The sequence below is a fragment of the Comamonas sp. MYb396 genome (assembly GCF_037479555.1).
Classification (GTDB): domain Bacteria; phylum Pseudomonadota; class Gammaproteobacteria; order Burkholderiales; family Burkholderiaceae_C; genus Comamonas.
In genome coordinates this window covers 169,192-225,541 of sequence record NZ_JBBGYU010000006.1, presented here as the reverse complement: position 1 = coordinate 225,541, position 56,350 = coordinate 169,192, and the positions used below count along the sequence as shown (strand labels likewise).

At 64.9% G+C, this 56,350-nt stretch carries 51 protein-coding genes (2 of these 51 running past the window's edge); 25 read left to right on the top strand and 26 right to left on the bottom strand.

Going from position 1 to position 56,350, the window contains the following annotated elements:
• On the top strand, positions 1-254 hold the 3' portion of the coding sequence (locus WH265_RS15580; RefSeq protein ID WP_021027113.1) for a DUF2164 domain-containing protein. The gene continues 22 nt to the left of window position 1, outside the view; only the last 254 of its 276 coding nucleotides appear in the window; the start codon falls outside the window, past its left edge; it ends in the stop codon at positions 252-254.
• 20 nt (positions 255-274) lie between these two features.
• Entirely contained in the window at positions 275-739 is a 465-nt protein-coding gene (locus WH265_RS15575) for a nuclear transport factor 2 family protein (protein ID WP_339558869.1), read from the top strand.
• On the opposite strand, the gene WH265_RS15570 is transcribed toward WH265_RS15575, so the two are convergent.
• Entirely contained in the window at positions 729-1,394 is a 666-nt protein-coding gene (locus WH265_RS15570; protein ID WP_339558868.1) for a TetR/AcrR family transcriptional regulator, read from the bottom strand. The two genes, WH265_RS15575 and WH265_RS15570, sit on opposite strands and share 11 nt — an antisense overlap.
• 145 nt (positions 1,395-1,539) lie before the next feature.
• Here WH265_RS15570 and WH265_RS15565 point away from each other — a divergent pair, with 145 nt between their 5' ends.
• From WH265_RS15565 to WH265_RS15525, 9 genes are all read left to right on the top strand, one after another.
• Positions 1,540-2,886, top strand: a complete 1,347-nt coding sequence (locus WH265_RS15565) for an NAD(P)/FAD-dependent oxidoreductase (protein WP_339558867.1) — start codon at positions 1,540-1,542, stop codon at positions 2,884-2,886.
• Positions 2,883-3,635 (top strand): DUF1365 domain-containing protein, encoded by a 753-nt coding sequence (locus WH265_RS15560; RefSeq protein ID WP_339558866.1) that lies wholly within the window; start codon positions 2,883-2,885, stop codon positions 3,633-3,635. Before WH265_RS15565 ends, WH265_RS15560 begins: the two co-directional genes overlap by 4 nt.
• Positions 3,632-4,903 (top strand): class I SAM-dependent methyltransferase, encoded by a 1,272-nt coding sequence (locus WH265_RS15555; RefSeq protein WP_339534909.1) that lies wholly within the window; start codon positions 3,632-3,634, stop codon positions 4,901-4,903. The genes WH265_RS15560 and WH265_RS15555 overlap by 4 nt, the downstream gene beginning before the upstream one ends.
• Positions 4,896-5,474, top strand: coding sequence for a chalcone isomerase family protein (locus WH265_RS15550; RefSeq protein ID WP_339558865.1), 579 nt, complete (start codon positions 4,896-4,898; stop codon positions 5,472-5,474). The genes WH265_RS15555 and WH265_RS15550 overlap by 8 nt, the downstream gene beginning before the upstream one ends.
• A gap of 12 nt (positions 5,475-5,486) precedes the next feature.
• On the top strand, positions 5,487-6,776 hold the full coding sequence (locus WH265_RS15545; RefSeq protein WP_339558864.1) for an MFS transporter: 1,290 nt from the start codon (positions 5,487-5,489) through the stop codon (positions 6,774-6,776).
• Positions 6,777-6,778: 2 nt separating this feature from the next.
• Positions 6,779-7,354 (top strand): DUF3833 domain-containing protein, encoded by a 576-nt coding sequence (locus WH265_RS15540; protein ID WP_339558863.1) that lies wholly within the window; start codon positions 6,779-6,781, stop codon positions 7,352-7,354.
• Positions 7,354-8,145: an SDR family NAD(P)-dependent oxidoreductase gene (locus WH265_RS15535; protein ID WP_339558862.1), complete on the top strand. Its 792-nt coding sequence runs from the start codon at positions 7,354-7,356 to the stop codon at positions 8,143-8,145. Before WH265_RS15540 ends, WH265_RS15535 begins: the two co-directional genes overlap by 1 nt.
• A gap of 135 nt (positions 8,146-8,280) precedes the next feature.
• Positions 8,281-8,829 carry a lipocalin family protein gene (locus tag WH265_RS15530; RefSeq protein ID WP_339558861.1) on the top strand — a complete coding sequence of 183 codons (549 nt, stop codon included), beginning with the start codon at positions 8,281-8,283 and terminating at the stop codon, positions 8,827-8,829.
• A 212-nt stretch (positions 8,830-9,041) separates the two neighbouring features.
• Positions 9,042-10,751: a LamG-like jellyroll fold domain-containing protein gene (locus WH265_RS15525; RefSeq protein ID WP_339558860.1), complete on the top strand. Its 1,710-nt coding sequence runs from the start codon at positions 9,042-9,044 to the stop codon at positions 10,749-10,751.
• 110 nt (positions 10,752-10,861) lie between these two features.
• Here the strand turns inward: WH265_RS15525 and WH265_RS15520 are convergent, their stop codons facing one another.
• Positions 10,862-11,461: a DUF3617 domain-containing protein gene (locus WH265_RS15520; RefSeq protein WP_339558859.1), complete on the bottom strand. Its 600-nt coding sequence runs from the start codon at positions 11,459-11,461 to the stop codon at positions 10,862-10,864.
• A gap of 259 nt (positions 11,462-11,720) precedes the next feature.
• On the opposite strand from WH265_RS15520, the gene WH265_RS15515 reads away from it, so the two are divergent.
• From WH265_RS15515 to WH265_RS15495, 5 genes are all read left to right on the top strand, one after another.
• A complete protein-coding gene (locus tag WH265_RS15515) occupies positions 11,721-13,715 on the top strand; it encodes a cytochrome c/FTR1 family iron permease (RefSeq protein WP_339558858.1) in 1,995 nt (664 codons plus the stop codon).
• A 132-nt stretch (positions 13,716-13,847) separates the two neighbouring features.
• Positions 13,848-15,086, top strand: coding sequence for an exonuclease subunit SbcD (sbcD, locus tag WH265_RS15510; protein ID WP_339558857.1), 1,239 nt, complete (start codon positions 13,848-13,850; stop codon positions 15,084-15,086).
• Entirely contained in the window at positions 15,083-18,529 is a 3,447-nt protein-coding gene (locus WH265_RS15505; RefSeq protein WP_339558856.1) for an SbcC/MukB-like Walker B domain-containing protein, read from the top strand. The genes sbcD and WH265_RS15505 overlap by 4 nt, the downstream gene beginning before the upstream one ends.
• 118 nt (positions 18,530-18,647) lie before the next feature.
• The gene (locus tag WH265_RS15500; RefSeq protein WP_339558855.1) at positions 18,648-20,426 is read left to right on the top strand and encodes an NAD(P)/FAD-dependent oxidoreductase; all 1,779 of its coding nucleotides are present in this window, start codon (positions 18,648-18,650) and stop codon (positions 20,424-20,426) included.
• 261 nt (positions 20,427-20,687) lie between these two features.
• Positions 20,688-21,260 carry a hypothetical protein gene (locus tag WH265_RS15495; RefSeq protein ID WP_339558854.1) on the top strand — a complete coding sequence of 191 codons (573 nt, stop codon included), beginning with the start codon at positions 20,688-20,690 and terminating at the stop codon, positions 21,258-21,260.
• Between the two features lie 93 nt (positions 21,261-21,353).
• Here the strand turns inward: WH265_RS15495 and WH265_RS15490 are convergent, their stop codons facing one another.
• The 4 genes from WH265_RS15490 to pyrC form a co-directional block, all read right to left on the bottom strand.
• A complete protein-coding gene (locus WH265_RS15490) occupies positions 21,354-21,719 on the bottom strand; it encodes a hypothetical protein (RefSeq protein ID WP_339558853.1) in 366 nt (121 codons plus the stop codon).
• A gap of 183 nt (positions 21,720-21,902) precedes the next feature.
• Positions 21,903-22,781 (bottom strand): protease HtpX, encoded by an 879-nt coding sequence (gene htpX, locus WH265_RS15485; RefSeq protein WP_021026652.1) that lies wholly within the window; start codon positions 22,779-22,781, stop codon positions 21,903-21,905.
• A 100-nt stretch (positions 22,782-22,881) separates the two neighbouring features.
• Positions 22,882-23,670, bottom strand: a complete 789-nt coding sequence (locus WH265_RS15480; RefSeq protein ID WP_339558852.1) for a DUF3025 domain-containing protein — start codon at positions 23,668-23,670, stop codon at positions 22,882-22,884.
• A 20-nt stretch (positions 23,671-23,690) separates the two neighbouring features.
• Entirely contained in the window at positions 23,691-24,734 is a 1,044-nt protein-coding gene (gene pyrC, locus WH265_RS15475; RefSeq protein WP_339558851.1) for a dihydroorotase, read from the bottom strand.
• Between the two features lie 153 nt (positions 24,735-24,887).
• Between pyrC and WH265_RS15470 the strand changes: the two genes are divergently transcribed.
• Positions 24,888-25,793, top strand: a complete 906-nt coding sequence (locus tag WH265_RS15470) for an amino acid ABC transporter substrate-binding protein (RefSeq protein WP_339558850.1) — start codon at positions 24,888-24,890, stop codon at positions 25,791-25,793.
• 181 nt (positions 25,794-25,974) lie between these two features.
• Here the strand turns inward: WH265_RS15470 and WH265_RS15465 are convergent, their stop codons facing one another.
• From WH265_RS15465 to WH265_RS15445, 5 genes are all read right to left on the bottom strand, one after another.
• On the bottom strand, positions 25,975-26,712 hold the full coding sequence (locus WH265_RS15465) for an amino acid ABC transporter ATP-binding protein (protein ID WP_021026656.1): 738 nt from the start codon (positions 26,710-26,712) through the stop codon (positions 25,975-25,977).
• A gap of 24 nt (positions 26,713-26,736) precedes the next feature.
• The gene (locus WH265_RS15460) at positions 26,737-27,408 is read right to left on the bottom strand and encodes an amino acid ABC transporter permease (RefSeq protein ID WP_021026657.1); all 672 of its coding nucleotides are present in this window, start codon (positions 27,406-27,408) and stop codon (positions 26,737-26,739) included.
• 1 nt (position 27,409) lies between these two features.
• Entirely contained in the window at positions 27,410-28,165 is a 756-nt protein-coding gene (locus tag WH265_RS15455) for an amino acid ABC transporter permease (RefSeq protein WP_021026658.1), read from the bottom strand.
• A 124-nt stretch (positions 28,166-28,289) separates the two neighbouring features.
• Positions 28,290-29,189, bottom strand: coding sequence for an amino acid ABC transporter substrate-binding protein (locus tag WH265_RS15450; protein WP_027010849.1), 900 nt, complete (start codon positions 29,187-29,189; stop codon positions 28,290-28,292).
• A gap of 294 nt (positions 29,190-29,483) precedes the next feature.
• Positions 29,484-30,422, bottom strand: coding sequence for a LysR substrate-binding domain-containing protein (locus WH265_RS15445; RefSeq protein WP_021026660.1), 939 nt, complete (start codon positions 30,420-30,422; stop codon positions 29,484-29,486).
• A 280-nt stretch (positions 30,423-30,702) separates the two neighbouring features.
• Here WH265_RS15445 and WH265_RS15440 point away from each other — a divergent pair, with 280 nt between their 5' ends.
• From WH265_RS15440 to WH265_RS15430, 3 genes are all read left to right on the top strand, one after another.
• Positions 30,703-31,287 (top strand): TRAP transporter small permease, encoded by a 585-nt coding sequence (locus WH265_RS15440; protein ID WP_339534889.1) that lies wholly within the window; start codon positions 30,703-30,705, stop codon positions 31,285-31,287.
• Positions 31,284-32,582: a TRAP transporter large permease gene (locus WH265_RS15435; protein WP_021026662.1), complete on the top strand. Its 1,299-nt coding sequence runs from the start codon at positions 31,284-31,286 to the stop codon at positions 32,580-32,582. The genes WH265_RS15440 and WH265_RS15435 overlap by 4 nt, the downstream gene beginning before the upstream one ends.
• 90 nt (positions 32,583-32,672) lie before the next feature.
• Positions 32,673-33,710 carry a DctP family TRAP transporter solute-binding subunit gene (locus WH265_RS15430; protein WP_021026663.1) on the top strand — a complete coding sequence of 346 codons (1,038 nt, stop codon included), beginning with the start codon at positions 32,673-32,675 and terminating at the stop codon, positions 33,708-33,710.
• Between the two features lie 101 nt (positions 33,711-33,811).
• Here the strand turns inward: WH265_RS15430 and WH265_RS15425 are convergent, their stop codons facing one another.
• Complete coding sequence (locus WH265_RS15425; protein WP_021026664.1) at positions 33,812-34,792, bottom strand: Bug family tripartite tricarboxylate transporter substrate binding protein; 981 nt, start codon at positions 34,790-34,792, stop codon at positions 33,812-33,814.
• Positions 34,793-35,441: 649 nt separating this feature from the next.
• Between WH265_RS15425 and WH265_RS15420 the strand changes: the two genes are divergently transcribed.
• Positions 35,442-35,741 carry a hypothetical protein gene (locus WH265_RS15420; protein ID WP_021026665.1) on the top strand — a complete coding sequence of 100 codons (300 nt, stop codon included), beginning with the start codon at positions 35,442-35,444 and terminating at the stop codon, positions 35,739-35,741.
• 241 nt (positions 35,742-35,982) lie between these two features.
• Positions 35,983-38,235 (top strand): protein-disulfide reductase DsbD family protein, encoded by a 2,253-nt coding sequence (locus WH265_RS15415; RefSeq protein ID WP_445228538.1) that lies wholly within the window; start codon positions 35,983-35,985, stop codon positions 38,233-38,235.
• 85 nt (positions 38,236-38,320) lie between these two features.
• Here WH265_RS15415 and WH265_RS15410 read toward each other — a convergent pair whose 3' ends face one another.
• The 5 genes from WH265_RS15410 to WH265_RS15390 all read right to left on the bottom strand — a co-directional run bounded on the left by WH265_RS15410 (position 38,321) and on the right by WH265_RS15390 (position 43,047).
• A complete protein-coding gene (locus tag WH265_RS15410) occupies positions 38,321-40,291 on the bottom strand; it encodes a family 2A encapsulin nanocompartment cargo protein cysteine desulfurase (RefSeq protein WP_339558849.1) in 1,971 nt (656 codons plus the stop codon).
• Positions 40,292-40,305: 14 nt separating this feature from the next.
• Entirely contained in the window at positions 40,306-41,238 is a 933-nt protein-coding gene (locus tag WH265_RS15405; RefSeq protein WP_021028781.1) for a family 2A encapsulin nanocompartment shell protein, read from the bottom strand.
• 61 nt (positions 41,239-41,299) lie between these two features.
• On the bottom strand, positions 41,300-41,578 hold the full coding sequence (locus tag WH265_RS15400; protein ID WP_021028780.1) for a helix-turn-helix domain-containing protein: 279 nt from the start codon (positions 41,576-41,578) through the stop codon (positions 41,300-41,302).
• Positions 41,575-42,525 (bottom strand): serine O-acetyltransferase EpsC, encoded by a 951-nt coding sequence (gene epsC / locus WH265_RS15395; RefSeq protein ID WP_339558848.1) that lies wholly within the window; start codon positions 42,523-42,525, stop codon positions 41,575-41,577. The genes WH265_RS15400 and epsC overlap by 4 nt, the downstream gene beginning before the upstream one ends.
• 48 nt (positions 42,526-42,573) lie before the next feature.
• Complete coding sequence (locus tag WH265_RS15390; RefSeq protein WP_021028778.1) at positions 42,574-43,047, bottom strand: rhodanese-like domain-containing protein; 474 nt, start codon at positions 43,045-43,047, stop codon at positions 42,574-42,576.
• 344 nt (positions 43,048-43,391) lie between these two features.
• Here WH265_RS15390 and WH265_RS15385 point away from each other — a divergent pair, with 344 nt between their 5' ends.
• Positions 43,392-43,952 carry a hypothetical protein gene (locus tag WH265_RS15385; RefSeq protein ID WP_339558847.1) on the top strand — a complete coding sequence of 187 codons (561 nt, stop codon included), beginning with the start codon at positions 43,392-43,394 and terminating at the stop codon, positions 43,950-43,952.
• 7 nt (positions 43,953-43,959) lie between these two features.
• On the opposite strand, the gene WH265_RS15380 is transcribed toward WH265_RS15385, so the two are convergent.
• Together WH265_RS15380 and WH265_RS15375 are read right to left on the bottom strand one after the other, a co-directional pair.
• Positions 43,960-45,297, bottom strand: a complete 1,338-nt coding sequence (locus WH265_RS15380; protein ID WP_339558846.1) for a sulfatase family protein — start codon at positions 45,295-45,297, stop codon at positions 43,960-43,962.
• Between the two features lie 71 nt (positions 45,298-45,368).
• Positions 45,369-46,352 carry a Bug family tripartite tricarboxylate transporter substrate binding protein gene (locus tag WH265_RS15375; RefSeq protein ID WP_445228537.1) on the bottom strand — a complete coding sequence of 328 codons (984 nt, stop codon included), beginning with the start codon at positions 46,350-46,352 and terminating at the stop codon, positions 45,369-45,371.
• A gap of 188 nt (positions 46,353-46,540) precedes the next feature.
• Between WH265_RS15375 and WH265_RS15370 the strand changes: the two genes are divergently transcribed.
• Positions 46,541-47,065, top strand: a complete 525-nt coding sequence (locus WH265_RS15370) for a MarR family winged helix-turn-helix transcriptional regulator (protein WP_339558845.1) — start codon at positions 46,541-46,543, stop codon at positions 47,063-47,065.
• A gap of 102 nt (positions 47,066-47,167) precedes the next feature.
• On the top strand, positions 47,168-48,283 hold the full coding sequence (gene hemE / locus WH265_RS15365; RefSeq protein ID WP_339558844.1) for a uroporphyrinogen decarboxylase: 1,116 nt from the start codon (positions 47,168-47,170) through the stop codon (positions 48,281-48,283).
• A 92-nt stretch (positions 48,284-48,375) separates the two neighbouring features.
• On the opposite strand, the gene WH265_RS15360 is transcribed toward hemE, so the two are convergent.
• The 7 genes from WH265_RS15360 to lnt all read right to left on the bottom strand — a co-directional run.
• Positions 48,376-48,936, bottom strand: coding sequence for a histidinol phosphate phosphatase (locus tag WH265_RS15360; protein WP_339534874.1), 561 nt, complete (start codon positions 48,934-48,936; stop codon positions 48,376-48,378).
• 85 nt (positions 48,937-49,021) lie between these two features.
• Positions 49,022-51,154 carry a glycine--tRNA ligase subunit beta gene (gene glyS / locus WH265_RS15355; RefSeq protein WP_339558843.1) on the bottom strand — a complete coding sequence of 711 codons (2,133 nt, stop codon included), beginning with the start codon at positions 51,152-51,154 and terminating at the stop codon, positions 49,022-49,024.
• Positions 51,154-51,684, bottom strand: a complete 531-nt coding sequence (locus WH265_RS15350; RefSeq protein ID WP_339516522.1) for a metal-dependent hydrolase — start codon at positions 51,682-51,684, stop codon at positions 51,154-51,156. The genes glyS and WH265_RS15350 overlap by 1 nt, the downstream gene beginning before the upstream one ends.
• Before the next feature lie 21 nt (positions 51,685-51,705).
• The gene (gene glyQ / locus WH265_RS15345; RefSeq protein WP_116926715.1) at positions 51,706-52,614 is read right to left on the bottom strand and encodes a glycine--tRNA ligase subunit alpha; all 909 of its coding nucleotides are present in this window, start codon (positions 52,612-52,614) and stop codon (positions 51,706-51,708) included.
• A 339-nt stretch (positions 52,615-52,953) separates the two neighbouring features.
• Entirely contained in the window at positions 52,954-54,174 is a 1,221-nt protein-coding gene (gene fabB, locus WH265_RS15340) for a beta-ketoacyl-ACP synthase I (RefSeq protein WP_021028769.1), read from the bottom strand.
• Entirely contained in the window at positions 54,171-54,695 is a 525-nt protein-coding gene (gene fabA / locus WH265_RS15335) for a bifunctional 3-hydroxydecanoyl-ACP dehydratase/trans-2-decenoyl-ACP isomerase (protein WP_339516519.1), read from the bottom strand. The genes fabB and fabA overlap by 4 nt, the downstream gene beginning before the upstream one ends.
• 301 nt (positions 54,696-54,996) lie before the next feature.
• A protein-coding gene (gene lnt, locus WH265_RS15330) for an apolipoprotein N-acyltransferase (RefSeq protein WP_445228536.1) crosses the window boundary here: on the bottom strand, positions 54,997-56,350 show its 3' portion. Its footprint extends 239 nt past the window's final position; only the last 1,354 of its 1,593 coding nucleotides appear in the window; its start codon lies off the right edge, out of view; it ends in the stop codon at positions 54,997-54,999.

Sequence of the window (56,350 nt, the reverse complement as noted above, 5' to 3'; positions counted from 1 at the left end):
ACGTGCACGACCGTGCCGTCCAATCCATCGAACGCTACTTCGAGCAGACCCAGGGCGAACGCATCGGCAATATGACCGCCGCCGCGCTGCTCGGCTTCTTCCTGAAGGAAATCGGCCCCAGCCTCTACAACCAGGGCGTGGCCGACGCCCAGGCCCGCCTGCACGAGCGCCTGCAGGAGCTCGACTATGAGGTGCATGAGGACGAGTTTGGCTACTGGAACAAGGCCAGCGGCAAGCGAGAATCACGGGGCTAGTCCCCTTTAGGAGCGCCACGATGTCTGCGATGCCTTCCGATTCCGATGTCAGCGCCGCCGTGGTGCAGCGGCTGGTGGGCTTCTATGAATCGCTCGCGCCCGAGAACCTCGCGCAGCTGGGCGACTACTACGCTGCAGATGCCTTTTTCAAGGACCCGTTCAACGAGGTGCGCGGCGTCGCGGATATCCGCGCCATTTTTGCGCATATGTTTGAGACCCTGCAGGAGCCGCGCTTCATCGTCACCCAGCAGCTGGTGCAGGGCGATCGGGCAGCCCTGGAGTGGGAGTTTCGCTTTCGCTTTCGCAGCTGGAACGCGCAAGCGCCCCAGTGCATCTACGGCGCCTCGTTGCTGCGCATCGATTCCCACGGGCGCGTGGCCCAGCACCGCGACTACTGGGACGCGGCAGAAGAGCTGTACGAGAAATTACCGGCAATTGGCCTGTTGATGCGCTGGCTGCGGCGCAACGCCTCGGTCAAGCGCTAGGGGCCGCACCAGGCGCCACCGCCGGCCCGGCCAGACCGTAGAAGGTGGTGCCCGTAACCCAGTCGATGATCTGGTCATCGCTGTACTGGCCCGATTCCTTGAGCAGGCCCAGCACCGGGTCGCAGGCCCGTGCAAACAAGGTGTAGAGCACCAGCTCGGCCGGCAAGCCCGCTGGCAGCTGGCCGCGGGTCTGGGCCTCGGTGATCCAGATGCTCAGCCGGTTGCTCAGCGCAATCAGCCGGTCCATATAGGCATCGTTGGACTGCAGCGAGGCGCTGAGGTTGGAGTTTTGCGCGGGCAGCGACGGCATCTGCCCTTCCAGCTGGGTGCGCATGGCCCAGCGCACCACCGCCTTCAACTGCTCCAGCGCCGCGATCGGCTGGCCTGCTTCGGCCGCCGCATCGGCCGCGCTGCGCAAGCCATCGACAAAGGCCAAGGCGCGGTCCAGCACCCCGACCATCGCAGCACCCGCCAATTCTTCCTTCGACGTGAACAGCTTGTAGAGACTGGCCTTGGCCATGCCCGCCTCCGCCGCCACCTCGTCGACGGTCATCGCGTCGTAGCCCTTGGTCGCGAGCAGGCGGTTCACCGCCGTCACGATGGCCTCTTCACGCACACGCTGTATTTGTTCCTTGATGGCAGACCGAGCATTCATGCCGCCATTTTATGACGTCGCAGGTCATGAAGAAGACTAAATGGTGCATTTTTGACATTTGTGGTTTATAGTGTGAACTCATCAGTTCAACAATTGATCTAGAAGGTTCAAACGTTTGGCTGTGGCATCTACAAGGGGTCCTTTCATGCAACGCATCGCTGTCATTGGATCGGGGATTTCTGGGCTGGCTGCTGCCGCCCACCTGGCCCGTTCGCAGACATCGCACCGGGTCTGCCTGCTGGAAGGGGGCAGCCATTTCGGCGGCCATGCCAACACGGTGGACCTGAGCCTGGATGGCATCACGCACGGCGTCGATACCGGCTTTCTGGTGTTCAACCACCGCACCTACCCCTTGCTGACCCAGCTCTTCCAAGACCTGGCCGTCGATACGGTGGCCTCCGAGATGTCGTTCTCCGTCCAGGTGCCCGGTGCCAACGGGGCATCTGCGCTGGAATGGAGCGGCCGCTCCCTCGCCAGCGTGTTTGCCCAAAAACGCAACCTGCTGCGCCCGCGCTTTTGGGGCATGCTGCGAGACATTGCCCGCTTCAACCGCCTGACCACCGAGATCGCAGAGCGCCAGGCCGAGGCCGAGATGACAGCCTCGATCGCTGCATTCCTGGACCAGCACCAATTCTCCGCCGCGTTCCGCAGCGACTACCTGCTGCCGATGCTGGGCTGCATCTGGTCCTGCCCCACGGACCAGATGCTGCACTTTCCCATCGCCACGATGATTCGCTTCTGCCACAACCACGGCCTGATCCAGGTGCGCGACCGGCCCCAGTGGTACAGCGTGCGCGGCGGCTCACGCCAGTATGTGCGCCGCCTGCTGGCCCGTTTGACACAGGATGGTCGCCACGAGGCGCGCCTGAACACGCCGGTGCTCGGCCTGCAGCGCCACCCGCAGGGCGTCATGGTGCAGATGGCACAGGGCGCCGAATGGTTTGATGCCGTGGTTCTGGCCTGCCACAGCGACCAGGCCTTGCAGCTGTTGGGCAATGGCGCCACGGCCGCCGAACGCGCGGTGCTGGGCAGCATCCGTTACCAGCCCAACGAGGCGGTCCTGCACACCGACAGCGCCGTGCTGCCCCAGCGCCAGGCGGCCTGGGCGGCCTGGAACTACGAGCGCGCCGCCGCATCCAGCGCCGAGCAAGCGGGCGTCTGCCTGCACTACCTGATCAACCGGCTCCAGCCCCTGCCCTGGCAGCAGCCGGTAGTGGTGTCGCTCAACCCAGCGCGCCCTATTTCTGCGGACAAGGTACATGCCCGCATCCAGTACAGCCACCCGGTGTTTGACCAGGCAGCCATCGACGCCCAGCGCCAGCTGCCCCAGCTGCAGGGCCAGCTGCGCACCTGGTTTTGCGGCGCCTGGTGCGGCTATGGCTTCCACGAAGACGGGCTGCGGTCCGGCCTGGCGGCGGCCCAAAGCCTGTGCCAGTCGCTGGCCGGCGCAGCGCCACCCGCGCAGGCGCCGGCGCTGGAGGAGGCCGCATGAGCAACCGTTCGCTGATCGGCTTTGGCCACATCTGGCACCAGCGCCTGCGCCCGGTGGTGCATGCCTTCCGCTACCCCGGGTATTTCTTGCTGCTGCCCCTGCGCAGCTTGCGCGACCAGCCCGATGCGGTACTGCGCCGCAACCGGCGCGGCCTGATCAGCTTTTATGACCGCGACCATGGCGATGGCAGCGCCGACTGCCTGGCCTGGTTTGACCAGCTGCTGCAGCAAGAGGGCATCGACGACGCGGCCGGCGAGGTCTGGCTGCACACCTTCCCGCGTGTGCTGGGCTATGCCTTCAAGCCGGTCAGCTTCTGGTATGCGCACCGGGCAGATGACTCGCTGGCGGCGGTGCTGGCCGAGGTCAACAACACCTTTGGCGAGCGCCATGCCTACTTGCTGGCCGGGCCCGATCTGGCCTGGGGCACGGAGCAGCTCGCGGCCAAATGCTTCCATGTGTCGCCGTTTTGCACGGTGCAGGGCGCATACCGCTTCCGCTTTGTGCGCAGCGACAGCCGCAACCTGGTGCAGGTCGACTTGCATGACGAGGCCGGCGCGCTGCTGCGCACCGGCGTCGCAGGCAGGCTGCAGCCCTTGACCCGTGCCACCGTGCGGCGCGCATTCTGGGCCATGCCCTTGATGACCTGGGGCGTCGTGCTGCGCATCCACTGGCAGGCACTGCGCCTCTGGCTCAAACGCCTGCCTTTCCACCGCAAACCCTCCGAGCCCAAGCGCTTCGTCACACGATGAACTCCACTACCGCCTCCCTGCCGAGCCCGTCCGCCCAAGCCGGACGCTCCATCCCCCGCAGCGCGCGCCAGGTACTGCAGCTGCTGGAGCACCTGCCCCGCGGCCAGCTGGACCTGCAGCTGCCCGATGGGCAACTGCGGCACTTCAGCCAACAGCCCGCAGCGCAGGCCGATGCGCGCTGTGCCATCCAGGATTGGGAGGCGCTGGAGCGCGTGCAGCGCTCGGGCGATATCGGCCTGGCCGAAGGCTATATCAACGGCCAGTGGGACAGCCCCGACCTGAGCGCGCTGCTGCGTCTTTGCATCGCCAATCGCGACCACATGGAGCAGCTGGTGTACGGCCACTGGTGGGGCCGGCTGGGTTTTCGCCTGCGCCACCTGCTCAACCGCAACACCCGCTCGGGAAGCGCCCGCAATATCCATGCGCACTACGACCTGGGCAATGACTTTTACCGCCTCTTTCTCGACCCAAGCATGAACTACAGCGCCGCCTGGTTCGAGGGGCGCAGCGGCGCTGCGCTGGCCCAGGCCGATCTGCTGCAGGCCCAGCAGGCCAAGATGCGCCGGGCCTTGCAAGAAACCGGGCTGCAACCCGGCCAGCGCCTGCTGGAGATTGGTTGCGGCTGGGGTGCACTGGCCCAGACGGCGGCCACCGAGTTTGGTGCCCAGGTGACCGGGGTGACCTTGTCGCGCGAACAGCGCCAATGGGGTCTGGAGCGCATTGCGCAAGCGGGCCTGCAAGCCCAGGTCGATCTGCGCTACCAGGACTACCGCGATCTGGCCGCCCAGCACCAGTCGCAGCCCTTTGATGCCATCGTGTCCATCGAGATGTTTGAAGCGGTCGGCCAGGAGTACTGGCGCAGCTATTTCCAGTCGCTGCGCCAGTGCCTCAAGCCCGGTGGCTATGCCTGCGTGCAATCCATCACCTTGCGCGATGACCTGTTTGCGCGCTACCTGCGCTCGACCGATTTCATCCAGCAGTACATCTTCCCCGGCGGCCTGCTGCCCAGCGTCCAGGCCTTTGAGCGCGAAGCGCGCCGGGCCGGCTTGACCGTAGAGAAGAAGCTGCACTTTGGCAGCGACTATGCCGAGACGCTGCGGCGCTGGCGCCAGGCCTTTGAGCAGCAGCTCGATACCATCCGCGCGCAGGGCTTTGATGAACGTTTTGTGCGCATCTGGCGCTTCTACCTCGCCTACTGCGAGGCCTCGTTCGACATGGGCAACACCGATGTGGTCCAGTTCACATTGCGCAGGCCCGACCATGCCTGAACTCTGCCGACGCCAAGCCCTGGGCTGGGGCGCCCGCCTTCTTGCTCTCTCCATGACTGCCATGACCCACGACCTCCTCGCAGCCACGCCTGCCTCCCCTGCCCCTCCTGCTGAACTGGGCACGGCCTTGCCAGGCGCCCGCCTGGTAGGTACCGGTGTGCTGCGGTTTTTTGGGCTGCGGGTGTATGAGGCGCGCCTGTGGGCCGCTGCCGGCTTCAACCCACAGGACTATGCGCGCCAGCCCTTTGCGCTGGAGCTGATCTATGACCGCAAGCTCGAGGGCGAGGCCATTGCGGAGCGCTCCATCGCCGAGATGCGCCGGGTGGCGCCCTTCTCCGAAGACCAGGGCCGCCAGTGGCTGCGCATGATGAAGCAGGCCTTTCCCGATGTGGTGGCGCAGGATCGCCTGCTGGGTTTGAACGACGGAACAGGCAAGGTCGTTTTTCTGCACAACGGGCGTGAGACTGCCACCATTGACGACGCGCTGTACGCGCGCCTGTTCTTTGGCATCTGGCTGTCGGAGCAAACCAGCGCACCGGCGCTGCGCGCTGCGCTGCTGGGCCAGGGCTGAGGGCTGTCCGCCATGAACGCCATCCCGGTTCAGCAAGCGCTTTCCTGGCGCACGGGGCTGGCCTATGGCGCGCTCGCTGCACCGCTGGCCTTTGTATCGCTGCCCTTGTATGTGACCCTGCCGCATTACTATGCGGCGGTGGCCGGCGCACCGCTGGCCGGTTTGGGGGCTGTGCTGCTCGCCACCCGGACCTTTGATGCGCTGCTGGACCCGGCACTGGGCCGCCTGGCGGATCGCTTGCTGCGGCGCGGGCGGCGTGCCGCCTGGCTGGCTGCGGCGCTGGGCAGCCTGGCCATGGCCCTGGGGTTTTATGCGCTCTGGCACCCGCCCAGCAGCAACCCGTTCCAGATGCTGGGCTGGCTCGCCGGCTGCCTGCTGCTGAGCACCTTGGCCTATAGCGCGGTCGCCATCCTGCACCAGACCTGGGGCACCCGCTGGGGCGGCCAGGCGGCCTGGCGCACGCAGGTAACGGCCTGGCGCGAGGGCGCCACCTTGGTCGGCGTGCTCACCGCCAGCGTCTTGCCCAGCCTGTTGGGCATGGATGCAACCAGTGCGGTGCTGCTGGCCGCGCTGGGCCTGGGTTTGCTGGGCTTGTACCGGCTGCGCGATCCGCGCGTGGACGCAGCACATGCCAGCGCAGGGGCCGCGCAGCGCAGTGGCCGGCCCCAGGCCTCACCCTGGCGTGATGCCGCTTTTCGCCGGTTGCTGTCGGTCTTCATGCTCAACGGCATTGCGGCGGCCATACCCGCCACGCTCCTGCCCTTCTTTGTCGTGGACCGGCTCCAGGCGCCCGCGCTGCTGCCGCTGTTTTTGCTGTGCTACTTTGCCGCTGCAGCCCTTGGCCTGCCGCTGTGGGTCAGAGCCGTTGCCCGCTGGGGCCTGGCGCCCAGCTGGCGCGCCGGCATGCTCGCCAGCGTCATTGCCTTTTTCTCGGCCTCCTTGCTGGGCCCGGGGGATGCCTGGGCTTTTGTGGCCATCTGCATCGCCAGCGGCCTGGCGCTGGGCGCCGACCTGGCAGTGCCTGGCGCGCTGCTCACGGGGGTGATCCACGAATCGGGCCATGGCGGATCGGGCGACGGGCGCTACCTGGGCTGGTGGGCCTGTGCCACCAAACTCAACCTGGCCCTCGCCGCCGGGCTCTGCCTGCCGCTGCTCGCCGTTGCCGGCTACCACAGCGGCAGCACCGCCCCTGCCGGTCTGAAGGCGCTGGCCTGGGCCTATGGCGGCCTGCCCTGCCTGCTCAAGCTGTTGGCCCTGGCCGCTCTCTGGCGCGCCGAGCGCCTGCAACCCTCCTGGAGGTAACGATGACATCCACGCCAAGCACCCACCGCCTCATCACGCTGCGCCGCGCCGGAATCGGTCTGGCCCTGGTCGGCACGCTGGCGCTGCTGAGCGCCTGCGCCAGCCCCTCGGTCGAGGACTATGCCCAGGAGCGCCCGGCCTTGGACCTGCGCGAGTACTTCAACGGCCCGCTCACGGCGCACGGCATGTTCACTGACCGCCAGGGCAAGGTGGTCAAGCGCTTTACCGTGCAGATGACCGGCAAGTGGACGGGCAATGAGGGCGTGCTGGAAGAGCACTTTGTCTACAGCGATGGCACCACGCAGGAGCGCACCTGGCACATCCAGTACCTGGGTGATGGCCGCTATAGCGGCCAGGCGGGGGATGTCGTCGGCCCCGCCACCGGCCAGGCCGCCGGCAACGCGCTGCATTGGAACTATGTGCTGGCCTTGCCGGTGAACGGCCGGGTCTGGAATGTGCGGATGGACGACTGGATGTACCTGATGGACGGGCGCACCATGCTCAACCGCACGGCGATGAGCAAGTTCGGCATCCACCTGGGCGATCTGACCATCTCCTTTATCAAGGGGACGCAGTGATGCCGCTGCTGCAAGCCAAGCTCAATCCGCCGATGCGCGACTGGCAGGGCCGGTCCGTCTGGATCATTGGCGCATCGTCGGGCATTGGCCGGGCCACGGCTGAAGCGCTGCAGGCCCAGGGCGCGCACGTTATCGTATCGGCCCGGGACCTTGCTGCGCTGCAGGCCTTTGCAGGCAGCCGCCCCGGCTGCCTGGCACTAGCGCTGGATGTGAGCGAGCCAGGCACCGTGGCGGCTGCCGCACAAGCGGTGCATAGCGCCCTGGGTGCTGCGCCCGACCTGGTGCTGTACTGCGCCGGCCACTACCGGCCGCTGCGCGCTACCGCCTTTGACCTGCCCGAGATGCAGAAACACCTGGCCGTCAACTATGTCGGCGTGCTGCATGTGCTGGATGCCATCCTCCCGATGCTGCTGCAGGCAGGCCGGGGCCATATCGCGCTGGTCGGCAGCGTTGCCGGCTACCGGGGGCTTCCCATGTCGCTCGCCTACGGCCCCACCAAGGCCGCGCTCAACAACCTGGCTGAAAACCTCTACCTGGATCTGCACCCCCAAGGGCTGGGCGTATCCATCATCAACCCCGGCTTTGTCGAGACGCCTCTGACCGCCCAGAACCATTTCAAGATGCCCGCGCTGATCAGCCCCGCAGAAGCAGCGCAGCATATCTTGCAGGGCTGGGCGCGCGGACAGTTCGAGATGAACTTCCCCCGCCGCTTTACCCGCTGGATGCGCCTGCTGCGCTGCCTGCCCGACCGCTGGTACTTTGCCAGCGTGCGGCGGATTACCAAGGCCTGATGCGGGGGTTGGGACGACAGCGGCACGGCATGTGTGCTTATCGCCAGTAGCCCAATGATGAGCCAGTCTGTACCCAAGCCTGTTCATCCGCCTTTCCCACTTGAGGCCCTGCCCAAAATCAAAAGGAAACATCCTATGCCTATCTCCACAAGCGCTCTCTTGCGCGCCACCGCCATGGCGCTCGCGATCACCGGTGCTGCAGTCGCCCTGCCCGGTTGCGCCGTCTCTGTCCCCCAAGGGGTGCAACCCGTCAGCGGCTTTGACGCCAGCAAGTACATGGGCACCTGGTATGAGCTGGCACGCATCGACCACCGTTTTGAAAAAGGCCTGACCCAGGTGACGGCCAGCTACAGCTTGAATGCCGATGGCAGCGTGACCGTCGTGAACCGCGGCTATGACCCCGCCAAGCAACAGTGGCGTGAAGCGCAAGGCAAGGCACGCTTCCTCGGACAAGCCGATAAGGCTGCGTTGAAGGTCTCGTTCTTCGGCCCCTTCTACGGCGGCTACAACGTGGTCAGCCTCGATGAGCAGTACCACACCGCCTTGGTCATTGGCAGCAGCCTGGACTACATGTGGATTCTGTCTCGCAGCAAGACCATTCCGGAGACTCAGCGGCAAGCGCTGCTTGAGAAAGCACAGTCTTTGGGAGTGGACCAGGGCCATGTTATCCGAGTGGAGCAATAGCCATGTCTGGCCCGGTTAAACGGGACCGCTTGTTAGCGAAGGTAGTCTGCAGTTAGCAGCAACCCACAGCATTTCATATGCAAGAATGTTTCATATAGATTCAAATTGTTATTAATTGTTATATGATGTCGAGCACTCATGCCGACCTCACTTCATGATCCCCATGGTGTGTCCTCCCGGAAAGCGCGAGATACTTTTGGAACGCACCACTCATGTATCAACCTTGCCTCCCTCCATCGACGCGCACTGTGGAAAACGCTCCACTGCGGTTCGGCTCCATACGAATCCTTGGTTCGGCATGCATAACTGCGCTGCTGGCGCTGCCTGCGCTAGCAGCACCCGCGCCTACACCTGACATCATCCACTACCGGTTTGACGAAGCGGGAACATCCGTAACCAACCGCGCGTCAAATCCGCCCGCCAACACGGCAACGGCGGTGCTGAACGGCGCACTTTCTCAAGGCGCACACATTGACGGAACCAACCTCAGCGCGGCGCGGGGATCAGGGAATTCATCCTCCTCGGACTATGTCAACACAGCATGGACTACCAGTCTGAATGGGTCCTGGTCCATCTCGTATTTCAGCAGCGAAATTGCGCCTTCATCCACGCTGTTCTACATCATGGGGGACATCAGCGCAGGGAGTTTCCGCATTTTCACCAATGGCGTTGCCGGACCCAACAATTGGATCCTGCGAGGCCCCTTCACTGACGTCCTCCTAGAAGGTGGCGCTGTACAGGGTACGACACTGAATACCTTTGTGTATGACAGCGCGGCACAAAATATCTCCGCCTATCTCAATGGAGTTCTTGTAAACACTGTCGCGCAGCCGGAACCCATCACCGTCTCCGGCACAGGTCCGTTCAAGGTCATGGGCTATAGCTCAAACGTTGGGTTGAATGCAGGAGGAAAACTGGGGGATGTGCGTATCTACTCGCGCGCGCTGACCTCTGGTGAGGTGACTGACATTTACAACGCCGCATTTAGAACGCCCCAAGTGCTGACGTTCAGCGCTGCACCTGCGGTGTCAGTCAATTCAACAGCCAATGTTGTAGCAACCAGCGCCGAGCCTAACTCGGGTAATGCCATTGTCTATTCGACCGCTTCAACAGACTGCACAGTCACATCGAGCGGTGCAGTGACGGGGGTGCATGCAGGCACCAACAACTGCACGATCACCGCTACCCAAGCAGGCCTGGAAATCCCGTTGCCCGGTTTCCAAGAAGCCTCGGCAACGCAAGCATTGAGTATTTCCAAAGACACGCAGTCCATCACCTTTACGTCGGTGCCGCCCAGCGGAGCCAGCATTGGAGATACCTACGCGGCAACTGCGACGGGTGGTGCATCTGGAGAAGATGTCACCCTCGTGGTGGATTCTGGTAGTGCAGCAATCTGCTCTATAGCCAATGGCACGGTGACATTTTCTGCGGCCGGGACATGCGTAATCAACGCAAATCAAGCTGGAAATCCAGATTACGAGGCAGCCACTCAGGTTCAGCAGACAATCGAGGTAGGCAAGCTTGCTCAAAGCCTGTCCTTCACATCGGTCGCACCAGCCAATGCCAAGGTGGGAGATACCTATACACCTGCTGCTACCGGCGGTGCATCGGGGAATCCAGTCGTGTTCTCTGTCTCTGGCGTCCCGCAAGCAGTGAGTGCTTCGACTACAGCCAAGGCTTCTGCCGATGTGTGCTCCATCAGTGGGGGAGTCGTGAGCTTTAGCGCTCCAGGCACTTGCACCATCATGGCGACGCAAGCCGGAAACGAAAGCTATGCTGGTGCGGAAATGGGCCAAGTCGTCTACGTTAGCGCTGCTGCTGCGGCTCCAACGCCAGTGCCCTCGCTTCACCATGCGGCTCTCTTGCTTCTAAGCTTGCTGGCTGGCATGTTGGGCATGCGCAAATTGCATCGCAAGAGCTAAGAAGACTGCGGGTAAAGCGCGCCCCGCTAGTAAAACGCAGCCACCCAGGCTGCGTTTTTGCATTCAAAAGCCCCAGGCCACCGCCCAAGCAGCGGCGCGCGAGCTTCCTATCAGCAGTCGCCCACGCGCTTGCTGGTCACCGTGGTGGTCATGCCCTGGCCGGCCATGTCCATGGTGCTGGTGACGGTGTTCTCGGTGGGCGAGACGTAGACGGCTTCGAGGTTCATGCTCATCTTGCCTTCGCCGCAGGTGAAGCGCATCGATTCCTTGTTGCCATCGGTCTTGACGTCAGCCGGGCTGCAGCCAGGCATGTTCTTGAGCTGCGAATCGGCCAGCGACTGCAAGGTCTTGCCGGCCATCTCGGGGGTGATGCACATCTCTTGGATGAGCTTGCCGCCTTCGACCTTGGCGTTATCCAGGTTGGCGGCCTTCTTCTGCTCGGGTGTCATGGTCTTGAAGGCCTGCTCCATGCCGGCCAGTGCCTGCTGGCCCATGGGGCCGCTCATCTCGGTGACCGCCTGCCACTTGCCGGGCTGCACTTTTTGTGCGGCAGCGGCGGGCGCTGGCGCGGGGGCCGGTGCTGCTGCGGGCGCAGGGGCCGGCGCGGCGGCGGCCGGTGGGCTGCTGGGCGTCTCTTCCTTCTTGCTGCAACCCATCAAACCGGCACATGCGACCACGGCGGCTACGGCGAATCCTGTTAGTTTTTCCATTTTTTCTCCTCGTTGCGGCACGGCACAGGGCTTGCGGCGTGCAACGCCTTGCCCTCCCTATGAGCACAAGCGCGTGGCCGCAGTGTAGCGATCTGGCATGCAGAAATGGTTACCAATTGCGTTTCCAACGCCGCCCCATCAGGGTCGAAAAATGGGCTCAATGATGTGAATTGGCGCTTCTCTCACGCTGGTCGACTGGGCCAGTACAGAATGTAAACAAGCTTAAAATGGCGCGAATAATTCTTATTCATAACACTCCATGCGCTCCACATTCAGCTGGACACTGGCCCTCGTGGCCGGTTTGGCCGGTTTGGCCGGTTTGCTCAGCGGCCCTGCCCTGGCCCAAGCGCCCGCTGCGGCACCCTCCACCACCGCATCCAACACTGCTGCTGCCACGCAAGCCACAGACGCGCGCCAGCTCTGGCAGCTGCTGGACTATGTCGCCGTAGACTACGGCGGCGCCGTCGAAAATGGCCAGATCGCCAGCGAAGGCGAGTACGCCGAAATGCTGGACTTCAGCGCCAACGCCTTGCAGCAGGCCCAGGCCCTGCCCGCCCATGCCGACAAGGCCAAGGTGGTGAGCTTGGTGACCCAACTGCGCGCAGCGGTGCAGGCCAAGGCCACAGCCGATGAAGTCGCCCAGCTGGCTCACCAGGCAGCCCAGTTGCTGGTGGCGGCCTACCCGATGCCGGTCGCGCCTGCCAAGGCCCCCGATATAACAAAAGGCTCTCAACTCTTTCAACAAATCTGTGCCAGCTGCCATGGCGCTACCGGCGGTGGCGATGGCCCAGCCGCGCAAGGGCTGGATCCGCAGCCCATTGCCTTTAGCGATGCGCAGCGCGCCAATGCGCGCAGCCTGATGGCCTTGTACCAAGTGACCTCGCAAGGGGTGGAGGGCACCTCGATGGTGTCCTTTGGCGCGCTGCCCGAAGACGACCGCTGGGCGCTGGCCTATTTTGTCGGCGGCCTGTCGTACAACGACGAGCTGCGCGCTACCGGCAAGGCGCTGTGGCAGAGCGATGCCGGCTTGCGTGCACGCTTTGGCGACCTGGCCGCGCTCAGCACCACCACCGCGCAAAGCCTGACCCCGGCTATGCCGATCGAGCAGGCCCGCGCGGTGCTGGCCTATCTGCGCGCCCACCCCGAGGTCGTCAGCGAAGGCAAGGCCAGTGGCGTGGCCCTGTCACGCCAGCGCCTGGCGCAAAGCCTGGCCGCGCTCCAGGCGGGCGACCGCAACCAGGCGATGAAGCTGGCCCTGTCCGCCTACCTCGATGGCTTTGAGCCGCTGGAGCCGACGATTGCTGCGCGCAACAAGGCCTTGATGACCCAGGTTGAATCGGCCATGGTGCAGTACCGCGCCACGGTGGCCAGCGGCACGCTGCAAGAAGCCGAGGCCGCCGCCCAGCAGCTGCAGGCGATGTTTGGCCAGGTCGAGGCCGAGTTGAATGCGGGCGCCTCGGACGCTACCGCCACCTTTGTCGGCGCGCTCACCATCTTGCTGCGCGAAGGGCTGGAGGCCTTGCTGATCGTCATCGGCATGGTCGCGCTGCTGCGCAAGGCCGGCCGCCAGGATGCACTGCGCTATGTGCATGCGGGCTGGAGCTCGGCCCTGGTCGCCGGCGGCCTGACCTGGGCGGCTGCGACCTATCTGGTCGAGATCAGCGGCGCCAGCCGCGAGGTGACCGAGGGCCTGGGCTCGGTGGTGGCCGCGCTGGTGCTGCTGAGTGTGGGCCTGTGGATGCACAGCAAGAGCAGCGCCGGCCGCTGGCAAAGTTATTTGAGCGAGAAGCTCTCGGCCAGCATGGGCCAGGGCTCCATGTGGGGCCTGTTTGCGCTGGCCTTTGTCTCCGTCTACCGCGAAGTGTTCGAGACCGTGCTGTTCTTCTCGGCCCTGGCCTCGGACGGCCACCATGGCGCGTTGCTGGGCGGCGGCCTGGCTGCGGTGGCGATCCTGGCAGTGATTGCCTTTGTGCTGCTGCGCACCAGTGCCCGCATGCCCGTGGGCCGCTTCTTCTCGGCGACGTCGATCCTGGTGGCTGTGCTGGCTGTCGTGCTGGTAGGCAAGGGCGTGTCCTCGCTGCAAGAGGCTGGCTGGGTCAGCGCCACGCCGCTGGCCGCGCCGCGCATCGAGCTGCTGGGCATGTTCCCTACGCTGGAGACCCTGCTGGCCCAGGCCATCGTGCTGGCGCTGGTGGTGTTTGGCTTTGCCTACAACCGCGCTGCGGCGCGCAAGGCGCTGGGCCCCCCGCAGTAAGAACCGCCTTGTCGGCTGCCAGACCTCGCCAGGGCGCCAAGCCTTGGCGAGGTCTTTTTCTTTGACCGGCGCTGCGCCCAGCGACTACCATCGACAGGGTTCCCGCGATCTCTCCATCCCCCTCCCCCGACCATGCGCATCATTCACACCTCGGACTGGCACCTGGGCCAGCATTTCATGGGCCAAAGCCGCCAGACAGAGCACAGCGCGCTGATCGACTGGCTGCTGGAACAGGTGGCGGCGCAAGCCGCCGATGCGGTGCTGATCGCCGGCGATATTTTTGACACCGGCGCGCCCCCCAGCTACGCGCGCGAGCTCTACAACCGCCTGATTGCCCGCCTGCACCAGGCCGGTGTGGCGCTGCTGGTGCTGGGTGGCAACCATGATTCGGTTGCGGTGCTGGAAGAGAGCCAGGGCCTGCTGCAGCACCTGGGCACCCAGGTGATTGCCGCGACCGGCGCGCCCGCGCAGCATGTGCGCATCCTGCCGCTGCGCGATGGCTCGCCTGGCTGCATTGTCTGCGCGCTGCCCTTTATCCGTCCCCGCGATGTGCTGCAAAGCCAGGCCGAGCAAAGCGCGCAAGACAAGCAGCTGGCCTTGCAGCAGGCCATCCAGGCGACCTACCAGCAGGTGTACGACGTAGCACTGCAGCAGCGGGCTGCGCTGCAGACCCGCCTGGGGCGGCAGTTGCCCATCATCGCCACCGGCCACCTCACCACCGTGGGCGCCAGCAGCAGCGAATCGGTGCGCGAGATCTATGTCGGCACGTTGGAGGCGTTCCCGACCCAGGCCTTTCCCCCTGTGGACTACATCGCACTGGGCCATATCCACCAGCCGCAAAAGGTGGGCGGACTTGAGCACATCCGCTACAGCGGCTCGCCGATCGCGCTGGGCTTTGACGAGGCGCGCCAGACCAAACAGATGTTGCTGGTTGACCTGGGAGAGTCGAGCTTGCAGGCGGTCACCGCCTTGCCGGTGCCGGTCTTCCAGCCCATGGCGGCGCTGCGCAGCAGCCTCGCCGCATTGCCGGCCGCGCTGCAGCAGGCCGGTGCGCTGGCCCAGGCCGACAAAAAGGTCTGGCTGGATATCAGCATCGAAGAAGACGACTACCTGGCCGACCTGCCGCTGCGCGTGCAGGCCCTGGCAGAAGGCTTGCCGCTGCAGCTGCTGCGGGTCAAACGGCTGCGCGGGCGGGCGGCTGCGCAGTGGAGCGGCCCGGCCGTCGAGGCGCTGGATGCGCTGACACCGGCCCAGGTGTTTGAGCGCCGCCTGGCGCTGGAGACCATCGACGCCGAGCTGCAGCAGGCACTGACCGCGCGCTACCAGAGCGTGCTGCAGTCGCTGGCCAACCCCAGCGGGGAGGCGCCATGAAGATACGCAGCCTGCGGCTCAAGAACCTGAACTCGCTCAAAGGCGAGTGGCGCATCGATTTCACAGCCGCGCCCTTTGCCGACAACAGCCTGTTTGCGATCACCGGCCCCACGGGCGCGGGCAAATCGACCTTGCTCGATGCGATTTGCCTGGCGCTCTACCACCAGACACCCCGGCTGGCCACCCTCAGCGCCAGCAGCAACGACCTGATGACGCGTCACACCGCAGATTGCATGGCCGAGGTGGAGTTCGAGGTCAAGGGCATCCTCTACCGTGCCTTCTGGAGCCAGCGCCGCGCCCGCGACAAGGCCAGCGGCGCGCTGCAAGGCCCCAAGGTGGAACTGGCGCGCGTGGCCGATGGAGAAATCCTCAGCATCCACAGCAGCGACAAACTGCGCCAGATGGCCGAGATCACTGGGCTGGATTTTCAGCGCTTTACCAAATCGATGCTGCTGGCCCAGGGCGGGTTTGCGGCGTTTTTGCAAGCCAGTGCCAATGAACGCGCCGAGCTGCTCGAAGAGCTGACCGGCACTGACATCTACAGCCAGATATCGCAAGCCGTGTTTGAGCGCGCCCGCGATGCCCGCCAGGCGCTGGAGCGCGACCAGGCGCAGGCGGGCGGCATGCAGCTGCTGCCCGAGGCCGAGCGTGATCATCTGCAGACCGAGGCCCAGCAACTGCAAACCACATTGGCTGCCTTGCAGACGCGCCATGCCGCGCTGCAAACCCTCCAGCACTGGCAGCAGCAAACTGCGCAAGCCGCGCAAACGCAGCAGCTGGCGCAAGAGCGCCTGCAGCAGGCCCAGCAAGCGCTGCAGGCGGCCGCCCCCGATCTGCAGCGCCTGCAGGCCCATGGCCCGGCACAGGCGATTGCCCCCTTGCATACAGGCTGGCAGCAGGCGCAAGCGGCCGCTGCAGCAAGCCAGGCCCAGCAGACCCAGTTGCAGGGCCGCCTGGCAGATGCCCAGCGCCAGCAATGGCAGCTGCAGCAGCATGCCAGCGCGCTGGCGCAGCAGGCCCAGCAGCAGGCCGAGCAGGCGCTGCAGCGGTTGCAGACCCAGCACAGCGATCTGCAGCACTGGCTGCAGCAGCACCCAGCCCATGCCACGCTGGGCGACCAGCTGAGCGGCTGGCGCGAGCAACTGGCGCAGCGCCAACAGCAACAGCGGCAGTTGGCCCAAGAGCAGGCCGCGTTGCAGCAGGCCCAACAACAGGGCCAGTCGTTACAGCAACAGATGGCGGCACAGGCCAGAAAACTGCAGCAAGCCCAAGCGGTGCAGCAGCAGGCCGATGCTGCGGCGCGCGAGCTGCAGCATGCGCAGCACACCCGACTGGCCCCGCACGGCGGCAGTCTGGGCCAGTTGCGCGCCCACTGGCAGACGGCGCAGCAGCACGAGCAAGCCTGGCAGCAACTGCTGCAGCATGCCGAGCAGCGCCAACCGCTGGCGCGCGATGCGCAGCAACTGGGCGCCGCCTTGCAGGCCTGCACCGCACCGCTGGCCCAGCAGCAGGCCACACTGGCCGCACTGCGCAGCCAGTACAAGGCCCAGAAAGAGCGCGTGGCCGACAAACAGCGCCTGCTGGCGCAGGAAGAGCGCATCCAAAGCCTGGAAGCGCACCGCCACGCGCTGCAGCCCGGCGAGGCCTGCCCCCTTTGTGGTTCGCAGGAGCACCCTGCCATTGCCGCCTATGCCGCGCTGGATGTGACCGCCACCGCCGCCGCGCTGCAAGTGGCCCAGGCCGAGCTCGACGCGCTGCAGCAGCAGGGCGAGCAGCTGGGCGCCGCCCATGCCGCGGCCCTGAGCCAGCAGACCAGCCTGCAAGCCCAGTTAACAGCCGCCGAGCAGCGGCTGGACGCCTGGCAACAGCGATGGGAAACACTCTGCGCAGCCATGGCCCAACCCGTCGCCGCATCTGCCTGGCAGCAGCCGCGCACATTGGCCGAGGCCCAGCAAGCCAGCGCCGCGCAAGCGGCGCAGTTGCAACAGGCCCTGGCGGCAGCCGAGGCCGCTGAGCAAGCGCTGCAAGCCGCCAAGGATGCCGCGCATGCAGCAGCCCAGACCCTGCAGCTCGCCCAGCATGCGCAAGCGCGCCTGCAGCAAGCCCTGCATGACAACAGCAGCCTGCAGCAACGCCTGGTGCAGGCCGTGCAAGCGCTGCAGGCCCAGGCAGACGCGGCCGAGGCCGCCTTGCAATCCAGCCTGGCCCCGCTGGGTCTGGCGATGCCGCCCGCCGATGACCACGATACCTGGCTGCAGGCCCGCCAGCAGGAATGGCAGCAGTGGCAGCAGCACAGCGCGCAGCTGCAAACCACTGCCCAGCAACTGGCACTGCAGCAGCAGCAGGCCCAGCAGTGCGCGCAAGAGGCGCTGCAATGGCAGCAGCGCCTGGCGCAACTGCCGGCTCCGGCACCCGCACAAACCAGTGCAGCGACCCTGGCACTGCCCGCCACCTTGGCGGAATGCGCTGCGCTGCTGGAGGACACCCGCCAAGAACTCGCCAGCCTGCAAGGCCAGGCCCAGCAAGCGGGCCAGCAATTGGCCGAGCGGCAGTGGGCCCAGGAGCAGGCCCAGTCTGCGTGGGAGCAGGGCTTGCAGGCCAGCCCCTTTGCCGATGCGCAGGCCTTTACGCATGCGCTGCTGCCAGCGGACGCGCTGGAGCGGCTCAGCCAGCAGCGCGATGGCCTGCAGTTGGCTTTGCAGCGCGCCAGCACGGTGGCCGAGGAAGCAGTGCAGCAGCACCAGCAACTGCAGGCCCAGGCCTTGACGGAGGAGGCACCCGAGGCGCTGAATGCGCAGCTGCAGGCTTTGGAGGACGAGCGCAACCAGACGGCAGAGCGCATGGGCGCCCAGCGCGCGCGCCTGGCCGATGACGAGCAGCGCCGCGCGGGTCAGCAGGCCTTGCTGGCGCAGATTGCGGCGCAGGAGCGCGACAGCGTGCTGTGGCAGCGGCTCGATGGCCTGATCGGATCGGCCAAGGGCGACAAGTTCCGCAAGTTTGCCCAGGGCCTGACCCTGGACCATTTGCTGGCCTTGGCCAACGGCCATCTGGCCAGGCTGCATGGCCGCTACCTGCTGCAGCGCAAGACCACTGGCGAGCTGGAGCTCGATATCGTCGACAGCTGGCAAGGCGATGTCGCCCGCGACACCCGCACCTTGTCGGGGGGCGAGGCCTTTTTGGTCAGCCTGGCACTGGCGCTGGCCTTGTCGGACCTGGTCAGCAGCAAGACCTCGATCGATTCGCTGTTCCTCGACGAAGGCTTTGGCACCCTGGACGGCGACACCTTGGAGGTTGCGCTGACGGCGCTCGATACGCTGAACGCCAGCGGCAAGATGATCGGCATCATCAGCCATGTGGAGGCGCTCAAGGAGCGCATCCCGGCGCAGATCCGGGTCGAGAAGGGGGCGGGAATCGGGTACTCGCGTTTAGAGCTGCAAGGCTGAAGCGCAGAACCCTTGCTATGCTTTTTACCTTAGGGCGCCATGGGGATGCGCCCTGCCTGGCCGCCCTGCAGCGGCCATATCGGCTACCATCCATGCCCTTGCTTGATAGGTACAAGCCATGATCCGGATCGCAGAACTCAAACTCCCCCTCTCGGCGGTGCCTTACCACCCCGACAACCACACCGAATACGCGCCCCAGGAGGCGCTTGCCCAGTTGGCAGCGCAGCGCCTGGGCCTGCAGCCGGCGGCCATTGCCCAGCTGCAGGTGCACAAGCGCAGCTTTGATGCGCGCAAGTCCGAGCTGCTGGCCGTCTACATCGTCGATGTGGCCTTGGCAGACCCCGCGCAGGAAGCGGCCTTGCTCGCGCACTTCGCGGCAGACTCGCATGTGAACCCGACGCCCGACATGTCCTGGCACCCCGTGGGCCAGGCACCTGCCGATATGCAGGATCGCCCGGTGGTGGTGGGCTTTGGGCCCTGCGGCATTTTTGCGGCGCTGGTGCTGGCGCAGATGGGTTTCAAGCCCATCGTGCTGGAGCGCGGCAAGACAGTGCGCCAGCGCACCAAGGACACCTGGGGCCTGTGGCGCAAGCGCCGCTTGACGCCGGAATCGAATGTGCAGTTTGGCGAAGGGGGCGCCGGCACCTTCTCAGACGGCAAGCTCTACAGCCAGATCAAGGACCCGCGCCACCTGGGCCGCAAGGTGATGCAGGAGTTTGTCACCTACGGCGCGCCGCCGGAGATCCTGTTCACCGCCCACCCGCACATCGGCACCTTCAAGCTGGTCAAGGTGGTCGAGGGAATCCGCGAGGAGATCGTGCGCCTGGGCGGTGAGATCCGCTTTGAGCAAAAGGTCACTGATGTGCTGGTCGAAGGCGATGCGCGCCAGCTGGTAGGCCTGCAGGTGCAGAACCTGGCCAGTGGCGAGAGCTACACCCTGCCCACGCGCCACGCGGTGATGGCGCTGGGCCACAGCTCGCGCGACACCTTTGCGATGTTCTACGAGCGCGGTGTGGCGATGGAGGCCAAGCCCTTCTCGGTGGGCTTTCGCATCGAGCACCCGCAAAGCGTCATCGACCGCGCCCGCTGGGGCAAGGATGCCGGCCACCCGCTCTTGGGCGCGGCCGACTACAAGCTGGTGCACCATGCCAAGAATGGCCGCGCCGTCTACAGCTTTTGCATGTGCCCGGGCGGCACCGTGGTGGCTGCCACCAGTGAGCCCGAGCGCGTGGTGACCAATGGCATGAGCCAGTACTCGCGCGCCGAGCGCAATGCCAATGCCGGCATGGTCTGCGCGATCAGCCCCGAAGACTACCCGCAAGACGCCGAGAGCTTTGCCTGGGCCTTTGGCGGCAAGACCTATGGCGTGGAGGCGCAGGCGCCAGGTGCCTTCCATCCGCTCTCGGGCATCGTGCTGCAGCGCCAGCTGGAGTCCAAGGCCTACGTGCTGGGTGGCCAGAACTACAGCGCCCCCGGCCAGCTGGTGGGCGATTTTGTCGCCGGCACGCCGTCCACGGCCTTTGGCACCGTAGAGCCCTCGTACAAGCCCGGGATCACGCTGGGCGACCTGCACCAGGCCCTGCCCACCTACGCGATCGAGGCCATGCGCGAGGCCCTGCCCGCCTTTGGCAAGAAGATCCGTGGCTATGACATGCGCGATGCCATCCTGACCGGCGTCGAGACCCGCACCTCGTCGCCCGTCAAGATTGGCCGGGGCGCTGATTTTCAGAGCGACAACACGCGCGGCCTGTACCCGGCTGGGGAAGGTGCCAGCTATGCGGGCGGCATTCTGTCAGCGGGGGTGGATGGCATCAAGGTCGGTGAGGCGGTGGCCTGCGCCATTTTGGGGCTGGCCGTGCCTTCGTCGGGCTCGCGCGGCTCGGGCGGCGCTTTGTAAGTCTCGCTGGCATTCCCTCTCGCCATGGCGCGTTGTGGCGCCAGATGGCGGGATGGGATGCTGCTGACACACGGGCCGAATCCAGCGCTCAGTCGGCAGTCAGGTGACAGCAGAGCGCCAAAAATGGACCACTCTCCCGCTTAAAAAAGCCTTAAAAAACGGCCGCTTACACCTTTGAGGCCCAGGCACCACAGCCGCGACCCCAGCGCAGCCAGCCCATCCTAGAATTTTGGCTTGTTCTGATGCTGCTGAAGGTTGCCCATGTCCGGATCGATTTGCCACACCCTTCAACTGCGCCTGGGCGCGGCAGGTTTGAGCGCGGGATTGCTGTGCGCGCTGTCTGGCGCTGCCTGGGCGGCCAGCGTGGACGACCCGGATGGCAGCGACCGCGCGGTGCTGCCCGGCTGGAGCTTTGGCTATTCGCCCTATACCCACCACTACTCCAACGCCAAGAAGGAGCGCGATTTCGAGCCCGATGACGAGCGGCACAAATATGTGTGGCTGCTCAATGCCGAGAAAAAGCTCGATGAGCACCAACTGCTCGGCTTTGCCTATTTCAGCAATTCCTTTGGCCAGCCCAGCCAGTATGGCTACTACGGCTGGCAGTTCCAGCCGCTGTCGGGCACGCCGCAGCTGTTTGTCAAGCTGACCGGCGGCGTCATCCACGGCTACAAATACCCGTTTCACCGCAAGATCCCGCTCAACAACAAGAACGGCTGGGGCATCACCGCCATCCCGGCGGTGGGCTGGAACTACAACCAGCACTGGGGCGGTCAGCTCAATGTGCTGGGCAAATCGGCGCTGATGTTTCAGCTGAACTACACGATGCGCTGACTGGCGCAGTTGCCCAAGCCCCGAGCGGGACCCAGGCAGGTAAGGGGATAGAGGGGTCAGGAGACCAAGGGCCAGCCACGCGGCCCCAGCGCCTCAGCGGCGTTCCCAATGCCCGCCACGGGCTTGCCAGCCATGTGGGCTGCGCACCCATTCACGTGGCACCCAGCGGTCTCCACGGTGGGGAGGCGATGCCCAATGGCCCTGGCGCCATACATAGCGGCCACCGTACCAATCCCAAAAGCCGCCAATCCAGATCTGGGTCGAGATCGGCGCTACCGCCACGGGGGCTGGCTCGTACTGCAAGGCTGGGGGTTCCTGGGGCGAAACCACGACCGCGCCTGTGTTGCCATAGGCATAGGAATCGGCCGGCGCGACAACGCAGCCGGTCACCAAAGTAGCGACCGCCAGGGCGCCGGCACACAAAACGGCCGAATGCCAAGAGGTGGGAGTATGCGACATGGTGTATCTCCAGTCATTGCAAGAACTCCATTGAAGGCGCGCCAGCTTAACGCCCGGTGAGCGGCGCGTAAATCGCCGGTAAAAGCCGGGGTGCCCTGGCCAACACCGCGCCGATCCGCTTGCCCGGCGCCCACAAAAAAGCACTGCCGAGGCAGTGCTTTTTGAGAGGCGGCCAACCGGGGCTTATTGCACCTGGTTGTTTTGCAGTGCAGCCACGCGCTCTTCGATCGGCGGGTGCGAGCTGAACAGCTTGCCCAGGCCACCGGTGATGCCCATGGCCTGCATGCTTTGCGGCAGGGTGCCGGGGTGCATGCCACCGAGGCGGTGCAGCGCATTGATCATCGGCTGCTTGCGGCCCATCAGGCGCGCGGCACCGGCATCGGCGCGGAACTCGCGCTGGCGCGAGAACCAGGCCACGATGATGGCGGCCAGGAAGCCAAAGACGATATCGAGCACGATGGTGGTGATCATGTAGCCAATGCCGGGGCCCGAGTTCTGCTCGTCATTGCGGCGCAGGAAGGAATCCACCGCATAGCCGATAACGCGCGAGAGAAAGACCACAAAGGTGTTCATCACGCCCTGGATCAGCGCCATCGTGACCATGTCGCCATTGGCCACGTGGGCCACCTCGTGGCCGATGACGGCCTCGACCTCTTCGCGGGTCATGCCTTGCAGCAGCCCGGTCGAGACGGCCACCAGGGCCGAGTTCTTGAAGGCGCCCGTCGCAAACGCGTTGGCCTCGCCCTCATAGATACCGACCTCGGGCATCTGGATGCCAGCTTGGTCGGAGAAGCGACGCACGGTCTCGACAATCCAGGCCTCGTCAGCGCTTTGGGGCTGGTTGATGATCTTGACGCCCATGCTCATCTTGGCGATGGGCTTGCTCATCAGCAAGGAGATGATGGCGCCGCCAAAACCCATGATGAAGGCAAAGCCGAGCAAAGCCCCGAGGTTCAGGCCATTGGCAGTCAGGTAGCGGTTGACACCGAGCAGGCTGGCAACAATGCCCAGCACCACAACCACGGCGATGTTGGTCGCCAGAAAAAGGAACATTCGTTTCATGGGGTCGATTCTCCAAGGAGGGGAACACAGTGCTCGATAGCTGGGGGCAATGTCTTGCGAATTCAAGACCTTACCTCCACTTTATGGCGACGGCGGGTGCTTATGATATTTGTGGCCGTCGGGCCGAGCGAAATACGTCTGGGTCATCGTAGAAGGAAACATGCTGGTTTTCCTGGCACCATCCCGGAACGCCCAGCACCGGCAAGGGCGTAAAGGGCTTGCCCGCCAGGTGCGCAGCGTCCAGAGAATCGGCGATGACCGCGTCGATATTGTCCACCATCGGCCAGGGCTGCGGCGGGCAAAAAACATGCGCGGTGATTGGTTTTCTGGGGGCCATGAGCTTTTCCAGCAGCGCATGGCCGATGACGATGAGCTGTGCCTGCTGCCACAGCGGCCGCAGCTCGACAAAGAGCCGCTGCCATTGGCGCTGCTGCAGCGCCTGCCACAGCGCATCGGGCGCCAGCAGCACGGCGCCGTTTTCGTCGAACAGGGTCAGCGCATCGCGCAAAGGGCCCCGGCTGGCACCGACGCCGCCCGCTTGCGCAATGGCCTGGGCCTGCAAGGCATTGAGCCGCGCCTTGGTGCGCGCAAAGCGCTGCCAGACCAGGCCATTGAGCCCGTCGTGCATGTGTCCGCGGGTGGGCACGCAGCCGCTGCGGGCGATAAAGCTTTCATAGGCCTCGCCCGCAGGCAGCGCCGACTGCGGCACAAAGCGCCGGCCGCAATCGCCCAGGCGGTTGAGCAGATCGGGCATGGCCAGGCCCTGAGCATCCAGCGCGCGGATCTGTAGGCCCAGCGCCCGGTAGGGCTGCAGCCAGGGCGCCTGCCAGTCCAGCGAGGACCAGCCGGGCGCGGGCCGGTCGGGTGCAGGGGCCTCGCGCTTATCCACGCATCAAATGATCAAAACGCTCAGTCGGCCAGCTTCCAGGGCAGCGCTTCGCCCGAGCGCAGCGGCTTCAAGTCCGCCTGGCCAAAGGGGTAGGACGTGGGCGGGGTCCAGGATTCGCGCAGCAAGGTGATGCGGTCGGTGTTGCGCGGCAGGCCGTAGAAGTCCGCACCATGCAGGCTGGCAAAGCCTTCGAGCTTGTCCAGCGCGCCCGCCTTGTCAAAGGCCTCGGCATACATCTCGATGGCCGCATGGGCGCTGTAGCAGCCGGCGCAGCCGGTGGCGTGCTCCTTGAGCTGGGCGGCATGCGGGGCACTGTCGGTGCCCAGGAAGAACTTGGGGTTGCCGCTGGTGGCGGCCTGCACCAGCGCCAGGCGGTGCTCCTCGCGCTTGAGCACGGGCAGGCAGTAGTAGTGCGGGCGAATGCCACCGGTAAAGATGGCGTTGCGGTTGAACAGCAGATGCTGGGGCGTGATGGTGGCGCCAACAAAGCGGTCACTCTCGGTCACGTACTGGGCCGCTTCGCGCGTGGTGATGTGCTCGAACACGATTTTCAGCTCGGGGAAATCGCGGCGCAGCGGCACCATGTGCTGGTCGATAAAGGCCGCCTCGCGGTCAAACAGGTCGACCTCGCTGCCGGTCACCTCACCGTGCACCAAGAGCAGCATGCCTTCGCGCTGCATCGCCTCCAAGGTGGGGTAGATCTTGCGGATATCGGTCACGCCATGGTCGCTGTTGGTGGTGGCACCAGCGGGGTAGAGCTTGCAGGCCACGACACCGGCTGCCTTGGCGCGCACGATCTCCTCGGGAGCGAGCTTGTCCGTCAGGTACAGGGTCATCAGCGGCTCGAACTGCAGGCCCTGCGGAATGGCCGCCACGATGCGCGCCTTGTAGGCCAGCGCCAGCTCGGCGGTCGTGACCGGGGGCTTGAGGTTGGGCATGACGATGGCACGGGCAAATTGCCGCGCGGCATGGGCCACCGTAGTGGCCAGGGCGGCGTCATCGCGCAGGTGGATGTGCCAATCGTCGGGTCGGATGATGCTGATGGAGGAGGGTGCGGTGCTCATCCCGCCATTGTCGCACCGGTCATGCGGGCGTCATCACAGTCCCCGAGCATTGGACAAAAGTAACTCAATGTTAAGGGTAGGTGCCCATAGAGTACACAGTCTCTATGCGTATCATAGGTGACTGTAGGATTTCTTAATCAAGGACTGTGCAACATGTGGCTAAACCATATTTTTCGCGGCGCTGTGCTGCTGTGCCTTGCCAGCAGCAGCCTGGCTCAGACCCCTTTGCCCGACAGCTGGGACAAGATCCGGGAGTCGCAGCGCATCACCGTGGGCTACCGCCCCGACGGCCTGCCTTTTGCCTACGAGATGGGAGAGACCAAGAAACCGGTCGGCTACGCCATCGACATCTGCCAGGCGCTGATCGCCAAGCTGCAGCAGAGCATGGGCGTCGCCAAGCTCGATATCCAGTACCGCGCCATCAACGGCCAGACGCGCTTTACCGATCTGGCCAGCGGTGCCATCGATGTCGATTGCAGCAACACCACCAACACCAAGGACCGGCGCGAGAGCAAGCATGTGTCCTTCAGCCTGCCCTACTACATCGCTGGCGTGCGCATGCTGGTCAAGTCCGACAGCGGCATCAACGATGTCGATGACCTCTCGGGCAAGCGCGTGATCACCACCAAGGGCACCACCTCGCTGCAGGTGCTCGAGCGCCGTGTGGCCGTCAACGGCCTCAAGATCCAGCACAGCGAGTGCCTCACCCATGACGCCTGCTTCAAGGCCGTGCAAGCGGGCACGGCCGATGCCTGGCTGATGGACGATATTCTGCTCGCTGCCCACCGCGCGCAGTCGGACAAGCCCGAGCAGGTCAAGCTGATCGGCAAGCTGATGTCGATCGAGCCGCTGTCGCTGATGATGCGCGACACCGATGTGCGCATGAAGAAGGTGTTCGATGCCGAGATGCGCGTGCTGTCGCAGAACTTCGAGATCACGCGCCTGTACAAGAAGTGGTTCGAGTCGCCGCTGCCGGGCAAGAGCTTTGCACTGAATGTGCCGATGTCCTACCTGCTCACCGACATGCTGCGCTTCCCCAGCGACAAGTTCGACAACTGATGCTTCCGGGGCCGCGTTCTGCGGCCCCAGCCTCCTGACACCGCGCTAACCCACAGCGCGCGTCGTCCAGCCCCAGGGCATCCGCCTGTCCACGGCGGGCCAGCCCCCTCCCCCCTCCAACCATCCGCCCATAAAAAATGGCCGCATCAGCGGCCATGGTGGGGTGCGAGATACGCTGCAATCAGTGCTGCAGGATCTTGCCCAGGAAGTCCTTGGTACGGGGCTGGCGCGCATCGGGGTTGCCGAAGAAGTCTTCCTTGGAGCAGTCCTCCAGGATCTTTCCGCCCACGTCCATGAAGATCACGCGGCTGGCGACCTTCTTGGCAAAGCCCATTTCGTGCGTCACGCACATCATGGTCATGCCTTCGTGGGCCAGGCCGATCATCACGTCCAGCACTTCGCCGACCATTTCAGGGTCCAGCGCCGAGGTGGGCTCGTCAAACAGCATCACCGAAGGGTCCATCGACAGCGCACGGGCGATGGCCACGCGCTGCTGCTGGCCGCCCGAGAGCTGGCCAGGGAACTTGTCCTTGTGCGCCATCAGGCCCACGCGGTCGAGCATCTTCAGGCCCCGGGCCTTGGCGTCGTCTGCGCTGCGGCCCAGCACCTTGATCTGGGCGATGGTCAGGTTCTCGGTCACCGACAGGTGGGGGAACAGCTCGAAATGCTGGAACACCATGCCCACGGTGCTGCGCAGCTTGGGCAGGTCGGTCTTGGGATCGTGGATGGCCGTGCCATTGACCCAGATCTCGCCCTTCTGGATGGGTTCGAGCGCATTGATTGTCTTGATCAAGGTCGACTTGCCCGAGCCCGAAGGACCGCAGACAACCACCACCTCACCCTTGGAGATGCTGGTGGAGCAGTCGTTGAGCACCTGGAAGCTGCCATACCACTTGGAGACATTCTTCATTTCAATCATTTGGATATCCTTTGTATTGCCGCATCAGCGAATGATGGCGATCTTCTTGTGCAAACGCTTGACGAACCACGACAGCGTAAAGCAGATGATGAAGTACAGCACAGCTGCGGCCAGATAGGCCTCGACCGGACGGCCGAAATTCTTGCCTGCCACCTCAAAGCCCTTGAGCATGTCGTAGGCGCCGATGGCATAAACCAGCGACGTATCCTGGAACAAGATGATGGTCTGCGTCAGCAAAACCGGCAGCATATTGCGGAAAGCCTGGGGCAGCACCACCAGACGCATGTTCTGGCCATAGGTCATGCCGACTGCCTGTCCGGCATACACCTGGCCACGCGGAATGGACTGGATACCGGCGCGCATGATCTCGGAGAAGTACGCGGCCTCGAACGCCACGAAGGTGATGACCGCTGACATCTCCGCCCCGATGGGCTTGCCGATCAGCAAAGGCACCAGCAGGAAGAACCACAGAATCACCATCACCAGCGGCACCGAACGCATGCCGTTGACATAGATGGTGGCCGGCACCACCAGGATCTTCTTGCCCGACAGGCGCATCAGCGCCAGCAAGGTGCCAAAGAAGATACCACCCAGGGTTGCGACGATGGTCAGCATCACGCTGAACACCAGACCCTTGATGATGAAGTTCTGGATCAGGTCCCAGTTGTAGAACGAAAAATCAAGATTCAAATTCATCTCAGTGACCTCCGGAGCCGCCAGCGGCGATAAAGCCCGGGATGCGGCTCTTCTTTTCAATGAAGGCCATGATGCGGTTGATCACGAATGCCGAGATCATGTACAGCGCGGTCACCGCCAGGTAGACCTCGATGCCGCGAGAGGTTTCCTCTTGCGCCTGCATCGCGAACAAGGTCAGCTCGGCCACCGACACGGCAAACGCCACGGACGAGTTCTTGAAGATGTTCATCGACTCGCTGGTCAGCGGCGGAATGATGATGCGGTAGGCCATGGGCAGCAGCACATAGCGGTAGTACTGGAAGGTCGTGAAACCCAGCGCCATACCTGCATAACGCTGGCCACGGGGCAGCGCCAAGATACCGGCACGCAGCTGCTCGGCAATACGCGCCGAGGTGAAAAATCCCAGCGCCAGCACCACCAGCAAGAACCCAGGCACTTGCTTGAGTGCGGGGAAGATGGCGGGCACGACGTGGTACCACAGGAAAATCTGCACCAGCAGCGGGATGTTGCGGAACAGCTCCACCCAGGCATTGCCCAGGCGCACCGTCCAGGGCCGGTCAGGCAGGGTACGCAGGGTACCGATGATGGAGCCGACGACCAGGGCGATCACCAGCGCACACAGGGAAACGGAGATAGTCCATCCCCACGCAGACAACAACCAGTCCAGATACGTGACATCGCCGTTTTTACCGAAACAGCCCTGCACGACCTGGCGCTCAATCGTGTCTTCACAAAATACTTGCCAATCCCAATTCATAGGACTACCTCTTTTTTTGTCTTTGTAGCAATGTTTGGTGCCTGGCCGCAACTGACAGAAACCAGTACCAACAAAAACGCCCCCCCAAACCGCAGGCTGGAAGGGCGGTACCTAAATGGTGTGCTTACTTGACTTCGTAGGCTTCCATGGGCTTGTCGTTGGGGTTCGCCCAAGCATCCTTGGTTGCAGCCGACAGAGGCAGACCCACCTTCACGTTGTTAGGAGGGATAGGTTGCATGAACCACTTGTCGTACAGCTTCTCGAGCGAGCCATCCTTGATCTGGCGCACGATGGAGTCGTCCACAGCCTTCTTGAAGGCGGTGTCGTCCTTGCGCAGCATGCAGGCAATCGGCTCGACCGACAGCACTTCGCCGACGACCTTGTAGTCAGCAGGATTCTTGGACTTGGAGATGTTGGCGGCCAGGATGGAGCCGTCCATGACGAAGGCGTCGGCGCGGCCGGACTCCAGCATCAGGAAGCTGTCAGCGTGGTCCTTGCCCATGACTTCCTTGAAGGTCAGGCCGTCAGCGCGCTTGTTCTTGCGCAGGGTCTGCACCGACGTGGTACCGGTCGTGGTCACCAGGGTCTTGCCGTTGAGGTCCTTGATGCCGGTGATGCCGGAGTTGGCCTTCACAGCAATGCGCACTTCTTCCACGTAGGTGGTGAAGGCGAAAGCAGCATCCTTTTGGCGCGCCTGGTTGTTGGTGGTGGAGCCGCACTCCAGATCCACGGTACCGTTTTGCACCAGAGGCACGCGGTTTTGCGAGGTCACGGGCTGGTACTTGATCTCCAGCTTGGCCAGGCCCAGCTGCTTTTGCAGATCGCTCACCACGTTCTCAGCCATTTCGGTGTGGAAGCCAACATACTTGCCGTTACCCAGCGTGTAGCCCAGGCCCGAAGACTCGCGCACACCCAGGGTGATGCTGCCAGACGACTTGATCTTGGCCAGCGTATCGCCCGCTTGCGCAAACGCGCTACCTGCAGCAACCGCTGCGACCGCAAAAGCCAGCAAATGTTTCTTCATCATCAGACCTCCAGATAAATCAATTAAGTGGTCGACTATGGGCCTCAACAGACGCCAAAGCGACAACTGACACGCTACGTATTGTGCAGTCCGTCCAGATAATGCCAGCAGACTGAGCAATGCAATTATCCGGAAAATTACCAATGAATTGCTAACAATTCATAGCCTTTTTCGAACAAATCGCGTACATCTAACCAACTGCAACACGAGCAATCCGCAAGCATTGCACAGAAAATTTGAGCCGCATATTAGAAATTACCCTGCAAATCCAACATATCTATATTCTTATAGATGTCATGAATTATGTGCAGTGTTGCGCGAGACGAGGTAGTCCCACAGGGCCTGGGCGCCGGTCTTGACGGCATCGCTGGACTGGGGCTTTTCGCGGTAGGCGCGCACATCCATTGCCACTTCCCACTGGGCAGAGCTCGGGTAGTCGGCACGCACCAGCTTCTTGGCCTTGAGCTCCTTCTTGGCAGCGCTTTGCGGCAAAAAGGCCAGGCCATGTCCTTCCATCGCCATGGCCTTGAGCCCTTCGGCCATGTCGGTCTCGTAGACGCGGTCCAGATATGCGGGCTCGGGCGCCTGCTTGAGGGCCAGGTCGGTCACCCGGCTCAGGTAGGCCCCGGGCGCATAGCCCAGGAACGGCAGCGGCACGTCCGCCGCGCCGGGCAGCAGGAACAGCGGCAGGCCATCGAGCCCGGGCTTGCAATACGGCGCCATCACCTCGCGGCCCAGGCTCACCATTTCATAGCGCTGCGGGTCCAGCTGGATGGGCTGGGACTCATGGTGGTAGGCAATCAGCAGGTCGCAGCCGCCTTCGACCAGGCGCATCACCGCGTCGTGCACATTGAGCGCGATCAAGCGGCTCTTGAACAGGCCAAAGTCATTGCGCAGGCCCGACACCCAGGTGGGGAAGAAGGTAAAAGCCAGCGTATGGGGAACGGCAAAATCAATGATGTCCTTGCCCGAGGACGAGTGCACCCGCAGCATCGCGCGCGTGCTCTGCACCGCCTGCAGGATCTCGATGGCCTGGTTGTACAGCGTCTTGCCCGCGGGTGTGAGCCGCGTCGGGTAGGAGCTGCGGTCCACCAGATCGGCTCCCGCCCAGGACTCCAGCGCCTGAATCCGCCGAGAGAATGCCGGCTGGGTGACATGGCGCAACTGCGCCGACCGGCTGAAACTACGCGTCTCCGCCAGACTCACAAAATCTTCAAGCCACTTGGTTTCCATCCGCGCATTATCCACACGCCAATGGCAGTCCGCTGCAAGTGGGCAGGCCCGATGCCGAGCCGGCGCCCGCAACGCAGGCGACTGCAGCGCTCCATCCCCGGGAAATGGATGGCTTGCAAGCCCTCCGATCAAGGCCATAATCGGGCCCCACTGGCCTACCCGCCAGGCGCGGCGCTGCCGCAGATACCAATCTATCCGATACCGATGGTCCGCCCACAAGGCGGTTTGTGTTTTCCGCATTCACCCTTGGCTCTGCCGAGCCCTCTCGCGACCGGTTGTTATGGCATCACCCTCCCCTCATTCCTCGGGCGGCAGCAGCGCTGACGCCTCCACCACGCTCCCCAGCGAGCCCGCCCCAGCCAAAGGGCTGTGGCTGGAAGACTGGCTCACGGTCCTCATCATGGCGCTGCTGGCGCTCATCACCTTTGGCAACGTCATCGTGCGCTATTTCACCGATGGCTCCTTTGCCTGGACCGAGGAGATCTCGGTGTTCCTGATGATCTTGCTGGCCATGGTGGCCGGGTCGGCCGCGGTGGCGCGCAACCTGCATATCCGCATCGAGTACTTTGCCGAGCGCGGCGACGCGCGCCGGCGCAAGGCCTTTGCCCGTTTTGGCGCCTTGACGGTGGCGCTGCTGTTTGCGCTGATCTGCGTGCTCAGCATCCGCGTGGTGGTTGACGACTACCGCTACGAGGAAACCTCGCCCGGCATTGGCGTGCCGCAGTGGTGGTACTCCATCTGGCTGCCGGTGTTCTCGGCGTTGATCACCCTGCGCGCGCTGGGCCTGTTCCTGCGCCAGGGCCGGGCCAGCTTTGCCCATGTGTTCTCCGAAGGCAGCGATGCCGCCGCCAAGGAGCGCGCATGATTGCCACCCTGCTCTTTATCGGCTTTATCGCGCTGATGCTGCTGGGCGTGCCCATTGGCGCCGCGCTGGGCCTGGCCGGCGCCGTGGCCATTGCGCTGGCCAATGCCGATGCGCAGTGGTTTGGCCTGCTGGCCATTCCGCAGAACTTCTATGCCGGCCTGGGCAAGTACCCGCTGCTGGCCATTCCGATGTTCGTGCTGGTGGGCTCGATCTTCGACCGCTCCGGCGTGGCGCTGCGGCTGGTCAACTTTGCCATTGCCATCGTCGGGCGCGGCCCGGGCATGCTGCCGCTGGTGGCCATTGCCGTGGCCATGTTCCTGGGCGGCATCTCGGGCTCGGGCCCCGCCAATGCGGCGGCCGTGGGCGGCGTGATGATTGCCGCAATGAGCCGTGCCGGCTATCCCGGCAGCTTCTCGGCCAGCGTGGTCGGGGCCGCTGCTGCCACCGATATCCTGATCCCGCCGTCGGTGGCCTTCATCATCTACTCGGTGCTGGTGCCCGGTGCCTCGGTGCCTGCGCTGTTTGCAGCGGGCATGATCCCGGGCATTCTGGCGGGCCTGGCGCTGATCGTGCCGGCGGTCTGGATGTCGCGCAAGCACAAGATGGGCGCGCTGGAAGCGAGCCTGCCCCGCCCCGAATTCTGGAAGAGCCTGCGCGAAGCAGCCTGGGGGCTGGCCGCGCCAGTGCTGATCCTGGGCGGCATGCGCATGGGCTGGTTCACGCCGACCGAAGCGGCCGTGGTCGCGGTGTTCTACGGCCTGTTTGTCGGCATGGTCGTGCACCGCACCATCGGTGTGCGCGATCTGTTTCCGATCCTGCGCGAGGCCGGTGAGCTCTCGGCCGTGATCCTGATCGTCGTGTCGCTCGCGGGCATCTTCGCGTTCTCGCTGTCGACCCTGGGCGTGATCGACCCGATCACCAACGCCATCGTCAACTCGGGCCTGGGCGAATGGGGCGTGATGGCCTTGCTGATCCTGATGCTGATCACCGTAGGCATGTTCCTCGACGGCATCTCCATCTTCCTGATCTTTGTGCCGCTGTTGATGCCCATCATGCAGCACTACCACTGGGACCCGGTCTGGTTTGGCGTGATCCTGACCCTGAAGGTGGCGCTGGGCCAGTTCACCCCGCCGCTGGCGGTCAACCTGATGGTCAGCTGCCGCATTGCCGGCGTGCGCATGGAATCGACCGTGCGCTGGGTCGGCTGGATGCTGTTTGCGATGTTCTGCGTGATGGTGCTGGTCATCGCCTTCCCGCAACTCGCACTGTGGCTGCCCGCCAAGCTCGGCTACTGATTGGAGCCCGGGCCGGGTACAGGTGCACAGCCCTGCACCCGGCTCCAGGATTTGCAAAGATTTCCCCTTGAACCACCCGGAGACAACACCATGAAAACCCGTCAATTCCTTGCCACTGCCTTGGCTGCTGCTGCGGCGCTGAGCTTTGCCGCACCCGCTGTGCAGGCCCAGAGCAACTACAAAAGCGAGTACCGCATGTCGCTGGTGCTGGGCACGGCCTTCCCCTGGGGCAAGGGCGGCGAAATCTGGGCCAACAAGGTGCGCGAGCGCACGCAGGGCCGCATCAACATCAAGCTCTACCCAGGGGTGTCGCTGGTGCAGGGCGACCAGACGCGCGAGTTCTCGGCACTGCGCCAGGGCGTGATCGACATGGCCGTTGGCTCCACCTTGAACTGGTCGCCGCAGATCAAGGAGCTGAACCTGTTTGCGCTGCCGTTTCTGATGCCCGACTATGCCGCAGCCGATGCGCTGACCCAGGGCGAGCCGGGCAAGCGCCTGTTTGCCCGCCTGGAAAAGGCTGGCGTCGTGCCGCTGGCCTGGGGGGAGAACGGCTACCGCGAAATCTCCAACTCCAAGCATGCGATCAAGACCCCTGCCGACATGAAGGGCCTCAAGATCCGCGTGGTCGGCTCGCCGCTGTTTGTCGACACCTTCAGCGCGCTGGGCGCCAACCCCACGCAGATGAGCTGGGCCGATGCCCAGCCGGCGATGGCCAGCGGCGCGGTCGACGGCCAGGAGAACCCGGTGGCCGTTTACCAGGCGGCCAAGCTCAACACCGTGGGCCAGAAGTACCTGACCCTCTGGGGCTACATCAATGACCCGCTGATCTTTGTCGTGAACAAAGACATCTGGGCGAGCTGGAGCAAGGCCGACCAGGACATCGTGCGCCAGGCCGCCATCGAAGCCGGCCAGGAAGAGATCGCCATCGCCCGCAAAGGCATGATCGAGGCGGACAAGCCCCTGGTCAAAGAGCTGAGCGCCAATGGCGTTACCGTCACCGAGCTGAGCGCTGCCGAGCGCGAGGCTTTTGTGAAGGCCACCCGCCCGGTGTATGACAAGTGGAAGCAGCAAGTGGGTGCCGACCTGGTGACCGCTGCCGAGAAGGCGATTGCAGCCCGTAAGCAGTAAGAACGGCATCCTCCAAAGCAAAACCACCGGCTGCGCGCCGGTGGTTTTTTGTGGGCGCTGCGACAGAGCACCCCTGCGCACTGGCGCTAACGCCGCTGTGTTTATTCGATCTTGAAGCCCGTCGTCTTGACCACCTGCTTCCAGCGGTCGGTCTCGGCCTGGATCTCCTGCGCAAAGCTCTCGGGGCTGGTCTTTACCGGGATGTAGTCGTACTGCTTGAGCTTGGCCAGCACATCGGGCATCTGCATGACCTTGTCGATGTTCTGCGACAGGGCGGCGACGATCTCCTTGGGCGTACCCTTGGGCGCGAGCAAACCGGCCCAGGAGCTGAACTCCATGTCCTTGACACCCAGCTCGACCAGGGTCGGCACATCGGGGAAGGACGCGGCGCGCTGGGGCAGCACCACGGCCAGCGCCTTGACCTTGCCGGCCTTGATCATCTCGACGGCGGCAAAGGAGTCGAACGAGAAATCCACCTCGCCAGACACGACGGCCTGCATCTGCGGGCTGGTGCCCTTGTACTGCGCATTGATGATCTGCGGCGCCTTGATCACCTGCTTGAACTGCTCGGTGATCAGGTTGATGATGGCGCTGCCCGACGAGGCCGTCAGCGGCTTGTCCTTGTTTTGCGCCAGCGCAATCAGCTCTTGCAGCGTGTTGGCGGGCAAATCCTTGCGGGCAATGATGATGAAGCCCACCGAGCAGACCTTGGCCACCGGCGCAAAGCTGGCGGCCGCCTCATAGGGCGCCTTGTAGATCACCGGGCTCAGCGTCTGGGCGCCGGCGGTATTGAACAGCAAGGTGTAGCCATCGGCCTGGGCACGGGCCACTTCACCTGTGCCGATCATGCCATTGGCGCCGCCCCGGTTGTCGATGACAAAGGAGGCCTTCATCAGCTCGCCCATCTTTTGCATCACCAGCCGGGCCACCACATCGGTGGTACCGCCTGCGGCAAACGGCACGATCACGCGCACGGGCTTGTGGGGGTAGGCCGCTTGCGCCTGGGCCCACTGGGGCACGCTGGCGGCGCCCGCAGCGGCGGCAAGGGTGGTGAGGAAATGGCGGCGCGCAATCGTGTCCATGCAATGTCTCCTGTGTCTGTCCCATTGTTGTCGGCCCATTGTGGGCAGCACGGCGCGGGCTGTCTAATACTTGCCAGCAATGCCACCATTCGCAGGCGCTATCGCGGCATGGTTGCACAGCGTGGGCGGGCTGCCGCCCGGCAGGGGCTGCCGTCTGTCTCCCAGGCGTCTTGGCCAGGGCCTGCGCGGGCCTTGTCAAGGCGCCAGCAACTGGCGGCCTGACGGGCGGGCGATCGGTGCCGATATCAGCACTGCAACGGAGCTAACGCATAAGCACAGCAAGGCATCACCGCCCCCCGGGTGGCGCCCACCTGGCCGCTCATGCCCAAGGCGCTCTTGGTAGATTCTTGTAATAGTTTTTTTCTACTTTATCTCAAACAAACATAGCCAATTTATACCCCCCGTAAATACCCCAATCTAGGGTTAACACCAGGGTTAGCTGTCACATATTTGTAAAAGTTCCAAGCTAATTCACATTGATTTCGGAACAATCAGTTTGATTTTTAGCTATTTATCGAAGATAGGTACCAATATAAACTTCATTCCATCGTTAAACAAAAGCGGTATCGCCAGCAAGTCAGCTGGCAGACACCGCAAAAAACGACGCGAGTCGACCACCAGGCCGAACGCAATTCCAAAGGAAAGAAAAATGAACGCACGTATTTTCGCTATCGCCGCAACCCTGGCCCTGGGTGCTTCCGTTGCCCAAGCCAATCCTTTTGAAGGCGACCAGGCCATCACCCCCCAAGCGGCTGCCACCAGCGCCGTGAGCCGCGCCGATGTGCAAGCCCAGCTGGCTGAAGCCCGCAAGACAAACACGATGATTGCCCAAGGCAACCAGTCGACCCTGAACGCCTACGAACTGGGCAAGGGCCAACTGAGCCGCGCCGAAGTGACCCAGGCTGCCCACCAAGCGCTGGCCAACGGCTCGATCCTGGAAGGCGAATAAGCTTTCCCCCCCTGCCGGCAACCACGAAGCCGGCATGGCATCCACGGGACGGCGCACACACTCCCCGCCCCTTGGGAACAGGCCACTGCGATGCAGTGGCCTTTTTTGCATCTGTGCGCAGATCGCTTTCCTCTGCGGAGTGGCTGGCCACCGCCAGCAGGGATGCGGCGCAGGTTCTATGATGCGGGAACCTCTCCACGTATCTGTCCTCTCACCGCCAGACATACAGGTACCACGCGATATGCCCCATGCTTTCCTGCGCCGCTCGATAGGAGCGCTTTTTTTTACTCTGCTGGCCCTGGTGCTGAGCGGCACTGCGCTGCATGCCCAGGCCCAGATCAAGCTCCAGATCGGCAGCGGCGCCAGCGCCCCTGCGATGGACACGGCCTCCAGCGCTTCCTCCAGTCCCTCCTCCAGCAGCGTGGTGACCACGCCGCGTGTGCGGGCCGAGCTGGTGGCCTTGGCGCCCCAAGGTATTGAGCCGGGCAAGAGCATTGAACTGGGCCTGCTGCTGGACCACCAGCCCGACTGGCATACCTACTGGACCAACCCCGGCGACTCGGGCCTGCCCACCCAGCTGCAGTGGCAGCTGCCGCCGGGCTGGGATGCCGGCGAGATCGCCTGGCCCACGCCGCACCCGATTCGGGTCGGCACCCTCGTCAACTACGGCTATGAAGGCCAGGTGCTGCTGCCCGTCACCGTGCAGATCCCCAGCCATTTCTCGGCCGATGCGCGCGATGTGACGGTGCGCCTGCACGCCAACTGGCTGATCTGCCGCGTGGAGTGCATCCCCGAAGAAGGCCAGTTCAGCCTGACCATCCCGACCAAGAGCAGCACCGCGCTGCTGGCGGACAGCTTTGCCAAAGCCCATGCCCAGGCGCCAGTCGCGCTGCAAGGCAGCAGCCAGGCAACGGTCGATGGCGAAACGCTGCAGCTGCGCGTCTCCGGTCTGCCCACTGCACTCCAAGGCCAGAGCCTGCAGGTACTGAGCGAGAGCCCTGACACCTTGCACCATGCGATGCAGGACGGCCAGGACTTCCACCAGCAATGGCAGGGCACGGACTGGACGGCCGTGGTGCCGCTGTCGGCCAACCGGGGCCAGACGCCGCAAGACATTCCGCTGGTGCTGACCACGGACCAGCACCGCGCCGTCGATGGCGCCATCGGCTGGCGCACCGTGGCGCCCCTCAGCGGCCAATGGCAGGCCGCTGCCGTGGCCCAGGTCTCACCCGAGCTGGCCGCTGCGCTGGCCAAAAATGCCCAGGCGGCCGCCCCCGCCGCGCCGGCCTCTTCGGGCAACCTGTGGCTGGCCGTGCTCGGCGCGCTGGTCGGCGGCCTGATCCTGAACCTGATGCCCTGCGTGTTCCCGATCCTCGCGCTCAAGGTGCTGGGCTTTACCGCGCACGGCAGCCAGCTGCGCGAGCAGCGCCATGCCGGCCTGGCCTATACGGCCGGCGTGGTGCTGTCCTTTCTGGCGCTGGGCGCGCTGCTGCTGGCGCTACGCTCGGCCGGCCAGCAGCTGGGCTGGGGCTTTCAGCTGCAGTCGCCGCTGGTCATTGCCGCACTGGCGGCGCTCTTTACCGTGATTGGTCTGAACCTGGCGGGTATGTTCGAGTTTGGCAGCTTTGTGCCCAGCAGCCTGGCGGGCAAGCAGGCCAAGAGCCCGATCAGCAATGCCTTTTTGAGCGGTGTGCTGGCCGTGGCCATTGCCTCGCCCTGCACGGCACCGTTCATGGGCGCATCGATGGGCCTGGCCGTCAGCCTGCCCGCTGCCGAGGCCCTGCTGGTGTTTGCCGCGCTGGGCCTGGGCATGGCCGCACCCTATCTGCTGGCCAGCTGGATCCCTGCGGTGGTGCGCTGGCTGCCACGCCCGGGCGCCTGGATGGACACCTTCCGCCGTGCGATGGCCTTTCCGATGTTCGCCACCGTGGTCTGGCTGGTCTGGGTGCTGGGCCAGCAAAGCGGCATTGATGGCGCGGCCACCCTGCTGGCCTTGCTGGTGCTGCTGGCCGCGCTCGTCTGGGCGCTGGGCCTGCAAGGCCGCGCGCGCTGGGGCTTTGTGGCACTGTCACTGGCCGGTGGCCTCTACCTGGCTACCGCCATGGGCCACAACCTGACCACGCCCGTCCCCGCACCCGGCCAGCAGGCCAGCGGCGCGCTGTGGCAGCCCTGGTCGGCGCAAAAGGTCGGCGAGCTCAATGCAAATGGCAAGCCGGTGTTTGTCGATTTCACCGCCGCCTGGTGCGTCACCTGCCAGTACAACAAGCGCACCACCCTGAGCGACAGCCAGGTGCTCGCCGCCTTCGAAGGCAAACAGGTGAACCTGCTGCGCGCCGACTGGACCCGCCAGGATCCTGCGATCACCCAGGCACTGAACCAACTGGGCCGCAGCGGCGTGCCGGTCTATGTGCTGTATGCACCGGGCAAGGCGCCGCAGATCCTGTCCGAGGTGCTGAGCGTCAAGGAAGTGGTGGATGCGGTGACACAGCTCTAAGCAGCTGCTCAAGGCTTACTCCCCATGAGAAAAGCGCCGGTTGTGCCCGGCGCTTTTCGTTTCTGCAACGCTGAAAACCAGCCGCTCAGCGCCGCTGCGCCGCCAGCTTGCGCACCTCGCGCACCAGCTGGTCCACCTCGTCAAAGGTGTTGTAGAAGGCCAGCGAGGGCCGCACGGCGGTCTCGACCCCGAAGCGGCGCAGGATGGGCTGCGCGCAATGGTGGCCGGTGCGCACGGCAATGCCTTCGGCGTTGAGCGCCTGGCCCACCTCGTCGGTGCTGTAGCCGTCCAAGGTAAAGGCCAGCACGCTGGCCTTGCCCGGCACGGTGCCGATCAGGCGCAGCCCCGGGATGCTGGCCAGCTGCGCCATGCCATAGTCCACCAGTGCATGCTCGTAGCGGCTGATCTGCGCAATGCCGATGCGCTCCACATATTCGAGCGCCGCGCCCAGGCCCACCGCATCGGCGATATTGCCGGTGCCTGCCTCAAAGGTGTTGGGCAAGGGCTGGTACACGGTTTTCTCAAAGGTCACATCGGCAATCATGTTGCCGCCGCCCTGCCAGGGCGGCATGGCCTCCAGCACCTCGCGCCGGCCCCAGAGCACACCAATGCCGGTGGGTGCAAAGATCTTGTGGCCCGAGAAGACAAAGAAGTCCGCGCCCAGCTCCTGCACATCGACAGGGGTGTGCGCAATCGACTGCGCGCCATCAATCAAGGTCGTGATGCCCCGGCGCTTGGCGATCTCCAACACCTGCTTGACGGGCACCACCGTGCCCAGCACGTTGGAGACATGGCCGATGGCCACGATCTTGGTGCGGTCGTTGATCAGCTTCTGGTACTCATCGAGCCGGATCTGTCCCTGGTCGTCGACCGGAATCACCCGCAGCCGGGCGCCCTTGGCCGCCGCCAGCTGCTGCCAGGGGACGATGTTGGCATGGTGCTCCAGGTGGCTGATGATGATCTCATCGCCTTCGCCCACATTGGCCCCGCCCCAGGCCTTGGCCACCAGGTTGATGGCCTCGGTGGTGCCGCGCACAAAGACCACCTCGCGCGCCTCGGGGGCGTTGATGAAGCGCCGCACCACCTCGCGCGCATGCTCGTAGGCATCCGTGGCGCGCGCGGCCAGGGTGTGAGCCGCGCGGTGGATGTTCGAGTTCTCATGCGCATAGAAGTGGCTGATGCGCTCGATCACCTGGCGCGGCTTGTGCGTGGTGGCCGCATTGTCCAGCCAGACCAGCGGCTTGCCATTGATGCGCTCAGCCAGGATCGGAAAGTCGCGCCGCACTGCCTGGACATCAAAACCGGGATGGCGGTCCTGCTGCGCAGCCACAGGCGCCGCATCGGCATGCGGATGCGGCTTGGCCGGCGTGACAAAGCCATTGGGCAGCTGCACGGCATGCACAAAGTAGTACTGCGGCGCAGCGCCTGGCCCTGGGGGCTGGTTCGCGGGCTGGCCCAGCGGCGGCACATCGGCCGCGCGCGGGCCGCGCAGATCGATGCCGTCCAGATGCGGGTCCGGCGCGGCACGGCGCGCCTGGTCGGCCAGCGCCTGCAATGGTGCATCGCTGGCAGTGGTGGCCGCCGGCGCATCCAGAAAGTAATAGCCACTGCCCGCAGCCGGCACAGCGGCCGGCGCTGTGCTGACAGGCGCTGTGCTGACAGGCGCAACCCCTTGCACCAGGCCGCCCAGGCGCGGCTCGTAGGCGGGCAGCGTGCTGTGCAGCGTATCGGGCACCCCATTGCCGGCTGCGGCATGGGGCAGCAAGGCAGGGGCGCGGTGGGCCAGCGACAACGCTGGTGTAGGCGATGCCGGCAACAGGTTGCTGCCCGGCAGCACGCCGGCAGGGATGGGGGTACCGGGCACGCTGGGCCCGAGGCCCGCCGGGCTGGCCAGTGGCGAGCCCGGCGGCGCGATGTTCACCGGCGCCTGCACACCGGGCGGCAAGCCGGGCGCGCCAGGCCGCTCGGCAAACAGCGCGGTGGCCAGCTGCGCGAGCAGCTCGGTGGAGATGGGCGCGCCCGATGGCTCGGGCAGGCCGGATACGGCGGAAACCATGGCGGCTCCTTTGCTCACTTGTAGGTATCAGGGTAGTCGTGGTACTTGTTGATCTCCACGTCATCGAGCACAGCCAATGCATCGGGCGTGTGCACCGCCAGCGAGCAGTACAGCGAGATCAGGTACGAGGCAATCGCATGGTTGTTGATGCCCATGAAGCGCACCGACAGGCCCGGGCCCTGCTCACCGGGCAGGCCGGGCTGGAACAGGCCGACGACGCCCTGGCGCTTGTCACCCACGCGCAGCAGCAGGATCTTGGATTTGCCATCGGCCACCGGCACCTTGTCCGAGGGGATCAGCGGCACACCACGCCAGGTGATGAACTGCGAGCCAAACAGGCTGACGGTGGGCGGTGGCGTGCCCCGGCGCGTGGCCTCGCGGCCAAAGGCGGCAATGGTGAGCGGATGGGCCAGGAAAAACGCCGGCTCCTTCCAGACCTTGGTCAGCAGCTCGTCGAGGTCATCGGGCGTGGGCGCACCCGTCAGCGGGAAGATGCGCTGGTCTTCCGCCACCTGGGCCAGCAGGCCGTAGTCGGGGTTGTTGATCAGCTCGCTTTCCTGGTTCTCCTTGATGGTCTCGATGGTCAGGCGCAGCTGCTCCTTGATCTGGTCATGCGGGCTGCTGTAGAGGTCGGAGACGCGGGTGTGCACATCCAGCACGGTGCTGACGGCGTTGAGGAAGAACTCGCGCGGCTGCGCGTCGTACTCGACAAAGGTGCGCGGCAGCTGGTTCTCATGGGTCTTGGCGGTGCAGGCCACCCGGATGTCCTCGGGGTTCTTGACCTGGTTGAGGCGGTAAATACCCGCCTCGACCGGCACCCACTGCAGCAGGTGGGTCAGCCAGCGCGGGCTGATCGTGGAAAGCTGGGGAACGGTCTTGGTGGCGTTGGCTAACTGCCGTGCAGCACTGTCGCCCAATGCGGTCGTACCGCCTACATTCGCTGTCATATTTCTCTCCGGTTGCGCGTGTGAATGAACAGGAAAATCATCGCTGGCGGGCGCTGGCGCCTCAACCGGCTATCGCCGCCAAGCGCCGCATATGCTGGGCCCGCACCAGGTAGTGCTGGTGCAGCTCCTCGCCGCGCAGCACCAAGGTGGACTGCGGCACCTGCAGCGCCTGGGCCAGCTTGCCGATGGTGGCCAGCGACACTGCGACCTGTCCCCGCTCGACCTCGCCAACATAGGAGCGGTTCAGATCGGCCTGCGCGGCCAGCTGCTCCTGCGACCAGCCCATGGCCTCGCGCGAGCGGCGCACGGCCAGGCCGAAATGGTGGGAGAAATCATTCATAGCGCAGCCTCCTCGGCGGGCAAGACGGTCTCGCTCCGGGAGCGCTGCGCAGGGTTCTGTGCAGCGGCCTGCAGCGAGGCCTGGGTCACATGGGCGCCGGCGGCCACGCTCTGGGTCAGCCAGACATTGCCGCCAATGACGGCGCCAGCGCCCAAGGTGACGCGGCCCAGAATGGTCGCGCCCGCATAGATCACCACGCCGTCTTCGACGATCGGGTGGCGCGGCTGGCCCTTTTGCAGATGGCCTTGTTCGGTCTGCACAAAGCGCTTGGCGCCCAGGGTGACGGCCTGGTAGATGCGCACCTTGCGGCCGATCACGGCCGTCTCGCCCACCACCACGCCGGTGCCGTGATCGATGAAAAAGCCCTCGCCAATCTGCGCGCCGGGATGGATGTCGATGCCCGTCTCGCTGTGCGCGAGCTCGGCCACGATGCGGGCGAGCAGCGGCAGCTGCAGTGCATAGAGCTGGTGCGCAATGCGGTGGTGGATCAGCGCGAGCACGCCGGGGTAGCACAACAGCACCTCGTCGACGGTGCGGGCAGCCGGGTCGCCCTCGTAGGCGGCCTGCACATCACTGTCGAGCAGGCGGCGAATGCCGGGCAAGGCGAGCGCAAACTGGCGCGTCAAGGCCTGGGCCTGCTCCTCGGTGCCCGCCGGGCTGCGCTGGGTGTAGCGCAGCTCCAGCGCAATCTGGGTCTGCAGCCGGTGCAAGGCGGCATCGAGCGTATGGGCGACATAAAAGTCCTCGCTCTCCTGCAGCAAATCGTGCGGGCCCAGCCGCATCGGGAACAGCACGCCTTTGAGCAGGCCCAGGGTCTGCGCGAGCGCATCGCGTGAGGGAAACTCACGCCCGCCGGGCTCCTGGCTGCGCTGGTGGGACTCGCGCCACTGGCGGCGCTGCTCGGCCAACTGTGCGGCCACTTCTTGGATGGGAAAAGGGGTGGTCATGGCATACCTTCGTGGGAGGATCAACGCGCTTAGTGATGGGTCAGGGCCTCAGTCCTGCACCCAGGGCAGCTGGTGGAAGCGCCAGCCATCGCCGTGGCCGCGCTGCTGCAGCGCATCCAGCTCGCCTTCAAAGCCCTCTTGCACGTTGAAGACATGGCGAAAGCCCGCCGCCTCGGCGGCCTGGGCGGCCAGCACCGAGCGTTTGCCGCTGCGGCACAGCAGCAGCGCCACGGCGTCCTTGCCGCCGTGGGCGGCCAGGCGCGCTTCGAGCTCGCGCACAAAGCGCGGGTTGCGGGTCAGCGCCGTGCCCGTCGCCCAGGGGACATGGATGCTGCCGGGCACATGGCCGACAAAATGGCGCTCCTCGGCCGAGCGCACATCGACCAGCACCGCCAGCTGCTGCTGCACCAGTTGCCAGGCCGCCACCGGCGGCACGCTGCCGGCATAGCCCAGGGACTGCTCGTTCGCCGTTTTCCAGGCTGCCTCCAGCACATCGGGCAGGCTGATATCGGTTGTCGTCATAAAACGCCTCTAAGGTCAAATGGATGGGGATAGCCACCAATTTAGGCCTCTGGACGCCGTTGGAACAGGAATAAAAATGCGCTTGTACATGCGTTTTTCACATATACGAGGCCAGCCACCTGCGGCCTGCGCCTATAGATCTATTCACTGAATAAGGCTATATTGAAATCAGAGCCTCGCAGTGGACTGCAGCCCTTCAGCCCCGGCCCGCTGCGCAGTTCTGCGGTCGCAGTGCAACAGGCCAAGCGCTGCGGTCCTTCCTCAAAACAGGGCTGCAATGCCCGCTGTTGGCACCCTGCACTGTGCTGGCAACCGGCAATGACAGCCTCCTACAGGAGACAAAGATGGCTGTCATTACCCATTCCCATGATCTGCGTTCGTCCGCCCAGGCCGGGAGCCCCCACCGGCGCCATGTCAGCGCCAAACGGGTCTGCCTGGGCCTCGTGCTGCTGTGCGTGGCCATCGCTGCACTGGCCCTGCCGCTGGTGCGCGACGGGCTGCAGCTGATCCAGACCCAGCTGCACTGGCCTGCGCTGTCTGGCTGGCTCGCCCAGGCGCCCATGGCCAGCTGGCTGATGATGTTTGTCTGGGGGGCGCTGGTGCCGCTGTCCTTGATCGCAATGCTGCGCTACCACCGCAATGCGCTGGGGGTCGTCGTCGCGCTGGCCTTTGCCGCCGTGGCCGTCATCTGGTATGTGCATATGCCCGCCCAGTCGGGTTGCGCTGCGCAGTACAAGGACAGCATCTGGTGCTCGGTCATCGCCTGGGGCTACAGCCTGAGCCTGGGTATCAGCAATGCCGTCTACCTGTTTGCACTGGTGATGGCCTTGCTCGGCGGCATCAGCGTGGCCGCGATTCCTGAGGACGATGAAGAAGACTCTGGGCAGCAAACGGCCGCCCAGTAAAAAACGCTCAGCGCTGGGGCATGTCGCGGTCGGTGTAGCACAGGCTCACCGTCGCGTCGCCCGGGATCGGCGGCATGCTGGCATTCCAAGCCTCCCAGGCGGCCACCATAGCCTGCAGGCGCTCCGGTAACACGGTCGCCAGGTTGGCACGCTCGCGCTCATCGGCGCGCAGGTTGAACAAATAGTCCACGCCGTCGACCCGCAGGTATTTCCAGTCGCCATCGCGCATCGCGCGCTGGCCCCGGTGGTTCATGCGCCAGAACAGCGGCTGATCCTGGTGCCAGGCCACGTCCTGCAACAGCGGCAGCAGCGATTGTCCGTCCCAGGGGTAGTCGGCAGCGGCCTGCGCCCCGCCAATGTCCAGCATCGTGGCGCTCCAGTCCATGGTCATGCAGGTCTGGCGGCTCTCGCCCGCAGGGGCGATGACGCGTGGCCAATGGGCCACCCAGGGCACGCGGATGCCGCCCTCGGTCAGGTCCATCTTGCCGCCCACCAGCGGCCAGTTGTCCGAGAAGCGCTCGCCGCCGTTGTCGCTGGTGAACACGATCAGGGTGTCGTCTGCCAGCCCATGCGCCTTGAGGCGCTCCACCAGGCGGCCAATGCCTTCGTCCATGTGGTGGATCATGCGCTGGTAGCTCTCGACATTGCCGCCATGCAGGTGGTAGATGGCCTGCTTGTTCTCCACCAGCTCGCGCGACAGCGCCTCGTCGTCCCGGGTTTCCCAGGGCCAGTGCGGCGCGGTGTAGTGCACGCTCAAAAAGAAAGGCGTCTCCTGCTGCGCGCCAGCTGCCATGCGGTCGATATAGTCCACCGCATAGTCGCTGATCAGGTCAGTCAGGTAGCCGGGCTGCGCACGCTCGGCCTCGCCAAACCAGAGGTCATGCTGGCCGTTGGCACCACAGTGGCTGAAGTAATCCACCCCGCCCGACATGGGCCCGAAGAACTCCTCGTAGCCGGATTGGAGCGGGCTGAAATGCGGCGGGTAGCCCAGGTGCCACTTGCCCATCAAGGCGGTGCGGTAGCCTGCTTCTCGCAGCAGCGATGGCAAAGTGGGGTGGCTGGGCGGCAGGCCCAGGTCCGGGTTGCCGCGCGTGGCGGTGCGGATCGGCTCTTCAGCCGCGCCGCGCAGGCGGTACTGGTAGCGCGCCGTCATCAGCGCAAAGCGTGTGGGCGAGCAGACCGGCGAGTTGGAATAGCCCTGCGTGAGCTTGAGGCCCCCGGCGGCCAGCGCATCGATGTGCGGCGACACGGCCCCAAAGCGGGCATGGCGGCCGCCATAGCAGCCCAGATCGGCGTAGCCCAGGTCATCGGCCACGATAAAGATGATGTTCGGTCGTTTCAACACGGGGTCTCGCTCACAGTCATGGCAGGCCGGCACCCCATCGGTGTGCGATCTGCGCCTCGTCATTCAAGGGCTCAGGGCTTGTAGCCCGACGCCTGGATCACCGGCGCCCACTGCTTTTTGTAGGCCTGCAGTGCCTTGGCGGTCTGCTCGGCGCTGCTGGCCACCGGGTCCAGGTAGTTGGTCGCAAACTGCTTGTGCACGTCCGGATCCTGCATCACCTTGTGGATGGCGGCGGCATAGCGCTGCACCTGGGCAGCGGGCATGGACTTGGGCGCAAAGAAGGTGTTCCAGCCCGCGGCAGACAGGTTCACTCCCGCCTCCTTCAACGTGGGCACATCGGGCACGGCCGCGTTGCGGGCATCGCCACTGACGGCCAGCAGGCGCAGCTTGCCCGCCTGGTGCTGCTGCACCAGCGTGTCGAGCGTATCAACGGCAACCGGCACCTGGCCGCCCATCAGATCGGTGAGCAGCGGGGCCGAGCCCTTGTAGCCCACCGCTTCGGCCTCGACACCAGCTTGCTGGCCGAGCATCAGCGCAAAGAAGTGCGGCAGGCTGCCAGTGGCAGGCACGCCGATATTGGCCTTGGCCGGGTTGGCCTTGAGCCAGGCGAGCAGGTGCTGCATTTCCTTGACCGGCACGGCGCTGGACACTGCGACGCCAAACACATAGCGGTTGACTTCGCTGACCGGCACAAAGTCCTGCTCGGCGTCGTAGCCCAGGTTGTTCACCACCAGCGGCGCCACCACCATGACGGCGGGGTTGGCCAGCATCAGCACCGGCTGGTTGGCGGGCGCGTTCTTCACAAACTGCGCGGCCACGCGGCCGCCAGCGCCCACCTTGTTGTCCACGATCACCGTACTGCCCAGGCTGGCCTGCAGCTTGTCAGCCACGATGCGCGCGACACGGTCCGTGGCCCCGCCGGGTGGGTAGCCCACGATGATGCGCAGCACGCCGTCCTGGGCCTGCGCGGGCAAGGCCCACAGCGACGAGGTGGTGGCCAGCACCGAGGCAGCCATGGCTGCGGACTGGCCGAGAAAATGACGACGTTGAACCATGGGGAGAGTCTCCGATGCTTATGAACAGGGGCCGCATGGGCGGCCAATGCCCTCTATGGTGCCGCGTTTGATCTAGCCTAAAGGCATAAGCTTTTTCAGCCTCCGCACAAGCGCCAGCGCAGCATGTCTGCACTGTAGAAAACCAGGGCACAATTGTTCTAATCAACCATCGCCCGGATTTACCCGCAGTGCCGCCCAGCCCTCTTGCCGATCCGCAGCAGCCCAGCGACCTGCTGCTCTACCGCCTGGCCAAGCTCACCGCGTCGGCGGGCCGGCTGGTCACGCGGCTGTGCGAGCGCCACTACGGCATCACCCGGCGCGAATGGGGCGTGCTGATGTGGCTGGCGCGCCAGCCCGGTCTGCAGCCCTCGCAACTGGCCGATCTGCTCGAACTCGACCGGGCCCGCATCTCACGCGCCATCGCCTCGATGCAGGCCAAGGGCCTGCTGCACAAATCCACCGAATCCAGCAACCGGCGCCGCGCCGCGCTGCAGCTGAGCCCTGCCGGCCAGCGCCTGCATGATGCGCTGCTGCCCCAGGTGCGGCGCATCAACACCGAGCTGGTGGCCGCGCTCGACGCCGATGCGCTGCAGCAGCTGGACCAGAGCCTGCACAGCCTGCAGCAGCAGGCCAACCGGGCCGCGCAGGACGACGCCAGCGATGCGGCCTTTCCGCCGCGCCAGTCCGGCCACCGCCAGAACCACCTGGGCTGAGCCGCCGCCGGGGCGCAATCTGCGCGAACTTTGATCCATACCCTACCCGGGCAAACCGGCATCGCTGCCCAGGCATCGGCAACTGCGCGACAATCCTTGCCCATGAGCACGACATTTGCACCGCTGAGCAACGACACCTTCTTGCGCGCCTGCCGCCGCCAAGCCACCGACTACACCCCGCTGTGGCTGATGCGCCAGGCCGGCCGCTACCTGCCCGAGTACAAGGCCACGCGCGCACGCGCTGGCAGCTTCATGGGGCTGGCAACGAATGTGGACTACGCCACCGAGGTGACCTTGCAGCCCCTCGAGCGCTTTGCGCTCGATGCCGCCATTCTCTTCAGCGACATCCTGACGGTGCCCGATGCGATGGGCCTGGGCCTGTCGTTTGCCGAAGGCGAAGGCCCGCGTTTTGCCCAGGTGGTGCGCGACGAGGCCGCCGTGCAGGCGCTGGCGGTGCCGGATATGGACAAGCTGCGCTATGTGTTCGATGCGGTGACCAGCATCCGCCGTGCGCTTGGTGGCCGGGTGCCGCTGATCGGTTTTTCCGGCAGCCCCTGGACCCTCGCCTGCTACATGGTCGAAGGCAAGGGCAGCGATGACTACCGCCAGGTCAAGTCGCTGATGTACAGCCGCCCCGATCTGATGCACCGCATCCTAGAGGTGAATGCCGACAGCGTGGCCGCCTACCTCAACGCCCAGATCGATGCCGGCGCGCAGGCCGTGATGATTTTTGACAGCTGGGGCGGTGTGCTGGCCGATGGCGCGTTCCAGCAGTTCAGCCTGGCCTACACCAGGCGCGTGCTCAGCCAGCTCAAGCGCCACGGCGCCGATGGCAGCGATGTGCCCCGCATCGTGTTCACCAAGGGCGGCGGCATCTGGCTGCCCGAGATGCGCGATCTGGACTGCGAGGTGCTGGGCCTCGATTGGACCGCCCACCTCGGCAAAGCCCGTGCCATTGTCGGCGGCGAAGCCGGTGGCCCGGGCAAGGCGCTGCAAGGAAATATCGACCCCAATGTGCTGTTTGCACCGCCCGAGCGCATTGCCGAGCAGGTGCGCCATGTGCTCGAGAGCTTTGGCACACCCCATACCGACACCAGCCGCCCCGGCCCCACGCATATCTTCAACCTGGGCCATGGCATCAGCCAGTTCACGCCGCCCGAGCATGTGGCCGCGCTGGTCGAAGCGGTGCACAGCCAGTCGCGTGCGATGCGTGCTTGATGGCGGCGGCTGAGCGCTGCTATATCGCCCAAGCAAAAGCCCTGCCGTTTTAAATGGCAGGGCTTTGTTGATGGGGCAGAGAGCGTCGCTTCTCAGCCCTGCGGCGGCCGGTTCGCAATGGTCTGCAGCAGGTGCTCGGTGCACTGGACCATGCTGGCATGTTGCTGCGCCTCCTCCGAGGGGCACAGCGCCGCTTCGGCATCCGGCCCACCGGGCACGGAGACCCAGTGCAGGCGCGCGCCCAGACTGGCAGCGGCCTGCAGCAGGCTGGCGCTGCGGGCAATCACCGCGACCTTGCCCGCTTCCATGTTGAAGCGGTCCAGAATCTGGCGCAGCAGCGCGGCCTGGGCGTCCAGGCAGTCGCAGTGGTCATCGGGCGGATGGGGGCAGAAGAACACCGCATCGACCTTGGCGCCGACGGTGGCCAGCTCCTTGTACATCTGGCGGTGGTAGTCATTGAGTGCGGCGCAGTCGTAGAGGCCCCGGCCCAGACCGGGCTGGTTGGCCACCAGCACCACATGCCAGCCAGACAGGTTCAGCCGGGCGATGCTGATAGCGGCATCGGGCATGGTCTGCCAGTCCTGGTGGCCGCTCAGCTGGCCCAGCACCGGCTGGCCGACAATACCGTCACGCTCGAGAATCGCAAGTTTCATCACAGGCTCCCTCCGAAGACAGGCTGCGGCACGCGGCCCTGGCGGGCGGCAGCCATGCACAATGGCTGCGCGCCCATCCAGCTTATCAGGCAGCGACCAGGCGCGACAGATCGGCGATACGGTTCATCGCCTCATGCAGGGTCGCCAGCAGGCCCAGGCGGTTGGCCTTGAGCGCCGGGTCTTCGGCATTGACCATCACATGCTCAAAGAAGGCATCGACGGGCGTGCGCAAGGCCGCCAGGGTCTGCAGGCTGGCGGTGTAATCGCCTTCGGCAAACTGGGCATCGGCCTTGGGTGCCACGGTCTGCAGCGCGGCAAACAGGTCCTTCTCAGCCTGCTCCTGCAGCAGCGCTTCGTCCACGCGGGCGCGCACCGGGCCATCGGCCTTCTTCAGGATATTGCCCACGCGCTTGTTGGCAGCGGCCAGTGCGGGGGCCTCGGGCAGCGCGGCAAAGGCACGCACGGCTTCCAGGCGCTTTTGCACATCGGCCAGGCGCTGGGGACGGTAGGCCAGCACGGCCTCCACTTCCTGCGCACCAAAGCCTTGCTCGCGCAGGCTGCCGGCCAGGCGGTCATAGATGAAGTCGGCCAGCGCGGCGCTGGCGTCTTCGATCTTGTCGCCAAAGGCGGGCAAGGTGCTGACCAGCAGGGTGTCCAGGTCCAGCGGCAGGTCCTTTTCGACCAGCATGCGGATGACGCCCAGCGCGTGGCGGCGCAGCGCAAACGGGTCGCGGTCGCCGGTGGGCAGGTTGCCGATGCCGAACATGCCAACCAGGGTTTCGAGCTTGTCGGCCAGCGCGACGATCACGCCGACTTCGCCACGGGGCAGCACATCGCCGGCAAAGCGCGGCTTGTAGTGGTCTTCAATCGCGTCGGCCACTGCCGCATCGAGCTGGTCGTTGAGCGCGTAGTAGCGGCCCATCGTGCCTTGCAGTTCAGGGAACTCGCCCACCATGTCGGTGATCAGGTCGGTCTTGGCCAGCTGCGCGGCCTGGTCCACCTGCTTGCCCAGCTGGGTGGCGCCCAATTGTTGGGCAATGCTCTTGGCGATGGCGCGCACGCGCTGCACGCGTTCACCCTGGGTGCCCAGCTTGTTGTGGTAGACCACCTTGTCCAGCGCTTCGACGCGCGAGGCCAGCGTCTTCTTGCGGTCCTGGTCAAAGAAGAACTTGGCATCGGCCAGGCGCGGGCGCACCACGCGCTCGTTGCCGCCGGTCACCGCCGATGCGTCGGCCGGGCTGATATTGCTCACCACCAGGAACTGGTTGGTCAGCGCGCCATCGGCAGCGAGCAGCGGGAAGTACTTCTGGTTGGCCTTCATCGTCAGGATCAGGCACTCCTGCGGCACACCCAGGAATTCCTTCTCGAACGCGCAGACCAGCACATGCGGGCGCTCGACCAGGGCGGTCACTTCGTCCAGCAGTGCTTCGTCGTCGATCGGCTTGACGCCGCCGCCCACGCGCTCGGCCGCAGCCTGCAGCTGGCGCACGATCTCGGCCTTGCGCTCGTCAAAGCTGGCAATCACCGCGCCCTGCTCGGCCAGGGTCTTGGCATAGCTGTCGGCATCGGCAATCACCAGCGGATCGACCAGCGCTTCAAAGCGGTGGCCATGGGTGGTGTTGCCGGCCTTGAGGCCCAGCGCTTCGATCGACAGCAGCACCTCGGTGCCGTGCAAGGCCACCAAGCCGTGCGCCGGGCGCACAAACTGCACGCTGCTCCAGCCGGGCAATTCGCAGTTGCCTTCGAGCTGGTAGGTCATGACCTTGGGGATGGGCAGCTTGGCGATGCTCTCGGTCAGCGCCTTTTGCAGGCCTTCGGCCAGGCTGACGCCAGCGGCCGTGCTGTCGTAGAACAGCGCTTCGGCCTTGCCATCCTGAGCACGCTTGAGCTGCGGCACCACCGAGGCATCGGCGCCCAGCGCGGCCAGCTTCTTGAGCAGGGCCGGTGTGGGCTGGCCATCGGCCGACAGGCCGACTGCCACGGGCATCAGCTTTTGCGACACCTGCTTGTCAGCGGCGCGCGGCAGCACGTCGGTAATCAGCGCGGCCAGGCGGCGCGGCGAGGCATAGGCCGTCAGCTGCGAGCCGTCACCGGCCAGGCCCTGCGCTCGCAATTGCTGCAGCAGCACCTGGGCAAAGGCATCGCCCAGCTTTTTGAGCGCCTTGGGGGGCAGCTCTTCAACAAACAGTTCAACCAGAAGATTGGGAGAGGAAGTCATCAGGATTTCCGGGTATGGCGCAGCGCGAAGATGGACAGGCCCAGGGTCAGCAGCGGGAACCATACGTTGTAGAGTTCACTGACCAGGACCTGCACACCGCGCTGCGAGAAAAAGCGGTCTGCAGCAATGGGCGAGACGGCAATCGGTCGCCAAGGGCTGAAAAAACGTTCGGAGCTCAAAGGCCACAACAGGGCAATGCCGCTGCCGCCGCTGGTCATCATGTCCAGCAAGGGGTGCGACAAGGTGCAGAAAAACACCCAGGCAAAGCCGGCCAGGCGCGGCACTTTCCACCAGCGCGACAGCCACAGGCCCAGCAGGCCCATCAGCAGTGCAAACAAGGCCGTGTGGGTGATGCCACGGTGGGCCCAGATGCCACTGCCGGCGCTGCCGAACTGGTAGGGAATGCCATCGAAATCCGGCGCAATCGCGGCCAGCGCGCCCACCAGCAGCATGCTGGGCGGCACACGGCGGCTGCCCAGCGCCAGCGCTGCGGCAACCGGTACGGCGACATGCGTGAAGATCGTGGGCATGGGCAGCGCGGCGGGGCGTGTTTAGGCGGCAGCCTTGGGCGGGATCTGCGCGACCCACTCGCGCGGCGCCATCGGGAAGCCCAGGCGCTCGCGGCTGTCGTAGTAGCTTTGTGCTACGGCGCGCGCGAGGTTGCGGATGCGGCCGATGTAGGCTGCGCGCTCGGTCACGCTGATCGCGCCACGCGCATCGAGCAGGTTGAAGGTGTGGCCGGCCTTGAGCACTTGCTCATAGGCGGGCAAGGCCAGCTGCTGCTCCATCAGCAGCTTGGCCTGCTTTTCATGGGCGCCAAAGGCCTGGAACAGGAACTCCGCATCGGAATGCTCGAAGTTGTAGGTGGACTGCTCGACCTCGTTCTGGTGGTAGACGTCGCCATAGGTCAGGCCATCGGTCCACTGCAGGTTGTAGACGTTGTCCACGCCTTGCAGGTACATCGCCAGGCGCTCCAGACCGTAGGTGATCTCGCCGGTCGCGGGCTTGCAATCGATGCCGCCCACTTGCTGGAAATAGGTGAACTGCGTCACCTCCATGCCGTTGAGCCAGACTTCCCAGCCCAGGCCCCAGGCGCCCAGGGTCGGGTTTTCCCAGTCGTCTTCGACAAAGCGGATGTCGTTCTTCTTCAGGTCAAAACCCAGCGCTTCGAGCGAGCCCAGGTACAGATCGAGGATGTTGGCAGGCGCGGGCTTGAGCACCACCTGGAACTGGTAGTAGTGCTGCAGCCGGTTGGGGTTCTCGCCATAGCGGCCATCCTTGGGGCGGCGGCTGGGCTGCACATAGGCGGCTTTCCAGGGCTCGGGGCCGATGGCGCGCAAGAAGGTGGCGGTGTGCGAGGTACCTGCACCCACCTCCATGTCATAAGGTTGCAATAGCGCGCAGCCCTGGTCGGCCCAGTACTGCTGCAGCTTCAAAATGATTTGTTGGAAATTCAACATGGAGAGTCTGGTGGTGGACGCAGCCTGCTGCTGGCGGCCCGCGAAGTGGGCGCGCAGCGACAAGATCGGACTGCATGCATGCCTTGCTGCCTGTCTGCACCAGCAAAGCGGTCAAAAACATTTGATTTTAGTGCTTTCAGCCGCGCCATGGGCGGCGATAGCCGAGCGCATCAGGGGCCAGAGCCGCCAAGCGCCATCCCTTGGCAAGGCGGGCAGGTGTTGGCGCCGCGCCTGCGCTGCATCAGAGGTCTCATTTTGATAGCACACCAGGCCCGCTGACGGGGCTAAAAGAAAAGCGCCCGAAGGCGCTTTGTCAGAGGGGATGGCCGGTGGTGGCGATCAGGCCGCTTCCCAGCGCTTGAGCACCAGGCAGGCATTGGTGCCGCCAAAGCCAAAGCTGTTGGACAGCACCTGCTTCAACTCCGCCACGCGCGCCTTGGTAACCAGCGGCATATCACCCACCGCAGGATCAGGGTGGTCCACATTGGCCGAGCCGGCGATGAAGCCCTTCATCAGCATGATGAGGCTGTAGATCGCCTCCTGCACGCCAGTGGCACCCTGCGAGTGGCCGGTCAGCGACTTGGTCGACGAGAACGGCGGAATGCGGTCGCCAAACACCTTGCGGATCGCGTGCAGCTCAGGCACATCGCCCACCGGGGTGGAGGTGCCATGGGTGTTGATGTAGTCGATCGGTGCGTCCAGGCCTTCGATGGCCTGGGCCATCGCGGCGATAGCGCCTTCGCCCGACGGGGCCACCATGTCTTCGCCGTCCGACGAGATGCCGAAACCGACGATCTCGCCCAGGATGGTGGCGCCACGGGCCTGGGCATGCTCCAGGCTCTCGAGCACCAGCGCACCGCCGCCGCCGGCAATGACAAAGCCATCGCGGTCGCTGTCATAGGGGCGCGAGGCCTTGGTCGGGTCGTCGTTGAACTTGCTGGACATCGCGCCCATGCCATCGAACAGGATGGCCAGGCCCCAGGACAGCTCTTCGCCGCCGCCGGCAAACATCACATCCTGCATGCCCCAGGAGATCTGCTGGGCGGCTGCGCCCACGCAGTGCGCCGAGGTCGAGCAGGCCGAAGTGATCGAGTAGTTGATGCCCTTGATCTTGAAATTGGTCGCCAGGTTGGCCGAGACGGTCGAGCCCATGCAGCGCGTGACCTGGTAGGGCCCTACGCGGCGAATGCCTTTTTCACGCAGGGTGTCGGCCGCCTCGATCTGGTTGGCCGGCGAGCCGCCGCCCGAGCCCATGATCAATCCGGTGCGTGGGTGGCTGATTTGTTCGGGTGACAGGCCTGCCTGGGCAATCGCTTGCTGCAGCGAGATCTGCGCGTAGGCGGCAGCATCTCCCATGAAGCGCAATTGCTTGCGATCAATGAACTCTTCGACATTGATGCGCGGAATGCCAGCGACCTGGCTGCGCAGGCCCATGTCCTTGAACACCGGCATGTGATCGATGCCGGAGCGGCCTTCGCGCAGCGAAGTCTCCACGGCTTCCAGCCCCACACCGATACAGGAGACGATGCCGGCCCCTGTAATAACCACCCGACGCTTCATGCTGCGTTTTCCTTGCCGTCGCCCTCGCGCAGGAACAACCCCACACGCAGGTCGTTGGCGACATAGATTTCCTTGCCGTCGGCGAGCAGTCGTGCATCGCCAATGGCCATGTTCAGTTTGCGCTTGATCACGCGCTTGATGTCGATTTCGTAGGTTACCAGCTTCACGTCGGGGCCGACTTCGCCGGTGAACTTGACCTCACCGGCACCCAGGGCGCGGCCCCGGCCTGGCAGGCGCAGCCAGGTCAGGTAAAAACCGATCAGTTGCCACATGGCGTCCAGGCCCAGGCAGCCGGGCATCACCGGATCGCCCTGGAAGTGGCACTTGAAGAACCACAGCTCGGGGTTGACGTCCAGCTCGGCGACAATCTTTCCCAGCCCGTGCGCGCCGCCGTTTTCGCTGATCTCGGTGATGCGATCGAACATCAGCATCGGCGGCAGTGGCAAACGGCCACTTTCAGGGGTAAACAACTTGCCCTCACCGGAGGCGATCAGTTGTTCATAGGAAAAAGATTCAGCCATTGTCAGTCCAACTTCTGGTGGCGGTCACTCCGCCGCATTTCTCTGATGGTGCCCAGGCACCATTACCTGCAGGTACACATTATCCCGCTTCTGGGCCCGAACGTGCGAGACAAAGCCGTGGAGTGCGCTGTGCTTTGTGCCCCAAACCCGGGCTATCTGCGTTTTTTAACAGCAATTACATTTGCCAATGGCGGGGGTCTTCCAGCTGCCGCTACACGGCCCGCCGGGGGCAGACGCCGTCATCTGCCGGTAATTTACCCGCTTAAGACGGCATCTGCAGCGCCGGCTGAGCGCCCGGTGCTCAGCGCCGCCGGCCCAGCCAGGCCGCCAGCAGCACCAGCACACCCAGGCCCCACAGGGGCCAAAGCCCCCAGCGACCGGCCCACTGCGCAAACCAGGTCGGACCCGCATCCACGCCCTGTACCTGCGCTTGCAGCACCGCGCGGCTTTGGTGCGGCAGGATCTGCTGCACCACGCCAGCCCGGTCGATCACCGCCGTGGCGCCGGTATTGGTGGCACGCAGCATGGGCCGCGCCAGCTCCAGGGTGCGCATGCGGCTGATCTGCAAATGCTGGTCGATCGCAATCGAATCGCCAAACCAGGCGATATTGCTGGCATTGACCATGATCGTCGGCGATTGCGCACTGTCGACAAAGCGGCTGGCCAGCTCTTCGCCAAACAGATCCTCGTAGCAGATATTGGGCGCCCAGCGCTCCCCCGCCCAGGCCAGCGAGGGCTGGTTCATGCCGCCCCGGTTGAAATCGCCCAGCGGAATCTGCATCAAATCGGTGAACCAGCGGAACATTGGCGGGATGAACTCGCCAAAAGGCACCAGGTGGTGCTTGTCATAGCGGTAGGCCTCGGCACTGCCGGGCACCAGGCCCACCATCGAGTTGGTATAGCCCTGCTCAAAATCGCCCAGCGGCACGCCGACCAGCGCCGCCTGCTGGCCGCTGGCAAAGCGCTGCTGCAGCTCTTGCCAGTAGCCATGCGGGGTCTGCTGCAGCAGCACGGGGATGGCCGTCTCGGGCGCAATCACCATGTCCGCCTGGCTTTGCTGCAGCTGCTGGGAATACCAGGCCAGCGCCATCGGGATGCCCGAGCTGGCCTGGAACTTCTCGCCCTGCGAGATATTGCCTTGCAGCAACTCCACCGATACGGGCTTGTTGGGCGCCGCCACCACCGAGGCCTGGGGCAGGCGCTGGGCCAGCCAGAGCACCCCGGCCACCGCCAGCAGCGCGACATAGCCCGGCCAACGCGCCACATGCGCGCCGCGCAGCCCCGCCAGCCACATCGCAGCGGCCGATGCGACGGCGCCAATGCCGTAGACACCGATCCAGGGCGCCAGACTTGCGAGCGGCCCATCGACATGGGCGTAGCCGCCGGCCCCCCAGGGGAATCCGGTCCACCACTGGCCGCGCGCCAGCTCGGCCAGCAGCCACAGCGCGGCAAACAGCAGCAGCGCGCCGCTCAGGCGCTCGCCGCGCCAGGCCACAAACAGGCCGCAGGCGACGGCGTAGTACAGCCCCAGAAATGCCGCCAGCCCCAGCACCGCCAAAACCGCCAGCGGCGCTGGCAAGCCGCCATAGGTGTGCATGGAGATGAACAGCCACCAGAAGGTGGCGCAGAGCCAGGCGCAGGCAAAGGCCCAGCCG

Bases quoted from the DNA above. Each gene is read 5' to 3' on its own strand.
- WH265_RS15350 (WP_339516522.1), bottom strand. From the start codon at position 51,684: ATGCCCACGATCTTCACGCATGTCGCCGTACCGGTTGCCGCAGCGCTG.
- WH265_RS15435 (WP_021026662.1), top strand. From the start codon at position 31,284: ATGATTGCCACCCTGCTCTTTATCGGCTTTATCGCGCTGATGCTGCTG.
- WH265_RS15410 (WP_339558849.1), bottom strand. From the start codon at position 40,291: ATGGTTTCCGCCGTATCCGGCCTGCCCGAGCCATCGGGCGCGCCCATC.
- hemE (WP_339558844.1), top strand. From the start codon at position 47,168: ATGAGCACGACATTTGCACCGCTGAGCAACGACACCTTCTTGCGCGCC.
- glyS (WP_339558843.1), bottom strand. From the start codon at position 51,154: ATGACTTCCTCTCCCAATCTTCTGGTTGAACTGTTTGTTGAAGAGCTG.
- glyQ (WP_116926715.1), bottom strand. From the start codon at position 52,614: ATGTTGAATTTCCAACAAATCATTTTGAAGCTGCAGCAGTACTGGGCC.
- WH265_RS15425 (WP_021026664.1), bottom strand. From the start codon at position 34,792: ATGGACACGATTGCGCGCCGCCATTTCCTCACCACCCTTGCCGCCGCT.
- WH265_RS15430 (WP_021026663.1), top strand. From the start codon at position 32,673: ATGAAAACCCGTCAATTCCTTGCCACTGCCTTGGCTGCTGCTGCGGCG.
- WH265_RS15470 (WP_339558850.1), top strand. From the start codon at position 24,888: ATGTGGCTAAACCATATTTTTCGCGGCGCTGTGCTGCTGTGCCTTGCC.
- WH265_RS15465 (WP_021026656.1), bottom strand. From the start codon at position 26,712: ATGATTGAAATGAAGAATGTCTCCAAGTGGTATGGCAGCTTCCAGGTG.
- WH265_RS15520 (WP_339558859.1), bottom strand. From the start codon at position 11,461: ATGGAAAAACTAACAGGATTCGCCGTAGCCGCCGTGGTCGCATGTGCC.
- WH265_RS15565 (WP_339558867.1), top strand. From the start codon at position 1,540: ATGCAACGCATCGCTGTCATTGGATCGGGGATTTCTGGGCTGGCTGCT.
- WH265_RS15385 (WP_339558847.1), top strand. From the start codon at position 43,392: ATGGCTGTCATTACCCATTCCCATGATCTGCGTTCGTCCGCCCAGGCC.
- WH265_RS15445 (WP_021026660.1), bottom strand. From the start codon at position 30,422: ATGGAAACCAAGTGGCTTGAAGATTTTGTGAGTCTGGCGGAGACGCGT.
- WH265_RS15545 (WP_339558864.1), top strand. From the start codon at position 5,487: ATGAACGCCATCCCGGTTCAGCAAGCGCTTTCCTGGCGCACGGGGCTG.
- epsC (WP_339558848.1), bottom strand. From the start codon at position 42,525: ATGACCACCCCTTTTCCCATCCAAGAAGTGGCCGCACAGTTGGCCGAG.
- WH265_RS15415 (WP_445228538.1), top strand. From the start codon at position 35,983: ATGCCCCATGCTTTCCTGCGCCGCTCGATAGGAGCGCTTTTTTTTACT.
- WH265_RS15390 (WP_021028778.1), bottom strand. From the start codon at position 43,047: ATGACGACAACCGATATCAGCCTGCCCGATGTGCTGGAGGCAGCCTGG.
- WH265_RS15375 (WP_445228537.1), bottom strand. From the start codon at position 46,352: ATGGTTCAACGTCGTCATTTTCTCGGCCAGTCCGCAGCCATGGCTGCC.
- WH265_RS15540 (WP_339558863.1), top strand. From the start codon at position 6,779: ATGACATCCACGCCAAGCACCCACCGCCTCATCACGCTGCGCCGCGCC.
- fabA (WP_339516519.1), bottom strand. From the start codon at position 54,695: ATGGCTGAATCTTTTTCCTATGAACAACTGATCGCCTCCGGTGAGGGC.
- WH265_RS15530 (WP_339558861.1), top strand. From the start codon at position 8,281: ATGCCTATCTCCACAAGCGCTCTCTTGCGCGCCACCGCCATGGCGCTC.
- WH265_RS15505 (WP_339558856.1), top strand. From the start codon at position 15,083: ATGAAGATACGCAGCCTGCGGCTCAAGAACCTGAACTCGCTCAAAGGC.
- WH265_RS15360 (WP_339534874.1), bottom strand. From the start codon at position 48,936: ATGAAACTTGCGATTCTCGAGCGTGACGGTATTGTCGGCCAGCCGGTG.
- htpX (WP_021026652.1), bottom strand. From the start codon at position 22,781: ATGAAACGAATGTTCCTTTTTCTGGCGACCAACATCGCCGTGGTTGTG.
- WH265_RS15575 (WP_339558869.1), top strand. From the start codon at position 275: ATGTCTGCGATGCCTTCCGATTCCGATGTCAGCGCCGCCGTGGTGCAG.
- WH265_RS15525 (WP_339558860.1), top strand. From the start codon at position 9,042: ATGTATCAACCTTGCCTCCCTCCATCGACGCGCACTGTGGAAAACGCT.
- WH265_RS15460 (WP_021026657.1), bottom strand. From the start codon at position 27,408: ATGAATTTGAATCTTGATTTTTCGTTCTACAACTGGGACCTGATCCAG.
- WH265_RS15500 (WP_339558855.1), top strand. From the start codon at position 18,648: ATGATCCGGATCGCAGAACTCAAACTCCCCCTCTCGGCGGTGCCTTAC.
- WH265_RS15555 (WP_339534909.1), top strand. From the start codon at position 3,632: ATGAACTCCACTACCGCCTCCCTGCCGAGCCCGTCCGCCCAAGCCGGA.
- WH265_RS15420 (WP_021026665.1), top strand. From the start codon at position 35,442: ATGAACGCACGTATTTTCGCTATCGCCGCAACCCTGGCCCTGGGTGCT.
- fabB (WP_021028769.1), bottom strand. From the start codon at position 54,174: ATGAAGCGTCGGGTGGTTATTACAGGGGCCGGCATCGTCTCCTGTATC.
- pyrC (WP_339558851.1), bottom strand. From the start codon at position 24,734: ATGAGCACCGCACCCTCCTCCATCAGCATCATCCGACCCGACGATTGG.
- sbcD (WP_339558857.1), top strand. From the start codon at position 13,848: ATGCGCATCATTCACACCTCGGACTGGCACCTGGGCCAGCATTTCATG.
- WH265_RS15490 (WP_339558853.1), bottom strand. From the start codon at position 21,719: ATGTCGCATACTCCCACCTCTTGGCATTCGGCCGTTTTGTGTGCCGGC.
- WH265_RS15455 (WP_021026658.1), bottom strand. From the start codon at position 28,165: ATGAATTGGGATTGGCAAGTATTTTGTGAAGACACGATTGAGCGCCAG.
- WH265_RS15400 (WP_021028780.1), bottom strand. From the start codon at position 41,578: ATGAATGATTTCTCCCACCATTTCGGCCTGGCCGTGCGCCGCTCGCGC.
- WH265_RS15515 (WP_339558858.1), top strand. From the start codon at position 11,721: ATGCGCTCCACATTCAGCTGGACACTGGCCCTCGTGGCCGGTTTGGCC.
- WH265_RS15440 (WP_339534889.1), top strand. From the start codon at position 30,703: ATGGCATCACCCTCCCCTCATTCCTCGGGCGGCAGCAGCGCTGACGCC.
- WH265_RS15550 (WP_339558865.1), top strand. From the start codon at position 4,896: ATGCCTGAACTCTGCCGACGCCAAGCCCTGGGCTGGGGCGCCCGCCTT.
- WH265_RS15405 (WP_021028781.1), bottom strand. From the start codon at position 41,238: ATGACAGCGAATGTAGGCGGTACGACCGCATTGGGCGACAGTGCTGCA.
- WH265_RS15450 (WP_027010849.1), bottom strand. From the start codon at position 29,189: ATGAAGAAACATTTGCTGGCTTTTGCGGTCGCAGCGGTTGCTGCAGGT.
- WH265_RS15570 (WP_339558868.1), bottom strand. From the start codon at position 1,394: ATGAATGCTCGGTCTGCCATCAAGGAACAAATACAGCGTGTGCGTGAA.
- WH265_RS15560 (WP_339558866.1), top strand. From the start codon at position 2,883: ATGAGCAACCGTTCGCTGATCGGCTTTGGCCACATCTGGCACCAGCGC.
- WH265_RS15495 (WP_339558854.1), top strand. From the start codon at position 20,688: ATGTCCGGATCGATTTGCCACACCCTTCAACTGCGCCTGGGCGCGGCA.
- WH265_RS15535 (WP_339558862.1), top strand. From the start codon at position 7,354: ATGCCGCTGCTGCAAGCCAAGCTCAATCCGCCGATGCGCGACTGGCAG.